The organism is Nitratireductor lacus, assembly GCF_056431025.1.
In genome coordinates, this window is the sequence record NZ_JBWKMB010000023.1 from 1 (window position 1) to 56,945 (window position 56,945).

Consider the following 56,945-nt stretch of genomic DNA (forward strand, 5'->3'; position numbering starts at 1 on the left):
TATCGTTCATGAAAGGCTCATCGGCACCTTCTGCCGCCTGAGCCCGACACCCCGGAAGTTCCGGTTCGGGGCGATCCAAAGAAGGGGTGCACGTCAGTTGAGCAACAGGCTAACCCAAAATCGGGAACATCTCAGGGGAGCAGGTCAACGAGGTTATTCCCATAGCCTGCCCAATTTGCAGAAACCGTTCAAGCTGAAGACGTCACATCCGCGCCACTGCCGGGAGCCTTCCTTGATCTGCTGGAGCGCCCGGAGGCAAAGAAGTTCATTGGCGGGTTTGGCGCAGGGTTCAAGCTGATCAAACATTATCGGCACTTGATGCGCGGCTTGCTCGATGCCGATTTCAGTTCCCAGCTCCAGTCACGATCTTTGTCAGATTTGTCACGCAACCCATGAGCAGTTTCGACACAGACTCTGAGTCCACTAGAGTGTCTCTTCCTGTTCAAACACTATCCTCATCACTCCAGCCCAAGGCCCGGGAAAGGCGAGCTGCAGATGATGTCGTCAGTCGAATAATGTGCTCCAGTTCGGACTCTTTAACCCTGAACGCAGGCGCCACGACATGCAACGTCGCTATGACGGAGTTGTCCAAGGCAAAGACGGGAGCAGCACACGAAACCTGATGGTCGCTCACCTCACCACGGCTGACACAGTAACCCTGGCGGCGAATCCGTGTGAGCTCGGCAAGAATGGCTTTGCGGGAGCGTGGCGTGTTTGCAGTAAGCGCGGCAGGTCTCAAGGGAACGCATTTATCGATGAACGCCTGTGGCTGGAAGGCCAACAGACATTTGGGCGAACCTGCATAGAGAGGACGACGGCGCCCCACATTCGCATGCACCCTCAGGTCCCGCGACGGCTCGGCCTTCGCAACGCATAAGGCTTCCATGCCATCGATCGTCCGCAACTGCACGGTCTCGTTCACCCGCTGGCACAGTTCTTCGAGAATGGGCGTTGCCAGGCGAATCATATCCGTTTGCGAACTGGCGGTGATTCCCAGAACCAGCATGGCATCGCCCAGGCCATAAGCGCCGTCTTTCGTCCGCTTTACGATCTGACGCTGTTCCATTGTATGCAACAATCTATAGGCGCGTGACTTATTAAGCCCTGTTTTTCGGGCGAGATCCGTCACACCGATGTTCGGCTTTCGGGCCACTTCCATAAGAAGGTCCAATGCCTTATCAACTGATTCTACTATATAATTTTTCATAGCGCTCTTAATCGAGGTCGACTTCTTTCAGGGTATTTTATGTGTTTTATCTGACGAAACAAGCGCAGAATAAGTTTGACAGCCTCGTTTGTGCACCTGTTTACTCAGGCCTGTTGAAGAGCACGAAGTTCAAAAAATCGCGGCCGGTCGAAGGCCACCGCGAACAACCAGGGGGAAGAGATTGACGAAATTCATGACCCGGCGGAGTTTTCATGCCTCGGTGATTGCGCTGATCGCTGCTGGCGCCATTCCCGCATCCGCTCAGGAGGCCACGCTTTCAATAGGCATGGCCGCGCCCATCACCTCGCTTGATCCGCATGAGGATTCCAATTCACCGAACAACGCCACCAGCCGCCACATATGGGACAGCCTGATCAATCGCGGCGGCTCGGCGGAAAACAAACCACAGCTCGCAACGGAGTGGGAGGTCGTCGACGACACGCACTGGCGTTTCAAGCTTCGTGAGGGTGTTACCTTTCACGACGGCTCATCCTTTGACGCTGAGGACGTTGTGGTTTCGCTCATCAGAGCTCGGGACAAGGAGAGCCAGGCCTTTGCCTCCTATACCCGCAACATCGCCAACGTGACTGCCGAAGACGATCACACCGTCGTGGTCGAAACGACGGTCCCGGATCCGATGATCCTGAATTCGCTCAGCCGCATTCGCATTATCAGTTCGGAATTTGCCGACGCACCGGTTTCCGATTTTGAGAACGGTCCCGCGGCAGTTGGTACGGGCCCCTTCAAACTGGTCTCCTACACACCGGGCGACCGGATCGAACTGGAGCGGAATGAGGATTACTTCGCCGGCCCGGCGGACTGGTCCCGTGTAACCCTGCGGCTTGTACCCGACGATGGTGGCCGTCTCGCGTCCCTTCTGGCCGGGGATCTGGATCTGATCGAGAACCTTCCTGCAGAGGGTGTGGCGCGGGTCGAGTCCAATGATGATCTGAAAATCATCCGCGGTCAGTCCACCCGCCTCGTTTATCTCGGTATGGATGTTTCGCGCGATCAAACACCCTTTGCCACCGCAAAGGATGGGTCGCCACTGGACAGCAACCCCTTCAAGGATGCTCGCGTACGCAAGGCGCTGCTGATGGCGATGAACCGCGAGGCCATCGTTGATCGTGTCATGCAGAAGAACGGCACGGTTGCCCATCAATTCGTTGCCGACGGCTTTTTCGGACATTCCGACGCGGTTGAGGAGGTCGGCTACGACCCGGAGGCTGCGAAGGCCTTGCTTGCCGAAGCCGGTTATCCAGACGGTTTTGCCCTTACCATTCACGGCCCGTCCGGCCGCTATGTGAATGACAGCGAAGTCTTGCAGGCCGCAGGCCAGATGTTCTCGCGCATCGGCATCGACACCAAGGTGGAAGTGATGCCTTGGTCGGTTTATTCAGGCAAATATTCCGATGGCGAGTATTCGCTCTTCCTCGGCTCCTGGGGCGTGAACACCGGAGAAGTCTCCAATCCGGCGCTGGCTCTTGTAGCAGCACGCAACGCTGACAAGGGCACCGGACGCTACAATGGCGGAGGCATCGATGTTCCCGCGATCAATGAGCTTCTGGATCAGGCGACGTCCACGCTTGATGAAGAGGCAAGAGAGCCTCTCCTTCAGAAAGTCTCGGCGGCGACGTTCAACGATGTCTGGCTGTTGCCGATGCACTACGAGAATGTGGTGATGGGCGCGAAGAACGGCATCGAGTTCAAGCCGCGCGGGGACAAATACACGCTCGCTTATGAAGTGCACAAAGCAGGCGAGTGACGCACACTTCGCGGGAGGCGCCTGGATCGCCTCCCGCATACCTCTCCCAATATAGGGCGTTCCTTCGGGCCCGCCTGCATTAAACATCTCAGGAGTACACATGCAGGAGCTTGCATCCAGCGGTGCGGCTTTGCGCGCGCGCGCCATCTATGACTATGGTGAGACCGCAATCATAGCGTCCAGCATCGATCCCCGGTTCCACATGATGCTCTACGTCCCCCCGGCAGCAGCCGAGGGGAAAAAGGTCGATCTGCTCGTTGCCGTCCACGGAACCGGCCGAACCTCGGCTTTCGAGTTTCGCGACGGGTTCGCGGAATTCGGTCTTTACAATGACTGCGCGATCCTGTGTCCGATCTTTCCGGTCAATGTGCGCGGTGATGGAGCGCGCTCGGGCTACAAGTACATGCAGGAAGGCGACATCCGTTACGACAAGGTCCTTTTGTCCATGGTCGAAGAGATGGCCGGGAAATATGGGCAGGACTGGTCGAAGTTTGCGATTTTCGGCTATTCGGGTGGCGGTCATTTCGCGCACCGCTTCGCCATCCTCCATCCGGAAAAACTATGGGCTGCAAGCATCGGTGCACCTGGATCAGTGACGCTCCTCGATCCGGACCGCGATTGGTGGGTTGGCGTGCGGGACGTGGCCGAACGCTTCGGCAAACCCTTTGACGCATCAGCCCTCGCACGCGTCGCGGTTCACATGGTTGTCGGTGATGCAGATCTCGAAACCTGGGAGATCGCCCATGCACCCGGCTCGGCCTATTTCATGGAAGGCGCCAATGACGCCGGCGCCACCCGACCCGAGCGGCTGCGCAGTCTCAAGGCTTCCTTCGAGGCGGACGGGGTAAATGTGACTTTCGACCAGCTTCCGGGCGTGGCGCATGATCGGATGAAATGCATCGGCCATACGAAAGCTTTCCTGACCCGCACTCTCAAGGAGATGCGCGCATGAACCGCAACGCTACGATTGTTGCTCCGCAACCAGAGGCAGTCGAGGCCGGCGCCGAAGTGCTGGAACGTGGCGGAAACGCCATTGATGCGGCACTAGCCTGTGCGTTCGTTCAGGGCGTTGTCGATCCGCAGATGTGCGGCATTGGCGGCTTCGGATCGATGCAGGTCTACATGCCGGATCGCGGCATCCACGAGATGCTGGAGTTTTATGCGCTCGCGCCCTCCGCGGCGACACCCGATATGTGGCTCGACAAGCTTCTGGGTCAAAGCCGGGACGGGTTTGGCTTCATCCTTGAAAACAACATCTCCGAGATCGGTTATCTGGCCTGTTGCACCCCTGCTTCGCTCAAAGGATATGAGCGCGCCCTGAAAGATTACGGCACCTGGGATTGGGGCGACCTCATTGCGCCAGCCATCAAATATACCGAAGAGGGCTTCAAGATTCGACCGCACATGCACTGGTACTGGACCAAGGACCAGACAGGTGACGGGCAGGTGAACACGCTGGACAAGCTGCGATACTCGCAAACCGGCCAGCGCGTCTATTTCCACAGCGACGGCAGACTTCGCGAGGTCGGCGAGATACTGACCAATCCTGATCTTGGGCGTACATTGCGACGGATCGCAGAAAGCGGCTCTTCAGACATATTCTATCACGGTGAGATCGCCGAGCAGATTGCTGCGGATTTCGCGGCCAATGGCGGATTGATCGCGATGGAAGATCTCGCACAGTACGAAATCACCAAAGCAGCACCGGTTTGGGGCAGCTACCGCGGGCGCCGGATTGCCTCCAGCCCTCCGCCGGGCTCCGGCTTTCCCATGATCGAATTGCTGCACATTTTGGAGAACTTTGATCTCGCCGCGATGAAGCACGGCTCCACAGACTATGTGCGCACGCTGTTCGAGGCGATGAAACGCATGACCATCGACAAGGACAAGCATATGGGCGACCCCGCCTATGTGGATGTTCCGGTGGAGGAACTGCTGTCCAAGGAGCACGCTGCGGAACTCGCCGCGCAGATCAAGCGGGGAGAGCGCGCCAGCGTTGAACGGCTTGATATGTCGCAGCGGGACACCACGCATATCTCGGTGGTGGACAAGCAGGGCAATGCCGTGGCTTTGACCCATTCGCTGGGCAGTCCCTCCGGCGCCATCACGGAGGGGTTGGGCTTCATGTACAACGGGTTGATGAGCCGCTTTGATCCGCGACCGGGCAAGGCAGCATCGATTGCGCCCCGCAAACGTCGGGCGAGTTCAGCTGCACCGACGATCGTGTTTGAAGGCGACAGTCCCTCGATCGTGATTGGCGCTCCGGGAGGCAGCTATATTGCGCCGACGGTCGCCCAGGGGATCATCAACATGATCGACTTCGACATGAACATCCATGCCGCGGTTTCCGCACCGCGTTTGGTCGGGGTGTCCAACAGCATAGACATCTGCAACCGCATCCGGCGTTCGGTGGCTGAAGAGCTGCGTGAGCAAGGCTATGAAGTGTTGCGCTCGCCACAAGCTTATGCGTTCGCCGCGCTGCATGGTATCCGGATAACCGACGGGGTCTCTTCCGGCGCTGCAGATCCGCAACGGGACGGTATGGCGATCAGCGTCGGCTGAGCCGGAAAGCGACAACAAACCATGGTAACCACCCTCATACGACGCATAATTCAGGCGGGGTTCGTCATTCTTGCGATGACGGTAATCGTTTTCCTTGGTGTGAACGTTATCGGCAACCCGGTCGACATTCTCATCAACCCCGACCTGAACCAGGCTGAGCGGCTGCGCGTAATCGAGAGCCTGGGGCTGGACCGGCCGTTGTGGCAGCAATATCTGAGCTTCCTGCACGGTCTCACGGAAGGGAATTTCGGCAACAGCTTTGTCTATTCCAAGCCGGCGCTCGATGTGATTCTTGAGCGCTTGCCCGCGACGCTGGAACTGGCGCTCTGTGCGATGGTGATCGCGATAGTCGTTGGCCTGCCTCTGGGGCTCTATGCCGGTCTTTATCCGAACCGGGTCTCCTCACGGGTTATCATGACCGGCTCCATTCTCGGCTTCTCGCTGCCCACCTTCTGGGTGGGGCTCATGCTGATCCTGCTGTTTGCCGTCCAGCTCGGCTGGTTGCCGTCCAACGGGCGCGGCGAGACCGCAATGTTGTTTGGGGTTCGCTGGTCTTTCCTCACGTGGGATGGGCTCTCGCACCTGTTGCTGCCTGCATTGAACCTCGCCCTGTTCAAGACGTCGCTCATTCTTCGGCTTACCCGGGCGGGCGCGCAAGAGGTGATCATGCAGGATTACGTCAAGTTCGCCCGCGCCAAGGGTTTGCGGGAAAACCGCATCATTCTGGTGCACATACTGAAGAACCTGATGATACCTGTCGTGACGATCATCGGACTGGAGTTTGGCTCTTTGATCGCTTTCTCCGTGGTGACCGAGAGCATATTTGGCTGGCCGGGCATGGGGAAGCTCATCATCGACAGCATCAACCTGCTCGATCGCCCGGTAATCGTCGCTTACCTGATGATGATGGTGGTGCTCTTTGTCTCGCTGAATTTCATCATTGATGTCTGTTATACACTGCTGGACCCGCGGGTTCGGCTGGATGGCAAAGGCTGACGCGCCATGGAGTCGAAAATCGCCACTGAAGCTGAAAGCCCCACTGCACAGACTGGCCAGATTCCGATCAGCAGGCGCATCTGGCCCGCACTGCGTCACTTCTTCTCGTCGCCGGCGGCAATTGTCGGATGCATCGGGTTGGTTGTTGTGCTGTTCACCGCCATCTTCGCGCCGTGGATCGCTCCCCAGAACCCCTATGATCTGCTGCAACTCGACATTATGGACAGTCGTCTGCCCCCCGGTTCGGAGAGTTTCTCAGGCGTGCCCTATTTTTTGGGAACCGACGGCCAGGGCCGCGATATCCTTTCCGGCATCATGTACGGGCTGCGCACCTCCCTGATCGTCGGCATTGCGTCGGCATTCGCGGCCGCACTTATCGGCACCACTTTGGGGCTCATGGCTGCTTATCTTGGGGGACGAACCGAGAATTTCATGATGCGCCTGGTGGACCTGCAATTATCCTTCCCCACCATTCTCATGGCGCTGATGGTGCTTGCGATCCTGGGCAATGGCGTGACGAATGTCGTATTGGCAATCATCGTCGCAGAATGGGCGACCTATGCCCGCACGGCGCGTGGGACGGCGCTGGTAGAACGGGAGAAGGAATACATCGATGCGGCGCGCTGCTTGCGTATTCCCGGTCGTCGCGTGCTCTTGCGCCACCTTTTGCCCAACTGTCTTGCCCCGATCATCGTGATCGCCACCATGCAGGTCGCCCGCGCCATCGGGCTTGAAGCGACCCTCTCCTTCCTGGGGCTGGGCGCGTCAGTCACCCAACCCTCTTTGGGAATGCTGATCTCCAACGGCTACCAGTATCTTCTCTCTGGTCTCTACTGGATCAGTTTTTACCCTGGCATCGCCCTGCTCATCACGATCGTATCCATCAATCTGGTGGGTGATCGGCTTCGCGATGTGCTTAATCCGAGGAATGCCCGATGACCGCGCTGCTTGAAGTTCGCAACCTCGTCACCGAATTTCCCGGTGAGGCGGGAAACGGCCTGCGCGCGGTGGATGACGTGTCGTTTCGTCTGGGGCGCGGTGAGGTGCTGGGGCTGGTGGGCGAGAGTGGTTCCGGCAAAAGCGTCACGGGGTTTTCCATCATGGGGCTGGTGGACTGGCCTGGGCGTGTGGCAGGCGGGCAGATCCTGTTTGATGGTGAGGATATCGCCCAGGCTGACGCGGAAACCCGCCGTTCCTTGCGGGGCCGACGTATCGCCATGGTGTTCCAGGATCCCATGATGACGCTCAATCCTGTTTTGCGGATCGGCACGCAGATGACCGAGGCATTGCATGCCCATGAACGCATGAGCAGCGCGGCTGCGCGTGAGCGGGCCCGTGATGCGCTGGGGCTTGTGGGTATACCCAGTCCGGAGGAACGCCTGGACGCCTATCCCCACCAGTTCTCGGGCGGTATGCGTCAGCGCGTGGCGATTGCGATTGCACTGCTGCATCGACCCGATCTCATCATCGCGGATGAGCCGACCACCGCGCTCGACGTTACCATCCAGGCACAGATCATTTCCGAGTTCCAGAAATTGACGGAAGATCAGGGGACGGCGGTCATCTGGATCACCCACGATCTCGCAATCGTTTCCGGTCTCGCCGATCGCATTGTGGTCATGTATGGCGGCCGCATCGTGGAGACGGGCAATATCGAAGATGTTCTGGTCGCGCCCAAACATCCTTACACGCACGGTTTGATCCGCTCTGTGCCTTCACAAAACAGTCGCGGCCACAGGTTGGCGCAAATTCCCGGGGTGACACCAAGCCTCGCGCGGATGCCTCAAGGATGCGCGTTCCGAACCCGCTGTGAGCGCGCCACAGACGCTTGCACCGCGCGGCCGGGACGCTTTGGGGATGTGCTGGCCTACCACCGCTGCTTTCATCCCCACGAGGAGGCTTTGGTATGACAATGGCAGAGACAGTCGCCGGCGCCTCCACGCCGCTGCTTGAACTTCGCCAGGTGTCCTGCCGTTTTGGCGCGCGTCCTGACCTTGCTGCCCGGATTGCAATCGCACTCGGTGCGGCCAAACCTTTCCCGATTATCCATGCGCTGGACAAAGTGGATTTGACGATCCGCAAGGGGGAAGTGCTGGGCCTTGTCGGAGAGTCCGGTTGCGGGAAGTCGACGCTCGGCAGAATTGCCGCAGGAATATTGCCGCCCTCTGCGGGACAGGTTTTCTGGAAGGGTGAGGACCGGGCCACGTTGCGTGGAAGCCGGCAGCGGGATGCCGATCTCGAAGCGCAGATGATCTTCCAGAATCCGATGGCAGCGCTCAATCCAAGGATGACGATCGAAAAACTGGTGGCCGAAGCTCCAAGCATCCATGGCTTCATCAAAGGCAGCACCAGCAGCTATGTGGATGACTACCTGACCAAGGCGGGGTTCGATCCGGCGATGAAGAAGCGCCTGCCGCACCAGTTTTCCGGGGGGCAGAGGGCGCGGGTCAACATCGCGCGCGCGCTCGCCGTGCAGCCGGATTTTCTTGTCTGCGATGAAAGCGTCGCAGCGCTCGATGTGTCCATTCAGGCGCAGATTCTCAATCTGTTTATGGATCTGCGAGAGCAGCTGGATCTGACATATCTGTTCGTCAGCCATGATCTGGGGGTCGTGGAACATATCTCCGACCGGGTTGCGATCATGTATCTTGGACGGGTCATTGAGGAAGCGCCTGTGGCCGAGATTTTCTCCCGGCCAAACCATCCCTATACCCAGCAATTGCTGGCTGAGGTGCCACGCATCAGACCGGGAAAACGACGCTTTGCTGCAATGAAGGGGGAACTGCCGAGCCCTCTCAATCCGCCGAAAGGGTGCCACTTTCATCCGCGCTGCCCGCACGCACATGAGCGATGCAGAATAGAAGTTCCCCAAAAGCGCGAGATTGCCCCGGGGCACGTTTCGGCATGCCATCTGAACGACAAGCAGGCGGTATGAGCGGAACAGGACGCATTCCCGGCTTCATCCTTGCCTTGCTGCTTGGCGCCACGGGCGGAGCGCTCTTCACCTGGATCGGGATGCCGCTTTCCTGGATGCTTGGCTCGATGACCGCCTGCGGCATTGCATCAATCATGAGTCTGCCGGTTCGCGGCTCCACTCTCGCCCGCCCGCCCATGTCGGCCGTGATCGGCACCATGCTGGGTTCCCAGTTCGGGCCGCACACTCTGGAGAGTGCAGCGATGTGGTGGCCGGCACTCCTCGCGTTGGCCGCTTATCTCGCGGTGGCGGCTGTTCTGTGCAATGTCTATCTGCGCCGCGTCATTCATCTCGATCGGCGCACGGCCTTCTTTTCGGCGATGCCGGGCGGGCTCGTTGATATGGTGTTGCTTGGCGCGGAAAAGGGTGGCGACGAGCGGACCATCGCATTGATGCACTCTTCACGCATCTTTCTGGTTGTGCTGAGCCTTCCACCACTGATGACGTTGATCACGGGAGCTGATCCGGGAGCACGTGTGGCGACTTGGCGACCACTCTCCGACATGGGATCGGCTGATGTGTTCTGGTTCATCGCAACACTTGGGGCCGGGATCGGGCTCGGCAAATTGCTGCGATTGCCGGCGCCATATCTGATAGGTCCAATGCTGGTGAGCGCGGGGCTGCATTGGACGGGTGCCTCTGGCTTCGTCGTGCCAAGCACGGTTATGGCCGTAGCGCAGGTGGTTCTTGGAACCGTCGTCGGTTGCCGCTTCGCTGGCACCGCGCCAAAGCGCATTCTGCACATTCTGATGACCTCTGCCGGCGCTACAGCAATCCTGCTTTCGGTGGCCGTCATCTTTGCTTTCGCTCTCCATCGGATCATTGAAGTGCCGGTCGAAGGAATCCTGCTGGCCTTTGCACCCGGTGGGCTTGCTGAGATGAGTCTGGTTGCGCTCGCGTTGAATCTCGAGGTGGCGTTTGTGGTGATCAGCCATATAAGCCGCATCGGTATGGTCATTCTTGCGGCAGGCCTGCTCGCATCCAGGGATTGAGCATGGCCTGGTTGATCCACTTCCGGCCATCATTATGGCCGGAAGGATTCTTCAGGCAGTCTAGCGGCAGAACACAATCAGCGTGCCGCTGAGACCACCACTTCGATCAAGGTGTCCTTGCCCAGCTCGGCCACCCCGATCGTCGCTCTCGTGGGCAGGTGTTCCGCCGGCATCCATTCGAGCCAGGCCTCGTTCATACCCTCTTTTTGCGAGAAGTCGGAGATGTAGATCATTGCGGTGAGAAGGTTCTCCTTCGAAGATCCCACCTGTGCCAGGAGAGCATCGATCTTGGCGCAGATCTGTTCTGTCTGCCCTTTCATATCCAGCGACTTGTCATCGGCGACAAGGCCTCCGAAATACAAGACGCCGTTGTGCTCGACGACCCGATGGTTGATGCGGGTCTGAATATGTCTCTTGATCATGAGAGTTCCTTCTGTGCTCTGGTTGGATCTTGCGGAAAGCGCTTGATTGAAAATGGCTTGATCGGAGCCTGGGTGCTGCCGGTCGCGATCAATTCCGCCATGATGTCGCCGACTCCGGGTCCGAGCTGAAATCCGTGAGCGGAGAAACCAAAGGCGTGGAAAGCACCCGGCGCATGTGCCGCGGGACCGATAACCGGTATGCCATCCGGCATCAGCCCTTCGATTCCCGCCCAGGAGCGAACGATCTGTGCGCCACGCATCACGGGGAAGATGTCCATTGCGGTCTGCGCGGAATGACGCAATTCGGACATCTGCATATGTGTTCGATTGTTTGCCGGCTCCGGCACTCCCGGTCGGCCACCGCCGATAACGACTGTGCCGTTTGGCATCTGTTTGAAGGAGAGCGGACGGCCCGCCGCTCCGACGACCGCGGTACAGAATGGGCGCAGTCGTTCCGTGACGATCATCATTGGAGCATAGGCTCTTACGGGGGCATGATCACCGATCCGCCGTGCGATCTCGCCTCCCCAGGCCCCGGCGCAATTCAGAACGAAACGCCCTGTAAACTCCTGCGCTCCAGAATGCACCTTCCACTCCTCTCCGGACCGGGAAACGCGCTCGACAGGTGTGTGCTCCAGAACACGCACCCCCATCTGTTGAGCCTTGCGCTGAAAGGCGAAGGTCGTTTGGTATGGCTGGGCAAATCCGTCATCGAGAGATGCGATGGCACCGACACAGTGTTCGGCGACTGCCGGCAGATACGTGCGCATTGTCTGCCGGTCCAGTATCTGCTCATGGGTGTAGCCCAGGCTGTTGAGTTCCGCGACGCGCCCACGCAAGGTTTCGAGCTCTTCCGCAGTTTCTGCGACCTTGATCTGCGGAGACGGTTGAAAACCACAATCGTCATCCAGCAGGTCCGCGATGCGGCGCCAGATGGACATGGAATGAAGCGAAAGCGGAATTTCCGCGACGTGCCTGCCGAGCTTTCGTACGCCCCCGGCGTTCACTCCCGAAGCGTGCCGGGCCACCGTGTCCTTCTCGAAAACGATGACCTGAAGACCGCGCATCGCTGCGTGCAGAGCTGCGGAGCAGCCATGAATACCGCCGCCGATCACAAGAAGGTCGGCGGTCCTATGCTGAAGTGATGCCATCGCCATGATATTGCCTCAGAGCGGTTCGTCACGCGTCGGTTCGCGTTCGAGCTGAGCCAGTTCGGAAAGGAGAAGTGGTTTCAGCGGTGGGCGCAGGCGATAATATCCGATGGACTGCGGGTTCTCCTTCCGCCGCTCCGCTATGATGGAGCTGACCGCGAGCCCGCACATACGACCCTGACAAGGTCCCATGCCGCTCCTCAGGAAGGATTTGATCTGGTTGGGGCCGGGCGCTCCGAGATCGACAGCTTCGCGGATGGCCCCGGCGGTCACTTCCTCGCAACGGCACACGAGAACGTCGTCGTGAGGCACCATGACTTCGTCAGACGGCGCATAGAGCGTCTCCAGAAACGGCCTAATGGCTTCGTCGCGGCTGAGCTTTTTCTGCAGCGCCCGGATTTGGGTGCCTTTGTCGCCCCCCAGCTTCTGCGCTACACGGAGGGCGACAATCCTGCCTCGGATTTCTGCGGAGTTCGCCCCGGCTATTCCGGCTCCGTCGCCTGCGACGAAGACGTTCTCCACGCTGCTTTCGAAAAACGCGTCCAGTTTTGGAATGAAACAGCGCTGGCTCTCACTCCATACATGGTCGCAGCCAAGCAGACGCGTTGCCTGCTGATTGGGGACGACACCCTGGTGCAGCGCGACACTGGTTGTCTCAATACGGTGTGCCCTGCCGTGAGCGGAAAAACACACAGCCTCGGCGCGTTGGGTGCCTTCTATCCGAATATCACGGGCGCCGGTGTAATGCGGAACGCCAGCGCGCCGGATTTGCCGCATCATCGCCATGCCCTTGCGCAAGTAAGAGAGCGCCGAGAGCGCACGCGGAAGATGCCGGGCAGCCTTGAGGTAGCGGCTTCTGTCGATGGTTTCGATAATGGCCTTCGGTGGCCCACCCGCCTCGATCATCTGTTGTGCAAGCAGGTAGAGCAACGGCCCGCTTCCGACGAGCACGACATCGTCGCCCACACCGCCATGGGCCTTGAGGAGGATCTGCAAGGCACCCGCTGTCGTAACGCCCGGGAGGGTCCACCCGGGCATTGGCGTGGGCCGTTCCACCGCGCCCGTTGCGATGAGGAGATGCCGCGTTGAAATCTGGGAAGAGCCGCCATTACGCGAATAATCGATGCTGAGATCGGGGTTTATGTTCCAGACAGTGGCTTCAGGAATGTAAGTGGCATTGGAGGCGCGAAACGCCTGAGCGATCGACAAGCCTTTCCCGTAATCCGGGCCCAGCAATTCTCGACGTTCCTCCGGCACGGTTTCAATCGCGCGGTAGATTTGGCCGCCGGGAGCGGGCTGTTCGTCAAGCAGGATGACGGAAAGGCCGGCATGTGCGGCTTCCGTCGCAGCCGCCATTCCCGCCGGGCCGGCACCGATAATGGCAAGGTCACACGCATTCATTCGATTTCAACTCCAATGGCACCTTTCTGGCGGCGCACTGACATGCCTTCGCGCACGGCCACCATGCAGGCCTGGCGGTTCGGAACCCCGTCAATCTCGACGAGGCATTCAAAGCACACGCCCATCAGACAGAAGGGGCCGCGCTGGCTTTGGGAAACCGGCGTGTCGCGGAAGTGGGTTTCACCTGCAAGCATCAGCGCGGAGGCGACGGTGTCCCCGGCAGCTGCATCGATGGAACGGCCTTCGAAGGTGAAGGAGACCTTTCCGTTTTTGGGGGCATTAATGCGCTTGAACATTCAGTCTCTCTGTAGAAAAGGCAGACATGGGTTCTTCCAGCCGGCCGCGAGCGATCATGGGGGCGAGCGTGCGTGCGTGCGCACCCGCCAGCGTGACGCCGGAGTGGCAATTCATCGAGAAAACGCCTGGATGGCTGTCGGATTGTTGGTAGATGGGAAAGCCATCCGGGCTCATGACGCGTAGCGCCGCCCACGAGCGCACAAGCCGCAAATCCTTCAGAAAGGGGAAGGAGCGGATCGCCCGGGTCGCGATATCCGCCATGATGCCGGTGCGCGAGGTCAGGTCAAAACCCGCATCCTCGTGGCTGTCGCCGAGAAGGAACGAGCCCTCGTCAGTCTGCCGGATGAACACAGTCGGCATGGAGAATTTCATCTCTGTGCGCTCGGTGACCAGGATCTGCCCTTTCTGAGGAAAAACCGGAACCTCCAGGCCGACGAGAGGGCCAAGTTCGCGGTTTCCAAGGCCTGCAGCCAAGACAACCTTGGCTCCTTTGAAGGAGCCCGCCGCGGTGGTTACGCGGTAACCGGCGCCATCTTTTTCAATGTTCTCAACGCGTGCCTCGTTTCGATAGGCTCCGCCGAAACGCGTGATGCTTTCGTGCAGTGCCCTCAAAAGGTAGAGCGGACTTGCATGTCCATCATGGGGTGACCAGCTTGCGCCCACGACCTCCGGGCCGATGCCGGGCAGCATCTTTATCAGCTCGTCGCGCTTGATCATCACGGCCCCGTAATCGGAGCCGTGAACATTGTGCATGCGCTTGATGAGAGCGGACTGCCGCTCCCAGGCTTCCTCTGAGAGGCAGAGATGGACACCACCGGCCTTGTGATAGGCGGTGTCTACGCCGGTCTGTTCCTGAAGCTCCTCGGAAAAATCAGGCCACACGTCCGCCGAATGCCGGCTCCACCGTGCGTATTCGGGCATGCCTTCGCCTTTGGACTGGACCCAGACAAGACCAAAATTCCCGCGCGAGGCCCGGAATGCCACATCGCCTTCGTCCAGAACCAGAACCTTTTCACCAAGCCTGCCAAGCCCGTGGGCCACGGCTGCGCCGACCAGGCCACCACCGACAACGATTGTGTCGTAGTTCATCGCGCTTCTCCTCCGATCAGCAGCCTGTCCAGTCCGTAGAGCTTGTTGACTGCGAGCATCAGCAACACCGTCAATAGGATCACCATCGTTGATATCGAGGCGATCAGAGGATCAGTTGTCTGGGTGATGTGCGAGAAGAGTCGCACTGGGAGTGTGGTGGTTGACGGGTTCACGATGAACACCGTCACGGTGAGTTCGTCAAAGCTGGTTATGAAAGCGAGCACCCAGCCTCCCACCACGCCGGGCAGGATGAGCGGCAGTGTCACACGGCGAAACACCGTCCAGTGCGATGCACCGAGCGAGGTTGCGGCCATTTCAATGGATCGATCGACCCCCGTGACGGAGGCTAGGACCAGTCGCAGCACGAAGGGTGTAACGATCACGGCATGGCACAGAACGAGCCCTAAAAAAGTGCCGTTGATATCGAACAGGCTCAGAAAGCGCAGGAACGCGACACCAAGAACCACGGTCGGCACCGTAAGCGGCGACAGGAAAAGCGCCTGCAATGCGTCGCGCCCGCGGAAGCGCTCCCGCCCGATGGCGAGTGACGCCGGCACGGCAAGAAGCGTCGACAGTGTGGCTGATGCCAGTCCAAGTTCCAGGCTGATCCAGGCCGCGTCGATGAAATCGGGATTTTCGAGGATCGCCTTGAACCAGCGAAGCGAAATTGCGCTCGGGGGGAACTCCAGATAGCCCGTGGGCGTGAAGGAGACCCCGATCACCACGAGGAGCGGGCCCATCATGAACAGTGCGAAGAGGGCATTGAAACAGAGGGCTAAAAAGCCATTGCGATTCATTCGAAGACCCCCGAATAGCGGTGTTCCACCAATTTGTTCCAGGCGATCATGATGGTCAGGACCGACACCAGAAGCAGGATCGCGATAGCGGCACCCAACGGCCAGTTGAGCGTGTTCAAAAACTCGTCATAAACGGTTGTTGAGACCACCTTCACGCGCCGTCCACCCAGCACTGCCGGGGTGGCGAAGGCGCTGGCCGAAAGCGAAAACACGATAAGCGAACCGGACAGAACGCCAGGCATGGCCTGCGGCAGAACGATGCGCATGAAAATCGTGAATGGCCCCGCGCCAAGCGATTCCGCCGCCCGCTCGGTGGCCGGATCCTGGCGCTGAAGCGCGGCCCATACTGCGAGGATCATGAACGGGATCATGACATGAACCAGGGCGACGACAATCCCGGTGGATGTGTACATCATGCGGATGGGTGAGGTGATAAGCCCGATGTCACGCAGGAATTCGTTGATAACCCCCTTGTTGCCCAGCAGGATCGCCCAGCCCAGCGTGCGCACCACAACAGATATGAGAAGAGGACCGAGCACGATGAGCAGCATGAATGAACGCCAGGCGGGTTTCATGCGGAAGAGAATGTATGCCTCCGGCAGCCCGAGCACGGCGCAGATGGCCGTGGTGATGAAGGCAATCAGAAAGGTGCGGCCGAAGATCTCGTAGAAATAGGTGTCGCTCAGCACCTCGGCGTAGTTCTCCAGCCCGAACGTGTTCTCGATGCCTCCGTAGAAAGAGAAGCTGTTGAAGCTGAGCAGGAAAGTCATCGCCAGTGGCGTAACGAGCAAGGCCGCGAAGAGCGTCAGTGCCGGAGCACTGAGAAACCAGGGTGTCGCTTTGCCGGAAACCGTCATGATGCCTCTCCGCGTGGTAGGAGCCGCATGGCTTCCGGCTTCCAGGAAAGGTGAAGGCGTTCGCCGATGCCGGCCTCGCGTCGACCCAGATTGCGCTGCATGACAAGCAGTTTTCCGATGGGCGTATCGACCCGGAAAAGCCAGTGATCCCCCAGGAACACCCGCTCGACCACGTCGCCGGAAAGGGTTGCCTGGACCTCATCGGTCAACTCGATACGTTCGGGGCGAAGCGAAAGCTCGATAGGCCCGTCTGGCAGATCAGTGTCGGGACCTGGAAGGCGTACATCGTCAATGATGATGTCTATCTTTTTGCCTTCTCTCCGCAGAACAGCCGGAAGGCTGTTTGTCTTGCCGAGAAATGTCGAGATGAAAGACGTTGCCGGCTTCTCATAGACGTCGAACGGACTGTCTTCCTGAATGAGGCGTCCGCTTTGCATGACCGCGACCCGGTCGCTCAATGCCATGGCTTCCGATTGGTCGTGCGTGACGAGGAGAGTGGTGACGCCGGCCTCCTGTTGAATTCGGCGGAGTTCAAGCTGCATTTCCTCGCGCAGCTTCGCATCGAGATTTGAGAGCGGCTCATCGAGCAGAAGGAGCTCCGGCTCGATCACAAGCGCGCGGGCGAGCGCCACACGTTGCCGTTGTCCACCACTCATATTACGCGGGAAGCGGTCTCCCAGGTGTGACAGGTGAACAAGGTCGAGCGCATCGGAAACGCGCCGCCGCCGCTCGTCGGCTGGCACATTGCGCATCTCCAGTCCGAAACCCACATTCTGTTCGACCGTCATGTGGGGGAAGAGCGCGTAGGTTTGAAACACGATACCAAGCCCACGTTTCCGCGCCGGAACGGCGCCGAGATTACGGCTGTTCAGCATGATCTTGCCGGAGGTGGGTTGGGTAAAGCCTGCGATCATCTGCAGCGTGGTCGTCTTGCCGCATCCCGAAGGCCCTAAAAGCGAGACGAACTCTCCGCGCTCGATGCTCAGATTGAAGTCCTCGACGGCGATCACCGCATTGTAGCGCTTGTTTAATGCTTGAAGCTCAAGAAAAGCCATTGTCAGCCCGTGATTGAAAGCTGGTTGATCCATCATCGCCGCGCCCGCAGGGCAACGTCAGCCCCGGGGGGCGAAGCCACCCGATCTCCGCCAGATGGCGGCACCGGTAGCTTCGCCCGGAACGGGGATGACGATTTCCAGGGTTGCGATCAGCGTTCGATTTCGCGTGCCCAACGCTTGGTCCACTCTTCGCGGGCCGGGTTGATCGTGTCCCAGTCGACGGCAATCAGCTTGCCGATCTGCTCAGGCCCGTAAGGAAGCGAGGCAGCCAACTCCTCCGGCAGCTCGGCATTCTTGTTGACCGGACCAGAGCCCATGGCATCGGCGAGGCGCACCTGGATTTCCGGTTCTAGCAGGAAGTCAACGAAGGCGTTGGCCAGATCGGACACATCGCTTTCGACCACTGGGCATGCAGCCAGCATAAGAGCGACAGCGCCCTCCTTGGGATAAGCGAACTTTGCCGGAAAGCCTGTGTCGGCAAGGGACTTTGTACGGCCCGAACCCCAGATCGACAGGGCGATTTCCTCCGATTGGAAGAGCTCGGACATCTTGCCGGATGAAGGCTCGAACACCAGGATGTTGGGCGCGACCTTTTCCGCCATGGTGCTGAAGCCAGGGTCGATGTTCTTTTCCCCGCCACCATTCAGGCGCGCCATCATGACAAGCGTGTGCAGGCCATATGTATTTGAGATCGGCGGGATAGACAGGATCTGGCTGTATTTTTCGTCCGCCAGGTCCATCCAGCTTGACGGCGGCTCCCAACCTTCGCGTTCAAACCACGCGGTGTTGTAGGTAAAGCCGGTGGCCACAAAGCCGATCCCGATCGAATTGGGCCCAAGCTTCGCGATGTCATAAATGTCATCGCCCGGTGTGGAAGATGTCATGGGCGCGCAGAAATCGAGAGCATCGGCCTGATACATCGGACCGTCGTCAAGAATGACAACATCCAGCTCCTGATTGCCCTTCTGCGCTTGGAGTCGTGCAAGATTCTCCGTGGAGTTTCCTGGCACGAACTGGATCTTGACCTCATGTCGGCTTTCGAATTCAGGGATGATGAGTTCCTTCATCAGTGTTTCGAAAGACCCTCCATACCCCCCGACGGTGAGCGTCTTCTCCTGCGCCAGTGCAGCCCCGGTGGCTAAGACCGAGCAACTCGCAGCCAGCATTCCATGCGCCAGCGATCGCCAAATCCTATTCATTGTCTTCCCCTTTGTTCTTGTGCGGTGGCGCGCCTATTCAAAGGAGACGGCATCTGAATTTCAAATCATATTATTTGCCCTTGGTATTCCGAAAGGTTATGTCTGTGCGATGCGCAAAACCAATGTCCGACAAATCGAAGCCTTCAATGCTTTCATGACGAGTGGCTCTGTGACCAAAGCCGCAGAGGCGTTGCATGTCAGCCAGCCGGCTGTGAGCAAGCTATTGAAACTTTTCGAGGATTCCTGCGAGATAAGGCTGTTCAATCGCGAGACGGGCCGTCTTGTTCCGACACCCGAGGCACGGGTGCTCTACACGGAAACGGCCAAGCTGGAGGCGGGTGTGCTCCGGGTACACAAGGCTGCGCGGGAGATTCGCGAGTTCGACCGGGGGCAGCTAACGATTGTCGGGTTCCCTGCCATCGGTCTTCAGCTCATACCGCGTGTTGTGGCCGACATGCTTGGTCGTGACACGGGCCTTAAAGTCACCCTCCTGACGCGCACTTCACCCAGCATTGCGGATGTGATGCTCACGCGATCAGCGGATTTCGGCCTTTCACTGGTGCCTGCCACCCACAGCATGCTTCACTGCGAACCCTTTGCGCAGTTGCCGATGATCTGTGCGCTTCCGGCAGACCATCACCTGGCCAGCAAGCAGGTGGTTTCACTGCGGGATCTTTGTGACGACCCGTTCATCGCGCTGGGGCGAAGCGACATGTCTTACCCGGCAATCTATGAAGCCTTCCACGCAATCGGGATCAGTCCACGTGAGGTTGCCGAGGTTCAAATGCTGGAAGCCGCCTGCGCCATGGTGAGTGCCGGTTTTGGTGTCTCGATCATCTCCAGTCTGGCCCTCGTTGCGCCCCAGGACCCCAGAGTCGTCTTCCGCCCGCTCGCCGAGCGCATTGAAACTTCCATCTGGCTGATCACGTCGCACGTGCATGAGTTGCCGCTCGTGGGACGCGAGGTGATCAACCGCATACGGGATGCGGTTTCCCGGATAGATATATCCCAAACGCTCATTCCAGCTTCCAGGAGCTGATTGATGAAAGAGGTGGCTTGCCGGAGCGGCGGCTTTGCGAGATAGAGGGCCCGGAGGGTCGCTGTGACACAGAATAAAAGCCGAAAGGTTACGATCGCGGAGGTTGCCAGACTGGCAGGGGTGGGCACGGCCACCGCCGGCCGGGTTCTGGGCGGCTATGGCTACAGCAGCGAGGATGTGCGCAATCGCGTTCAGGAAAGCGCGCGCAAGCTCGGCTATCAACCCAACCAGCTTGCGCGCAGCCTGATCACCGGCGTGACCAAGACGATCGGTGTCGTTGCCGGGGATATCCAAAGCCCGTTCTATTCCAGCGTTCTTCGTGGGATCTACGATGTTTCGCGTGCCGAGGGCTTCGGCATTCTGCTGACCGGCAGCGATGAAGACCCCCAGAAGGAGATTGAGGCCGTAGAGCTGCTTATCCAGAAACAGGTGGATGGTCTGATTGTTGCCCCGAGCCAGTTGTCAGGCGCGAAACACCTTCAGGCTTTTGTCGCCACAGGGAAGCCCTTGGTCCAGATCGACCGTATTGTCGAAGGATTGGACACCGATGCTGTGACTGTCGACAATGTGTCGGCGTCCAGACGCTGCACGGCTGAGCTTATTGCCGCCGGCCACCGGCGCATCGGTATCGTAGCCGAACTCGAATGGTGGCAGGGCGGGAATCTGGAGAATTTTATTGCCGGCGTTTTGGCGGGCACGGTCTCGTCGGATTATCTGTTTCCCAGTTGGCAACGCCTGCTCGGCTATCTGCAGGCGCATCTGGAGGCCGGAGTATCCGTCGATCCTGCACTTGTGGCACGTGTCGGCACCTATTCCGTCGAAGCTGCCACTGAAGCCATAGCATCCTGTTTCCGAAACACTGCCTGCCCCACCGCGTTCTTCTCCACCGATGGCCTGATGTCTGCTGCGCTGATGGGCGTATTGAAGGAAAAGCGGCTTTCGATTCCGGAAAACATCTCACTGGTGTGCTTCGACGACCTCGACTGGATGCAATTCCACGAGCCGACGATCAGCGCCGTTGTGCAGCCGACAAGAGAGGTTGGCGAAAGAGCCGCGCGGCTGGTGCTCGACCGTATCGTCGATGGCGCGCGATCGCCATCCCGTTCTGTGTTGAAGGCCGACCTGATTCGGAGAGAGTCTATTCAGCCGCCGGCGAGCTCTGGTTGAGCGTGGCTCGCGCCATCTCGAGCTGTACCGGAAGATCAATGGGCACCCCATAGCCGACGGCCCCATAGTAGGAGCAGGTTCTGGCAGCCGCCTCGGCAGCGGCCGACAGTGTGTCGCTTGGCTTTTCCTTCGTCATGAGACCGACCAGGGTTCGGGCGATGAAAGTGTCGCCGGCGCCAAGAGTGTCCACCGCTTCAACTGAAACAGCTTGCATGTCGTATTGCGTGTCGCCCTTAAGGAGAACGGCGCCATCGCGCCCTCGGGTCGCCAGCACCCATTGTGCACCTGCATTTCTTATGGTTCGGGCAAGCTCCACTGCATCCTTCTGTGAGAGATGACTGGTGGAAACGGAAGCCAACAGGCACAACGGAGCGACTTGAGCGATATGGTGCGCTTCGTGACGAACGGCAAAATCATAGGAAAGAGCTGTTCGCTGAGCGATCTCCGGAAGCCATTGGTCAAGCGCGCTGCTTTGGCCCACATGGGCAACGTCAAATCCTGACAGGAAATCGAAATCGTCCATATCGGGGATGAAGCGCGAGACGCCGAAATCATTGTTGAGGAACACCCTGTCCCCGTCCACATGGCCGATGACACAATAGGCCGTGATACCTTCGACAGTGCGCAGTCGTTCAATGTCAACGCCCTCCTGCAGCAGAACATTGCGCATATGCCTCCCCGCCGCGTCGTCGGCCATAGCGCCGACATAGGCGCTATCGGCGCCAAAACGGCGGGCAAAGACGGATACATTGTAGCAATTTCCTCCCGGATACATCAGCCCGTTGGAGAGGTAGCAGTCGACATCATTGTCTCCGATCGCCGCGATTCGAACCATTTTTCTCTATTCCGATTGACAAGGTGTGAGAACGTTCCCACAATGACTCCATGGTGTCAACAAGGTCTCCGGTAAGGGGAGGCTGTGCAGAGGAATTGGTATGAAGCGTGAATTGAGCCCGGATGTGCAGATGGCCCTGGAGGCGATCGGGCAACGCGAGATCACCCATGTGTTTCTGGTTGCTTGCGGTGGATCCCTGTCGATCATGCACCCGGGAAAATACTTTATCGATCGGCATTTCGAGACGATCACATCCGATCTCTACAATGCGGATGAATTCATTTGCCGCCATCCCCGTCATCTGGGCGAGAAGGCGCTGGTGATCCTTTGCTCGCAGACGGGCACCACGCGGGAGACCGCGAACGCTGCCAGGTTTGCGCGTGAGAACGGCGCTGTGACCGTGGCCATGACGCTCGATCTTCAATCCCCTTTGGCCGAGGCGGCAGACCATGTGGTGCGCTACGATGCGCCCTACACAACTGGTGTTCCGATCGACCCTGCAGACAGCAATTACGCTGTTCTCTACATGGTTTTGGCGGGCCTTTTGCGCCAGCGGGAAGGGCGCGATGTTGTCTCCTCGCTTTTGTCCAGTCTCGGCAATCTGCCGTCGGCCATCGATCAGGCAAAGAGCGTCTATGAAGATCGCTTCGAAACCTATGCGGACCGGTTCAAGGACAGTTCGGTCATCTACACTGCGGCCAGTGGCGCCGGTTATGGGGCTGCCTACTCCTTCGCCATCTGCGTGTTGATGGAAATGCAATGGATCAACTCGCAGGCCATTCACGCGAACGAGTTCTTTCACGGACCTTTCGAGGTCGTCGATGAAAACACCAATGCCATTCTCCTCATAGGGATGGATGAGACGCGGCGCATCGAAGAGCGCACGCGCGATTTTCTCTATCGGTTCGGTGATCGCGAAAGGATCATGGTTCTGGATGCAGCCGAGCTTGATCTGAGTGGGATCGACGCGGCGTTCCAGGGCTATCTCGTACCACTGGTCTTCTTCGATGCCCTTTGGGGGTTTGCCTACAAGCTCGCCCAGCGCCGCAATCACACCATGCTCGAAGCACGACGCTACATGAAGAAGATCCACGATTACTGAGGGGAAAATCTGAGCGCGGCGGTGGAAACATTGCCGCCGCGAACGCAGTGAGAAGGCGCTCATTGCATGAGACGGGCGCGCTAAAACGGAGGAGCATCATGGGGAACAGAAACATGAACTTGATCAAACGTCGAAGCATTCTGGGCAGCATTGCAGCTGGCGTGGTGATGGCGGTTTTACCTCCCGCTCATGCTGCGGAAGTCACCTTGCGCATTGCCTCGGTCAATCCGCCCACAGCGGATTCGGTTGTCATGGTGGAAAAGGTCGCCGAACGCATCACCGAGCGTACTGAAGGCCGCGTCGCCTTCCAGCTTTTTCCTTCAGGGCAGCTTGGCTCGACCAGTGATTCACTGGAGCAGGCAAGCCAGGGGCAACCCATCATTACCTTTACCTCGGCCTCCTTCATGGCCACTTTCGGCGTACCGGAACTGTCCGTCGTTGAAGGCCCGTTCATCATTGATGACGGTGAACAGGGGGAGCGCCTCGCCAATTCGGACCTGATGCAGGGCTACTATGACCAGTTGGCTGAAAAGGCGGCAATCCGGGTTCTTGCGATCAACTGGTTTGATGGGCCCCGTCACATGATCGGTGATGCACCCTATGTGGAGCCGGCCGATTTGAAAGGTGTGCGGATGCGGGTGCCACCGGTGGAAACATGGCTGAAGACGTTTGAACCCCTTGAGGTCATTGCGACGACGGTCGAGGCGGCGGAGGTCTACTCGGCTTTATCGCAGGGCGTTGTGACAGCTGCCGAGGCGCCATTGACCGGCCTTCGTGCGAGCCGCTGGTATGAACCGGCAAAACACCTCACCTTGACCGGGCATTTCAACCTCTTCACTGGATGGGTGATGAGTGAGGCTGCCTATCAGTCGATCAGCGATGAGGACCGCGCGATTCTTGTGGAAGAGTTCCGTCAGGGCGGGCGTGAGTTGACAACTCTGTCGGAAGAGAAGGCCGCAGAGATCCGCAAGGAGTTTGAAGCCGCTGGCGTCACGTTCCACGATGCCGACATCGATGCCTACCGCAAAGCGACGGCCGGCTTCTACAATAGCTTTCCGCAATGGCCTGAAGGGCTCTACGACAAGGTCCGTGCCGCCGCTACCGGAAATTGACTTGAGGGTCGCTTGAGGGTCGGTGGTGTGTTGGGGCAAGCCGTGATTGTCATCGACCCCAAGTGAACGGCGGCGGTGTTCTCAACAGCGGGACATCGTCGCCGATCACTTGACCTGACAACATAACAATGCGGGCGAGGGGATCCCGGGAGGAAAGGTGAGGGGAGTGCTGCACAGGTTCTTTTCCGTTGTTGGTTCGGTCATCCCGGCCATCCTGCTGGGCGTTGTTCTGCTGGTCGTAAGCGCCAATGTTCTCGCGCGCGGATTGTTTGGCCTCACCTTTCACGCAGCGCATGATCTCGCGCTGGTGGCCTTTGCCGGTGTCGTGTGGTTCGGCGTCGTCGGGGCGGCCCTCAATGGCCAGCTCTTTGGGGTGAGCTTTTTCTCCAACCGTTTGCCACCCCGTTGGCGCCTTGCTGTGCAGTTGCTGGTCCACGCCATTGTCACCGTCATTGCACTCGCGGTGATCGATGCCGCACAGGCACAGATCGCCACGGCGCGCTTCACACGCTTTCTCGCTCTGGGGTGGCCAAAATGGATCGTGTCTGCAGGACTCCTGGCAGCCATGGCCGTGCTGATCCTCGTTCAGATCACACAGGCGTGGGAGCGTTTGAAGGCGGGTCCGGAGGATCGGCCTTGACCCTCATTGCGATTGTCTTCCTGCTGCTTCTTGTTCTCGGAACACCGATCGCCTTCGTTCTGCTGGGAACATCGGTCGCCTATTTCGCCGTGAACCCGATGATGGCGAGCATTGTGGCTCAACGCATGTCCTCGGCACTGGAATCCTTTCCGCTTCTGGCCGTCCCCTTCTTCGTGGTCGCAGGCGCCGCCATGGCCCGTGGCGGCATTGCTGAGCGCCTCTATGGTTTTGCCAATGCGCTGGTCGGGCATTGGTGGGGTGGTCTGGCGCAGGTGGCCGTGATGAACTCCCTGTTTCTGGGTGCAATGTCGGGATCGTCCAATGCCGACGCAGCCATTGATGCGCGCACGATTGCCCCGATCATGCGCGACAAGGGGTATTCCAACGGTTTTGCCTCCGTCATCAGTGCGGCATCCGGTGCCATTGCGCCGATCATGCCGCCAAGCATTGGCCTCATCATCTACGGCTTGCTCACCAACACCTCGATCGGGCGGCTTTTTCTCGGTGGTGTCGTGCCGGCCTTCCTGATCACGGGAGCGCTTCTGGTGACGGTGCGGCTCATCGCCAAGCGGCGCGGATACCGGCCGGAGCGCGAGAAAAGAGCCCCCGCGACCGAGGTTCTTGGCCGCGGGCGCGCTGCCCTGTGGGCACTGGCCATGCCCGTCATGCTCATCTTCGGGCTGCGCACCGGCTGGTTCACCCCGACGGAACTGGGTGCTATCGCCGCAATCTATGCATTCGCGGTCGGCCTTGTCATCTACCGTGGGATCGGACTTGGCGACACATACGGTCTTCTGCGTGAATCCGCTCATACGACTGCGAGTGTTCTGTTCATCGTCGCCTCCGCCAGTGTCTTCTCGATGATCCTCGCACTGGAGCAGATTCCTCAGCAGATTGTCGGTGCACTGCTTGTCATCTCCGACAATCCGCATGTGGTTCTTCTGATCATCATGCTGGGGCTGCTTGCCCTTGGAACCGTTCTGGAAGGGCTGGCTCTGCTCGTCATCCTTGCGCCACTGCTTCTGGAGGTGACGAGCCTGCTCGGGATCGATCCCGTCCATTTCGGTGTTCTTCTGGTCTTGAACACCACCATCGGGTCACTGACACCGCCGGTCGGAACGGTGCTTTACACCGTCTGCGCCATCACGCGTTGTTCGGTGGAGGAATACACCCGCGAGGCATTGCCCTTCCTGGCGGCGTTGGTGGCGGTCCTTCTTCTGCTGGCCGTCTTCCCACCACTGGTCACCGCCTTGCCCAATCTTCTTTTCTGAGACCTTTCATGCAATACATCGATGCTCAAACCGTGCACGAAACTCTTGACTATGCCTCGCTGATCGACGCGCTCGAACAGGCGCATCACGGGGTTATGCCGGAGACGGCCAACCTGATTGCGGATGAGCCTGAGGGCGGGCCGAACAAGTTCGTGACGCTCGTTGGCTGGAATCAGCAGGACATCATCGTGGTCAAGATGGTCGGGGTATTCCCTCAAAACCTGACCCTCATGCCGCCGCAGGCCTCGGTGCAGGGCCTCGTGTGCGTTTTCGACGCTCGGACCGGCACCCCGCTTTTGGCTGTAGATGGCGAGGCCATGACCTTCCGCAAAACCGCAGCCGATTCAGCGCTGGGCGCACGACTTCTGGCAAGACGGGACGCAGAGACGCTGCTCATCGTCGGAGCGGGCGGTCTTGCGCCGCATATGGTCGCTGCCCACCGCGCTGCCCGGCCCGGCATACAGCGCGTCCTGATCTGGAACCGCACACATGATCGGGCGAAGGCGCTTGCTTCATCTATTGAAGGTCCAGTAACCGCGCAGGCTGTCGAAAACCTCGACGAGGCTGTCTGCCAGGCGGACATCATCTCCTGTGTAACCATGGCCGAGGAGCCGCTGGTGAAGGGGCGTTTGTTCAAACCAGGCGTCCATCTGGATCTCGTCGGTGCCTATTTGCCCCATATGCGCGAGACTGATGACGAGGCCATGAGACGCGGCACGATCTTCGTCGATACCCGTCAGGGCATGGAGGGTGCGGGCGACCTCGCCCGTCCGGTTCGTGACGGCGTCATCGATTGGGACGACGTGAAGGCCGATTTCTTCGAATTGTGCTCTGATGTGAAATCGGGGAGGCAATCTGAGGAAGAGATCACGGTGTGCAAGAATGTGGGCGGTGCCCATCTGGACCTGTTCACGGCTAGACTTCTTGCGGAAAGAGCGGGCCGAACTGCGGTAGTCTAGCTGGATGCGCCGCAAAAGCGACCGCACAATGTCACGGGCGGGAGGAAGTGTATGCCATCCATTTCGTGTAGTTTCGACGCGAGCCTCGGGCCGCGCAGTGCGTGGAACGGTTTGACCTAATGGGATGAACTGCCTTCCTACCCCGAACGCGGCTATCTTCGCGGGCAAATGGTGGAGCAGAAGGAGCATCCTGATGGTTATCGCGGTTCTTGGTATCGATCTTGGAAAGACGATCTGCAGTATTGCTGGCCCGGATGAGCGAGGCACCTTGGTTCTGAGCAGGCGCATTCAGCGCTTCCGACTGCTGGACCTTCTGTCTTCGTTACCGCCCTGCATTGTTGCCATGGAGGCCTGTGGTGGTGCCCATCATATCGGACGCTTCTGCGTCGAGCAGGGCCACGAGCCGCGACTGATGTCGCCGCTTTATGTGCGCCCCTATGTAAAGGTGCACAAGAACGACGACCGGGATGCTGAGGCAATCGCAGAAGCGGCCACACGTCCAACCATGTCATTTGTCGCGGTGAAGTCCGAAGAACAGCTCGATCTACAAGCTTTGCACCGCGCCAGAGAGCGTCTGGTGCACAACCGGACCCGTCTGATCAATCAGGCACGTGGATTCCTGATGGAGCGCGGAGTTCGCATCGGGACCGGTCGGCACGTGTTTCAGCGGGCTCTTGGCCAGTTGATCGCCGATCCCTCGAAACAGCTGTCACCGGCGATGATCGCGATCCTCTCGAACATGGCCGAGGAATTGACTGCGATCAATGATAGGGTCGCGGATTTCGATACGGAGATTGCAGCGCATGCACGCAGCAATGCGGACATGCGGCGCTTAATGGAGATACCGAGCATCGGTCCGACTATTGCAAGTGCACTTGTTGCCGCTGTTGGTGACGGTGGATGCTTCGCGAAAGCCAGGGATCTATCGGCCTGGCTCGGCCTCGTGCCGCGTCAGATCACGACTGGTGGCAAAGCCAGGCTGATTGGAATCTCGAAGCACGGCAACAGATACCTGCGAAAGCTGTTTATCCATGGTGCGCGAACAGTCCTCCATCTTGTGAAGGATAGAACGTCGCCCATTGCCCGATGGTCAGATGGCTTGAAGGAACGAGCACATGTGAACGTCGCGGCCGTCGCGATGGCAAACAAGCTCGCACGCATCGCATGGGCCGTACTGACAAAGGGGGAACGGTATCGGCACAGCGCGCTCGCTGGCGCATGATGGTGACGATGTGAACACGATCGACTGAGAAGGAATCTGCGAGCGGAGTGAAGATGGATCAACGGCCAATCGGCGTTTTGTGAGCCTGACGGGGAGCATGGCCTTCGAGTGCCGATGACCTAGCGAGACACAGCGCGCGCGACTTCTCATCTTGGTCAGGGGTAATCACGATCCCCGAACAAAGACCGAATACATAGAAGCAGGGTCAACGGAACATCGACAAATCGCTTGCACGGGAAGGCAGTTCATACATTGCGCCCCTGAGACCGTGCTTTAGAGCCACAGTGAGTTGTCGCGGAAGCGGACATACGTGCGCCCATACCACATGTCGAAAGGAGGCTTGAACACACGAGTCGGTGTGTCGGCTCAGTCGCTGAGTGTCAGGTGCTTGTCTGTCGCGCATCTGTAGCAACACAGCGGATATTGAAAACATGATGGAATCTCTCTTGTTTTTAACGCGATCCCCAAGTAATCGGTGCCTCGCGGTTTTAGTCGGAAACGGAGTCTACGGATGCGGAACAAGAGTCTGGTCGTTGCAGGGAGCGTCGCCGCGTCACTGGCTGCCACGGCAGTACAAGCGGAAACCACCTCCTATCCCCTTACAATCGAGAATTGCGGGCAGAGCGTCACGTTCGAACAGGCACCTCGGAACGCAGTGGCGCTGGGACAGAACAGCGCCGAGATCATGTTGCTGCTTGGCCTCGATGACCGGATGGCGGCGACAGCTTTCTGGCCGAATAAGGTTCTTCCCGAGCTCGAAGAGGCCAATGAGGAGGTCGAGGTGCTGACGGTCGAGTTCCCAACGCTCGAATCCGTCCTGTCGAAGCAACCCGATTTTGTGGCGGCGATGTTGACAACACTGCTGGGCCCGGACAGCAAGGTGGCCAAGCGCAGCGACTTCGAGGACCTTGGCATCCCGACCTATCTTTCGCCGAGCGCCTGCTCGGTGGTGGCCGACACGGAAAATTCCAGCAACAGTGCGTCGACCAGCGTCTACGGTCTGCGCGAAGACCTGTGGTCGATGGATCTGCTCTACAAGGAGATCAAGGATATATCGCATATCTTCGACGTCGCCGACCGTGGCGAGGCGCTGATCTCCGACTTGAAGGCGCGCGAGGCGGCACTGCGCGATGAATTTCCCGCGCGCGGCAACCTGACCTTCCTGTTCTGGTTCTCCAGCTCGTCGCCCTCCGACGACGCCTATCTGGCCGGCGGTAACGGGCCGTCCGGCTACATAGCCCATCTTCTCGGCGGCTCGAACGCCTTGAAAACCGAAGCGGAATGGCCCGCACTCGGCTGGGAGGGCATCATGGCTTCCGACCCGACTGTCATCGTAGCGGCGCAGGTCGACCGCGAGCGCTGGGGGCTTGACGAGGCTGACAACAAGATCGCGTTCCTGACCTCGGATCCATCCGTCAGCCAGATGGATGCCGTCAAGGATGGCCGCATCGCGGTCATGAGCGGCGCGGCCATGAATCCGAGCATCCGCACACTCTACGGCGCCGAGGAATTGGCTCGGCAGCTCAGGACGTTCGATCTGCCGCAATGACCGCCGACGCACGGGACGGGGGCGCGTTCAAAATCGCCCTGTCCCTCATTTTGTCCATGGCCGTTCTCGTCATCGCGATCGCATTCGCGACCGCGATCGGCGATTACAACATCGCTGTTCGCACCGTCTTCCTGGCGGTGACGAACGAACTCGGCCTCACGTCGGCCGAAGTTCCCCCGATCGAGCAAAGCGTGGTCTGGAACCTGAGGTTGAGCCGGGCACTGGTCGCGGCGCTGGCAGGCGCCGGTCTGTCGCTGTGCGGCGCCATCCTGCAGGCACTTCTGCGCAACGCGCTAGCCGAGCCGTTCGTGCTCGGCGTTTCCGCCGGGGCTTCCACGGGGGCGGTGTGCGTGATCGTGCTGGGTGTCGGCGCGGGAAGCCTGTCGCTATCCCTCGGCGCCTTTTCCGGCGCGTTCGCAGCCTTCGGGCTGGTAGCGATCCTATCGAACGGCGCCACCAGCGGGCCAAACCACACAATTCTCGCCGGTGTCGCCGCATCGCAGCTCTTCAACGCGCTGACCTCTTATATCGTCACCACATCGGGCAATGCCCAGCAGGCGCGCGACGTGATGTTCTGGCTGCTCGGCAGCTTCGGCGGCGTGCGCTGGCCCGACTTCCAGCTTCTCGTGGTCGTCGTCATCGTAAGCCTCGCCATCTGCATCTGGATGGCACGTGCACTCGATGCCTTCACCTTCGGAGACGAAGATGCGGCGGCGCTCGGGGTGCCGGTCGCGCGCATCCGCCTCGTCCTGTTTGCCGCAACTGCGATGGTGACGGCAACGATCGTCAGCATGGTGGGCGCGATCGGGTTCGTCGGCCTCGTCGTGCCTCATGCGGCTCGATGCGTCGTTGGACCGATGCATTTGCGGCTGCTTCCAGCGTGTGCCGTCGTCGGTTCGGTCTTCATGGTCGTCGCCGATATCGTCTCGCGGGTGATCGTCGCGCAGCAGACCATTCCGATCGGCGTTGTCACGGCTCTCGTCGGGGTACCGTTCTTCGCCATCATCCTCTACCGAGCGAGGCCGCAGACATGAGCGTTGTCGCGCAGAATCTCGTTTGGGGTGTCAGAGGCAAGACGATCATCGACGATGTGTCGCTAGCCATTGCGCGGGGCGAGACGCTGGGCTTGATCGGCCCCAACGGTTCCGGAAAGTCATCGCTGTTACGGCTCTTGGCGGGTTTGAAGCGGCCCCATGCGGGGCGAGTGGAAATCAACGCGGAGGACATCGCGCGAGTGCCCCGCCGCGCGTTGTCCAGGCAGGTCGCTTTCGTGCAGCAGAACGCGACGACAGACACCAATGTCACCGTCCGCGATGTCGTACGGCTGGGGAGAACGCCGCACCGATCCGCCTTGGCTGGCTGGGCGGCGGCCGATGAAGCCGCCGTCGCATCGGCACTCGACCGCGTTGAGATGGCCGCGCATCAAGCGCAGGCATGGCAAACATTGTCGGGCGGTGAACGCCAGCGTGTGCACATAGCGCGGGCCCTGGCTCAGACACCACAGATCATGTTCCTCGACGAACCCACCAATCACCTCGATATCCATCATCAGATCGAGATCATGCGCATGGTCCGCGATCTCCACCAGACAAGTGTCGTGGCCCTGCACGACCTCAACACCGCCGCCATGTTCTGCGACCGGATCGTGGTGCTGCGGTCAGGGTCCGTCGTTGCCTACGGATCGCCGGAAGCCGTGCTAACGGAAGACATTCTACGCGAAGTATTCCGGGTGAAGGCGCATGTCAGTCGGCTTTCACACCATAGCCGCCCGCATATCCGTTACCTAGCGGAGTGATCCCAGAGCCCGCCTCACAAGACGCACAATGTCTCGCCGAATTCGAACCACAAGCACCTGGCGAGTACACTTCGTGTCGGGATCCTCGTCTCCGTGGCCGCGTTCCAATTGCTATCCGATGGAAGAGGACGGTCCCCTCCCGACACAGCGACCGCCGATGACATCCGGCACTACCAGTTGCATCAGCATGAGACCGGCGTGTGCCCGCCGACGATTAACAGCACGGTTTCGGCGCTGCGCTTCTGCTTACGGTAACGCTGAACCGGCGGGATCTTGCGCGAACTCTGGTCATAACCCGCAGTCCGCGCAATCTGCTAGAGGTGCTGAGCGTGGAGGAAGTTGCACGCCTGCTCGAGGCAGCGCCAGGCATCAAACACAAGGCAGCGCTCGGTGTACCTATGGCGCGGGCTTGCGTGTCTCCAAGGGCGCTCATCTCAAGGTCGACGATATCGACTTGACCCGCATGCTGATCCGCGTCGAACAGGGCAAGGGACGCAAGGACCGTAACGCCATGCTCTCGCCGCAACTCCTGGAGCTTTGCGTCTGTGGTGGCGTGTGTCCGACGTCAGCACCAATGAGACAATTTGGGCTTAACGGAGAAGGGAGGATTTCTGGGTTGCCGAGATCGTCCAAATCCATCCTGGCCATAGGGCAGAGGTAGTGCAGATCGTTCCATCCGGAGCCTAAATCACCCGCAAGTCTCGGACGGATCCCGAAACCCAACAATCCTCATTGGGACTCTGCGAAAAAGGTCCGAAAATCGCAACTTTGTTGCGCCATTTCGGCAATGCGCTTCTTGAAACTCGAACTGCGGTCATGGCGATAGAGAACCGCATAGCGCACATGCGGCAACCTGATTTGTGTGGGGATGTGTTTCAGCCTGCCATCTTGCACGAGTTGCGAGACTGCCGGCACCGGGAGGTAACTCACGCCGAGGCCTGAAACCGTAAAGCCGATCTGCGCCAGCATGCTTTCGCAATGGATTGTCTTGGAGGGCGTGATGTTGTGCTCGGAGAGCCAGCGGCCATAGACAAGGCCGGTTCCGGATCGTGTGCCTTGAACTAGCATTGTAAAGTTCGAAAGCTCTTTTAGCGATAGAGGATCCTCACCCGTATGCGATTCCGGTACGCCCATCCAGGCATTTTCCACGGCCTTCAGCGGCACCGTAACGCAGCGTGAATCGTTGAACACATCTGGAATGACGATCAGGTCAATCGTGTCGTCCATAAGACGATCAAAGAGCGTTGCACTGAGCTCGACTTCCGGCTCGATGCTGACGCGGGGATACTCTGTCTTGATCTCCTTCACGAGCTGGGGAAGCCAGGTCATGGCGGTCAGCTCCGTGACCCCAAGCCGGAAATGCCGGATCAGGACTTGGCTTGAGCTGATACGCTCGATGAAATTGTCGCGCTCCTCAAGAAGGGACCTGGCGTAATGCAGGATTTCCTGCCCCTTCTCAGTCAGCCGCGCGGTGCGCTTGGAGCGGTCGAAAATCTCGACGCTGAACTGTTGCTCCAGCTCCTGCACCCGCTTTGAGATCGCCGACTGCGTCGTATTGAGGCGATCGGCAGCGGCTGCAAAGCTCCCGAGCTCGGTGATCCAGTAGATCGCTTCAAGCTGTTTGAAGGTAATCAAGCGGTCGCACTCCCTCTGCCGGCCTAACAGGTCCGGCATACACTCTGCGGATTATCCCGTCACGGGCAAGAGCCCGCCAAGGATGTGCTCGCAGAAGAAGGAGGTGCCCTGACATGCTGCGGTCAGGCAGCAGGACCAGAGGGTTTGCCATAAGCGCCCTTGTATGTGCCTTCGGCAATGCTCTTCATGATCTCGGCTTCCTTTGCCTCCTGCGCGCGCACGCAGCTCAGCAATTCTCCGGCAATCGATTGCGGAAAGGCTACGATCCCGTCCTCATCGCCGACCACGATGTCTCCCGGTTCGATCACGAAGCCTCCGATGGAAACGGGAACATTGATCTCACCTGGACCATTCTTGTAGGGGCCGCGGTGGATGGCCGAGCGGGCGAAGCAGGGAAACGAGCTTTGTGCGAGTGCGCCAGCGTCGCGGATCGATCCATTGATGACGAAGCCCACGGCTCCGCGTGATGCACCGATAGAGGTCATGATCTCGCCGACCAGTGCACGGTTTTCATGTCCTTCGCCATCGACTACAAGGACTTCTCCCGGACGTATCTGCTCCAGCGCCTTGTGAATGAATAAGTTGTCGCCTGCTGCCACGCGCACGGTCAGGGCCGTGCCTACCATCACTTCGCCTGTCTTGTGGAAGGGGCGCAGCCCGATGGCTCCGGGCACACGCTCGAGATTGTCGCTGATGATCGCCGTAGCGCTGGAACGAAAGGCTTCGATGATGGCGGGGTCCGCCTGAGCGGCATTCGGGAAAATGCGGTTTCCGATCATGATCCGGGCCTTTCACGCGGTGGCCGACTGGCGGGGTTCGTTGGCAAAAAGTGCTTCGCAGGCGGTGACGACATTGGCGCACCCCTGCTCAATGATTTCCATGCCGGTAGCGAAGGAAAAGCGAATATAGGGCGAGAGCCCGTAGGCGCTGCCATCCACCACTGCGACATTGGCGGCTTCCAGCAGATAGAGAGCCACGTCCGTGTCGGTTTTGAGAACCTTGCCGGCCGGTGTCGTTTTGCCAATAAGTCCGGCCACGCAAGGGTAGAGATAAAAAGCGCCGGAGGGTGCACGCACATCGAGGCCGGGCGCTTGCCTGAGAAGCTCGACCATCCTGTCGCGCCGCTTGCGATAAAGCGCGGTCGCCTCCTCGATGCAGCTCTGGTCGCCGTCGAGCGCCGCGACGGTCGCCGCCTGGCTGATGGAACTGGGACAGGTGGTGCTTTGGCTGAGCAGCTTGGTCATGGCATCGATCAGCGGCTTGGGGCCGACCGCATAGCCGACGCGCCAGCCTGTCATTGCATAGGCTTTGGAAACTCCACTGATGAGAAGCGAGCGCTCGGCGAGATCGGGCGCCACCTCGACGATGCTCGGTGAGCGCTCGCCTTCATAGAAGAGATTTTCGTAGATCTCGTCGGTCATGATCCACACATGCGGATAGCGGCGTAAGACGTCGGCCAACGCGGCGAGTTCCTCGCGGGAATAGAAAGCCCCGGTGGGGTTGTTGGGCGCGTTGAGCACCAGCCACCGCGTGGCCGGTGTGATGGCCGCTTCGAGCGCTACTGGAGTGAGCTTGAAGTCATCTTCGGCGTCTGCCGTGGCGATCACCGGGCGTCCGCCCTGCAACCCGACGATATCGGGATAGGAAACCCAATAGGGAGCCGGAACGATGACATCAACGCCGGCCTCGACGGTGGTTGCGAACGCTTCGTAGATAAGCTGTTTTGCGCCGCAGCCGACGACCACGTTTTCGGCCTTGCAGGCAAGCCCCTTCTCGCGGGCGACTTTGCGGGCCACCGCTTCGCGCAGGGCCGGCGTGCCGGCGGATGCGGTGTAATGCGTGTCGCCGTTCCTCATGGCTGAAATCGCCGCTTCGACGATGTGCGGCGGCGTTGGAAGGTCCGGCTCGCCGATGGTGAAATCCAGGATCTTGCGGCCCGCCGCCTCCAGCTCCGTCACCATCTTCTTTGCGGCGATACTCGCCGACGGCTTCAGCATGATGACTCTCTCAGCCAGTTTCAGCATCATTTCCCATACCTCATCGTATGCGCCATGCGGCGCTTTAAGGACCATAATCAAGCTAACGCATGAGTAATAGCGATAATTATTGATGTTTTATTATGAAAATTGCGACTTTATTGGAGGGTGTGCTTCCACCGTCTTTCGGCATTGGGAACCCGGGTTTCCTAGGCTCGCGGGGCCTTGTCATGCGCGCGCCTTGAGAACGATCAGAGTTTGCCGGGCAGGAAGGTCGCGATCTCAGGAAATGCGGCCAGCAGGAACACAAAGGCGATCATGATGAGAAAGAAGGGAAAGACCGCCTTGGCGATCCGTCCGAGCTTCTCGCCCGTAAGACCCTGGATGACGAAGAGATTGAGACCGACCGGCGGTGTGATCTGCGCCATTTCCACGACGATTACGAGGAAGACACCGAACCAAATCTTGTCGTATCCCACATTGGTGACCAGCGGCAGCACGATGGGCAGCGTCATGACGATGAGCGACATGCCTTCGAGGAAACAACCGAGCACGATGTAGATCACGACCAGAAGCGCGATGAGCATCATGGGGCTGAGATCGAGCGCGTTGATTTGTGCGGAAATCGCCTGCGGCAGGCCGAGATAGACCACCGCGGTCGAGAGGAACGAGGCTGCCGCAATGATAAGCCCCAGCATGCTTGCCGTGCGCGCCGTGCCGAGGCAGGCGTCCGTCATGGCCTTGACGCTGAGCGTGCCTTCCACCGCCATGATGACGAGCGTCATGAAAACGGCGACGGCGGCCGCCTCCGACGGGCTTGCGAAGCCGCCATACATGGAGCCGAGCAGCACGCCCATCAGGATGAAGAAGGGCAGGAGCGTGGGAAAGGCGCGCAGGCGTTCCTTCCAGATGTTTTTGGAAGAACTCTGCTCGGGTTCATATTGCCGCTTCAGGACGATAGCGCGGATGCCGAGATAGAGCACGAACATGCCCGCCAGGAGGAGGCCCGGCAGAATGCCGGCGGCAAAGAGCTTGAGAACCGAGGTCTGCGCGAGAACGCCGTAGATGATCAGGATCACGCTTGGCGGGATGAGGAAACCCAGCGTGCCGGCTCCGGCCAGCGAGCCCATGACGACCGAGCGTTCATAGCCTCGCTTTTCCAGTTCGCGCACCGTGATGCGGCCGACGGCGCTGGTCGTGGCCGCCGAGGAGCCCGAGATGAGGGCGAAGAAGGTGCAGCCGAGCACGTTCGTATGCAGGAGCCCGCCGGGCAGGCGGCGCACCCACGGTTCGAGCGCGCTGAAAAGCCCGTCAATGAAGCGCGAGCGGAACAGGAGCTCCGCCATGAGGATGAACAGCGGAAGGGCCACCAGCTCCGGCGAGGTGAGCCCGTTCCAGACGGTCTGCGCAAGGACTTTGTCCACCGGCAAGGAGCGAAACAGGCTGAGCCCGCCAATGCCCACGCCCATCAGGGCGAGGCCGACCCAGGCGCCACTGGTCAGGAGCAGGAGGAACAGGGCAATCGTCGTGAGAATTGGCATCGTTTGGGTTTCCTTCCGCTCAATCGGCCCGCGAAGTCTCGTTCCACGGCACCACGAGCGGGCTGCCGACGATCGTCTGGACGAGACGAAGCGCAAGTTGCAGCGTCAGCATCGCGGCACCCGCCGAGACGAAGATGGCCGGAATGACAAGCGGGACATTATTGATTGTGCCGGAAGTGCGCCCGGTAGCGCCATATCCCCAGGCCAATCCGAAAAGAGCCTTGGTCAGATAGGCGGAGATCGCCAGTCCAACCACAGTTGCCACGATTTCGAAGAGGCGTGGGTTGAGACCGCGGATCAGCGTGACGCGGATATGGCCGTCGGTCCGAAGCGTGAAGGCCGCGCCCAGAAAAATGGCGCTGACATGGAGATAGGAGGCGTATTCCCACACGAAGGGCAGGCTTATGCCTGCTCCGTTGCGCAGGACGATCTCGGCCATCTGCATAATGGCGATAAGCAGAATCGCGCCGCCGGAAAGATAGGCGAGCATGCGGGAAAAGCGATCGACCAGCGAATTGACGGCCTGCCACATCGGTTTCTCTCCTGGAAAGAAGGATGCGAGCGCGAGCTGCCGCAGTCTCGCATGCGGGTGCCCGCCCAGCGGGCAAGAGAGCAGCGCCGGCTTTGTTAGCCGGCGCGCTTATTGATTACTGCTTCTGGAAAGCTTCGACAACGGCCTTGGCCTTGTCGCCCATCTCGTTAAGGGCGGCCTTGCGCAGTGGCGCGGCGCGCTCGCGCAGTTCGGTGCGGGTCCCCTCGGAGAGATCGCCGACCACCATGCCATTGTCGGCGAGCGTCTTCATCGCATTGGTGTCGACCTCCTGAGCGGCGGCCCAGAATTCCGGTTCCAGCTTCTCGGCGATGGCCGAAATCTGGCCCTGCTGCTCTTCGCTCAGGGCGTTCCAGGCGTCCAGATTGACGCTCACCACATTGGTGTTCCACGTCTGACGGGTCGGATAGGCGTATTTCAGGAACTCCCAAAATGCACCGTCGATGGCCGAGGGAGACGAGGTGGCGACGGCGTCGATGGCGCCGGCGGCGAGCGACGGTATGACCTCGCCCCAGGGAAGCTGCACCGCCGTCATGCCGGCGGCCTGAAAGATCTCCGTCGAGGATTTGTCGTAGGAACGAATCTTGATACCGCTCATGTCGCCAATAGCGCTGATCTCGGTCTTGGTGAAGATCTGCTGCTGCGGCCAGGGAATGGTGAAGAGCACCTTCTGGTTCGCGGCGCCGAACACCTCGTCCAAAAGCGGACGATAGTGCTTCTGGAACGCACGTAGTTCGTCGAAGCTGCCGATCAGATAGGGCAGGGATTCAAGACCCATCAACTTGTTCTCGCCCACCTGCTGGTTGAGCAGCATGTCGCCGATTGGCACCAGGCCATCGCGAACGGCGGAGAACATCTCGGGGCCCTTGAAGCCCAGCGAGCCGCCGGGATGCAGCGTGATTGCCACTTCACCATTGGTCGCAGCCTTTACCTCGTCGGCGAAGCGCTGTTCGTTCTTGGTGATGTAGTTGTCAGCAGGCCAGGCAAGCGGCAGGTCCCAATTGGTCTGCGCCACGGCCGATGTCGCGCCGAGTGCCATCGACGCTGTGAATGCGAGAGAGAGAAGTGATTTGAACATGGATTTCCCCTTTTCTGTGAGAGCCCGTGCAGACGGCAAGGTTTCGCGGAAAGGCCCTTTGTTATCAGCTATTTACAGTTTCATAATTATTCCATACTGAATAGCGATAATAATAGATCGTATTTGATCGCTTTATTTTATGAGTTTGGTAGAGTTCTCGGTGCTCCGGCCGCTACGCGCGCGGCATGGAGCGGGTATGTTGCAAGGGATGGGCATTCTTCTTGCGTCCGAGTTTCCGGGATGTCTTGGGCCGGCAGAGCCGTCGCCGAACCCCGCATTGTCCGTTTATCTTTTTTATGAATGATTCAAAATGCGAATTTATCGCTTTTTTGCGCGTCGTCTTTTCGTCATGACTTCCCTTAAAGAACGGGGAGCCGGAAGACCGTGGAACTCGACAGGATCAAGGCTTATGTCGACCTCGTGAGAGGTGGCGGAATAGCGGAACTGGAAATCACCGAAGGCGATACGAAAATTCGCGTTCTGGCGGAAGCCGGGATGGCCGTATGCGCTCCGGAGTCGAGCGAACCGCCCCTGATCGCATCCCCGCAGATCGCGACGAACGAGGTCGAGGGGGAAACCATGCCTGCTCCCATGCTCGGCACCTTTTTCCGCAGGCCCGGTCCCGAGGAAGCGCCCTTCGTCGAACCTGGCGCATCCGTGGTGAGCGGCCAGGTGCTCGGCATTATCGAGGCGATGAAGACGCTCAATCACGTGACCGCGCCCCGCGATGGGGTTGTCGTGGCGATACTGGCCGAGGATGGCGAGAGCGTCGAATATGGATCGCCGCTGTTCCGGTTGTCCTGAAATGAGACCAAAGCAGAAAACCATGAGCGCTTCCAGAACCCTGCGCAGCGTGTTGATCGCCAACCGGGGCGAGATCGCATTGCGCATCCAGCGCGCCTGTCGCCTGCTGGGCATCGAGGTCATACAGGTCTATTCCGAAGCCGACCGCGAAGCGCCCTATGTAGAGTTGGCCGATCGGGCCGTCTGCATCGGTCCCGCCGCCCCGGCGAAAAGCTATCTCGATATGTCCGCCATCCTGTTCGCGGCCGAAATGACAGACGCCGATGCCATTCATCCAGGCTATGGCTTTCTGTCCGAGAATGCGCTGTTCGCCCATAAGATCGAGGAGGTGGGGCGCATATTCATCGGCCCTCCGTCATCGGCGATCCGCCGCATGGGCGACAAGATATCGGCCAAGCAGGCCATGATCGAAGCTGCGGTTCCCTGCGTGCCCGGCTCCGAGGGCGCCTTGCCCGAGGACGGTGCGGCCTGCCTCGAGATGGCACGGGGGATCGGTTTTCCCGTTATTGTCAAGGCGACGGGCGGGGGCGGCGGCCGGGGCATGCGCATCGTGCATCAGGCGGAGGAACTGCTGGAGGCCATCGCGATTACCCGCGAGGAGGCGCAGCGTGCCTTCGGCAATCCCTCGCTTTACATGGAAAAATTCCTCGAGCGCCCGCGCCACATCGAAATCCAGGTCCTCGCAGATGGGCACGGCAATGCCGTGTGGCTCGGCGAGCGCGATTGTTCCATGCAGCGCCGCCACCAGAAGGTAATCGAGGAAGCGCCCGCGCCGGCCGTTCCGCGCGCGCTGCTGGAGCGGGTGGGTGCCCGCTGCGCGGAAGCCTGCCGGCGAATTGGCTATCGCGGCGCGGGCACGTTTGAGTTTCTCTACGAGGATGGTGAACTCTATTTCATCGAGATGAACACCCGGCTCCAGGTCGAGCACACGGTGACCGAAATGGTGACGGGCATCGATCTGGTGGAACAGCAGATCCGCATTGCGCGGGGCGAGTCCCTTTCGTTCGGCCAGGAGGATATCGTCCTTTCCGGTCACGCCATCGAGTGCCGCATCAACGCAGAGAACCCGCGCAGCTTTACGCCCTCGCCGGGAGAGGTGTGGCGCTGGCATGCGCCTGGTGGCGTGGGCGTTCGTGTCGATTCCCATGTCGTTGCGGGCTACCGTGTTCCACCCAACTACGATTCTATGATTGGCAAGGTGATCGCCCACGGTCGCACGCGCGATGAAGCTCTGGCACGTTTGCGTGGAGCGTTGCGTGAAATGGTCATGCAGGGCATAGAAACCAATGTTCCGCTGCACTGCCGCCTCCTCGACGATGAAGGTTTCATGGCCGGAGGATGCAGCATCCACCATTTGGAGTGCCTTTTGAAAGAGCCGCAGGATGCCTGAAATCTTACCCATGCGGTTCAGCCCCTTCGGCGAGGCGGGTCTCCACTGCGACGCAACCGGCGCAAGGCTCGATCATGCGGTCCAGGAGCGCATCTGGGGACTTGCCGAGCTCGCTTCCAGCTGGCCACATGTGCGCGAGGCGGTTCCTGGCATGAACAATCTCCTTCTGGTCTACGATCCCGCCGCCGCCGATTTCAAAACCATCTGCGCTACCGTGGAGCAGGCTTGGTTGACGTTGGATATGGAGCGACGCAAGGGCCGTATCGTGGAAATTCCGGTCCGCTATGGCGGGGAGGCCGGGGTGGACCTCGAGGAGGTTGCGCACTACGCTGGCCTGTCGGTCGGCGCGGTGGCCGAACTCCACGCCGCAAGCGAATGCACGGTCTATTGCCTGGGTTCGCAGCCGGGTTTCGCCTATCTCGCCGGCATGGACGAGCGCCTTGCCACGCCGCGCCGCAAGGTGCCGCGCAAGCGCGTGGAGGCGGGCAGCGTGGTGATCGGCGGCGCACAGACCGGCGTCATCTCCTGCGATTCCCCATCCGGTTGGCACATTATCGGACACACCGAAATGAAGCTCTTCGACCCGGATCGCGAAACACCGATCCTGCTTGCTCCTGGCGACCGTATCCGTTTCCGTGTCGATGAGGTGCGCGCATGATAACGGTGCTCGCCTCCGGCCCGATGATCACCATGCAAGATCTCGGACGCCCCGGATACCGCGCTTCCGGCGTCGGCCTTGCCGGAGCCATGGATCCGCTTGCCCTGAAGTTGGGGAATCTCCTTCTTGGGAACGAGCAGGGGGCTGCGGGTATCGAGATCGCCGCCTCCGGCCTGTCCATCCGCTTCGAGCGGAATATGGCCTTTGCCATTACCGGCGGCGATTGCGCCGCGCGCCTCGGCGGCCGTCCCCTCCCGCCCTGGTGGACGATGCGCGGGCGGAAAGGGGACGTGCTTACCTTGCATCCACCGCGCGATGCCTCTTTTGCTTACCTTGCTATTGCCGGTGGTTTCTCCGTTGAGCCTGTCTTTGGTTCCGCAAGCACTGATCTGAAAGGTCGTTTCGGCGGGGTGGAAGGGCGTGCGCTCAAGCCGGATGATCTTTTGAGGGTGAACACCACTGCCAATCCAGCGCCTGCGATGGCCGGTCCCGAGGCCGGTTTCGGTCTTTCGCCGAGGCTTTTGGAAAAGACACCGCACGAGCCGGCAAGCCTGCGCATCGTCACCGCTGCCGAATACGGCGCATTGACGACTGCAAGCCGGGATGCCTTCTGGGAGAGCGCGTGGCGGCTGGATCGCGACAGTAGCCGCGTCGGCTATCGTCTCGGCGGGCCGGAGCTGCAACTCGACACGCCGATGGAGCTTTTCTCCCACGGCATTCTGCCGGGCGTGGTGCAGCTTCCTCCTTCCGGGCAGCCGGTTGTGCAGATGGTCGACGGAAATACCTGTGGAGGCTACCCTCGACTTGGTGTGATTATAGCAGCAGATTTGAGGCGTCTTGCCCAGTTGAAGCCGGGCGGAATGGTCCGTTTCGTGGAGATCTCGCAGCGCGAGGCGCTGGCCATCGCGCATGAGGAAGAAGCCTTTCTGCGTAAGGTCGCTCATTTCGTATCGCTTGCCGCCATGAGACCGAAACCATGAAGCCGTCCGAAATCGCCGAACTAGCGGGGCGCATGCGCGCTGCGGGCGCATATGGGCTTGAGGTGGAGCAGGGCGAATTCTCGCTCTGCCTGCGGCTGGACAGGGCCATCCTCGAAAAGGCGATCCCGGCATCCGCCGGAAAGACGCCTGCCGATACCGTTCGGGCTGCGGCCCCTGGCCTGTTCCGCGCCGGCGGAGGAGCTTGCGATGGGATGGTTTCGAGCGGAGATATCGTCGCCTTCATCGATGCTGGCCCACTGGCGCTTCCGGTCGTGGCGAGCCGGGTGGGGCGCCTCGGCTCGCCGCTTGTCCATGAGGGCGAAGCGGTGGAGTTTGGACAGGCTCTTTTCGAATATGAGGAGATCTAGAATGCAGAAGGTGATCGACATCAATTCGGATCTGGGGGAGGGATTTGGCCCCTACCGCATCGCCGATGACGAAACGCTTCTGTCTATCGTCTCGTCGGCGAACATCGCCTGTGGTTTTCACGCCGGCGATCCGGTCATCATGGACGAGACCGTGCGGATTGCCGTGCGCAACGGCGTGGATATCGGGGCCCATGTGGGCTTTGCTGACCGCATGGGGTTCGGTCGCCGTGCGATCCCTATGGGAAGCCGCGAACTGGAGACCTCGGTTCTTTACCAACTCGGCGCCCTGGAGGCGATTGCGGCGGCCCACGGAGGCAAGGTCGGCCATGTGAGCGCTCATGGCGCGCTCGGAAACATGTCCCTTGTCGATCCCGATCTGGCCGCTTCGTTGATCCGCGCCTACAAAGTATTCGATCCCGAGATGGTTGTGGTGACCTTGCCCAATACGGAGGCTGAGCGTGCTGCGCGCGTGGAAGGAATGCGCGTTGCCTGCCTGTTCCTCGCCGACCGCGCCTATGACGATACGGGAAGACTCGTAGCCCGCAGTGTGGATAGATCCGTCATCGCAGACCCTGAGGAAATCACGCAGCGCGTGACCCAAGCAATCGTTGAAGGCACGATCGATACGATTAGTGGTAAAACCATTCGAACACAGGCGCATTCAATCCTCGTTCATAGCGACACGCCCAGGGCTGTGGATATTGGCCGCTCGATCCGCAATGCTGTCGAGGCAGCTGGTTTCGCAGTGGCTGGCTTATCGCAACGCTCAGGGTGTTGAACGAACCGACGATCATGATTGGTTGATAACGGCGGTGGGAAAATAGACCACGGTAGTAGCGGCGGGTTTGGGTTCTGATGCAAACTACTCGACCGCACAGCAGGTCGCACATCACGCTCTTTGCGGGTGCGCCGGACACGCCTCGAACCTGTGGCCTTCCCCTTCGGAGGGCGACGCTCGATCTACGCTGGCAAAGTGCCGAACGGTTCCCTCGACCAATCGGAAGAATCGGGTGTAGCGAGCCCTCGATTTGATCCCGCATCTCGATTAGTGTTACAGAACGTAATAGAGATTTGAAGAATCCAAAACAGCAAGTAATTTCAAAAGCTTAACTTTGTGACGGTATGTGGGCCTCGAGTATCCTTAAACATTTGTGAAATCAGCAAGTTATGTCCACCGGATATGATCGAGTGGGAATAGCCATTTTCCATGAATAGCTGGCGTGAAGAAATTTCCGCCAGCCCTTTTTTTGAATAATTGGCTTTCCAGCTCGGTCCCGTTTTGACCAGCGCACACCAAATTGGCATGAGAATCACCCCGACGCTATGTCAGGCGATGTGCCGAAGGCCTGAACGCCGGCGCTCCAGCGAATGCCGTCAAGCCGTTCGGTTCTGCTGAAGGTATTTTCGGGGCCAGCCGATGCGCTTAGCTCGCAACTCACGATGCGGTGGCTCCGCCGAAACGCTGACTATATGACATTGTGGAAGAGCAACGCCTGATCATTGAGGAGCCTGCGGCAGTGCCAGACGGCACCAGCCGCCGTCTGGCGCGACCTTCCCGCTGCGAAGCGAAATGCAATACCGGGGAAGCACTGGAAGACGTGGACCTCAATCGGGGCGTGGACTTTTTTCCTGCCGTACCAGCCATTGCTGGTCGCCGGTCAACCGACCTCTGCGCTGGGTTTCCGTCGCGCAGCGGAGCGCGGGAAGTCATTGTCAGGTCAATGTCGGAACGGGGTATGTGCGCCGCTCTGTTTTCCATGATGAGGATCTGATCGAGCGCACGACCACTCCTTCATGTTTCTCGAAGACCGCGGACTGAGGCGGGAAGACCCGCGCCGGTGCTGCGGGCCGACAGCTCGTCGTTGCCTTTACAGAACCCGGACATAACGAGCGCTTTGCAAAAAGCTGTATTGACGGCCCCAGACAAATGCCGCATTAATTGCGCATAAAGTTGCGCAAATTTATGAGCATATAATGCCAGCCTTATTGAACGCAGTATTTTTCGACCCAACCCCACGGGGACGTGATTTTCCTGTCGCGCCGGTGGTTCTGCGATCAGCAGAGGCATCGAGTTGCAGGCGTTCCGATGCTGCTTTTCTTGCAAGCCGCTCGGAGGAGCGCGCATGAGACTGGGGGGAGATGCGATTGCGCTTGAAAAAGGGGCAGCCGACCATGAGCCGGATCCGCGTTTTGCTTCTGCGTGGACACTGGCTCCTTCGCGCAGGCCTGATCGACCCCTGCTGATCGCCGTTCACGGCAGTGCGCGAGACCATCTGCAAACGCGCGACGCTTTTGACAACCTGGCCACGCGCAGGGATATCCATGTGCTTGCGCCACTCTTTCCTTCAGACGTGACGCGCCCTGGCTATTCCGACGGTTACAAGTTTCTTCGCGAGCCGGGTGTTGATTATGCGATGCTGCTGGAAAGCATGGTTGCAGCTTTCAGGGCGCGCTTCGCTCTCGGGTCTCAGCCGGCTTATCTGTTCGGTTTCTCCGGCGGGGCGCAGTTTGCCCTGCGCTATGCGCTGGTGGCGGCGGGCAAATTGTCCGGCGCGGTGATCGCAGCGCCCGGTGCGGTGACGCTGCTGGATGCGGAACTGCCCTGGTGGCCGGGCGTGGCCGGCATCGAGCAGGCCCTCGGTAGACCGGTCGATGCGCAAGGGCTGAAACAACTACCGGTGCATCTGATCATTGGTGCGAATGACAGCAATCAGGGGCTCGTGGCCCGGGGGCCGGATCATCCCGATTACTCGCCTTTCGCCGATGTCGCCGGTGCGGACCGTCATCAGCGTCTCGCGGCCCTGAAAGAAAGTCTTGATAAATCGGGGCTGAAGCCGGGGTTCGAATGTCTGGATGGCGTTGGACACGAACTTGGCCCGCTGGCCGAGGCCGCATCCAATGCCATCGAAAATTGGCTTTAACGACATACACAAAAGGGGAAAATCCATGTTGCGTACATTGCTTCTAACCGCTGCGTTCTTCACGCTTCCCGCAGGCGTATCGTCTGCGCAGGAGCTGCCCGATCACTATCCGGCGGACTATGCCGACCTTGTCGCGCAGGCGAATGCGGAAGGCTCGCTGCTGATCTATTCCAACATGGGGCCGGAGAACTGGGAGCCGCTGATCGAGGCGTTCAACCAGCACTATCCGGACATCAAGGTGGAAACGCTCGACCTCGGGCCGGGTGAGGTGTTCACACGCTACCGCGCCGAGACGGGCACGGGTGTGGCGACAGCCGACATCCTCGCCGCCGGCACGATTGGCGACTGGATTCAGGCAGCCAATGACGGTCTTGTCGTTGATTACAAATCTCCCGAAGCTCAGTTCCTGCCGGAGTGGAGCCTGCCGATGCCGGGCGTCTATACCTTCTCCGCCGACCCGATGATCCTGATGTACAATAAGGTTCTGGTTCCGGAGGAGCTGCGCACGGCCTCGATGGAAGAGTTCTTCGCCAACATCACCGCGCATCCGGACGTCTTCAAGGGCAAGATCGGCACCTATGACGGCCAGTTCGCGTTTGGCGAATCCATCAATTTTGCGTTCGTGCGGCACCATGGCGACAAGGCATGGAAATGGTTTGACGCCATCGGTCCCTCGACGCGACCCGGTGGCGGCACTGGCGGCATGATCGAGAAGACCGTGAGCGGTGAAAACACGGCGTCCTACTTCGCCTCCGGCCCGGTTCTCTTCCCGCGGCTGAAACAGGGCGTCGGACAGATCATCGACTGGAAATTTCCTTCCGACGGAACGCCCGTCTTCCTGCGTGGGGTTGGCGTGACGGAAAAGGCCCCGCACCCGGCGGCAGCGCGGCTGATGCTGGACTTCATTCTCTCCGAAGAGGGGCAGTATGCGGTGGCGGAAGGCAAGCTGACGGCCTATCGCCCCGGTGTTAAGCCGGAGGGCGAAACGTCCTATTCTCTTGACGAGGTGATCGCGGAGATTGGCGGCGAGGACAAGATGATCCTTATCGACTACGACCCGGATATGCTGACAGAGCATGATGCTTTCATCGCGCGCTGGGCCAAGGCCTTCGGCATGTAAACGGTCAATGCGGCGGCCGGTCCTGTAGTAGCTGGCCGCCGCATGGTGAAAAAGAAAGCCAGCCCATGAATACGCAATCCGCCGAGACCACGCTCACGCCTCCCCGCGTTGGCCCGGCAATCGTGCCTCTCAGCCGTTCGCGCATGGCGCAGTGGCTGATCTTCATCATCACGGCGGTGCTTGTGCTCGCGCCGGCGCTGCCAATCCTGCTTCAGGTGTTTGTCGCCGGCCCTCTCTATGAGCGGGACTGGCACTTCACATTGGCTAATATCGGCCGGCTTCTCGGCAATGAGGCCATTGGCGAGATTGCGCTGACTACGTTGGCCTTTGCGGGCCTGACGACCGTCATCGCGCAGGTGCTTGGCGTGGTGGCGGCGCTTCTTTTCGGACGCACGGACATGCCCGGTCGCCGGGTGATGGGCGACATGATGATGTGGCCGCTCTATCTCTCGCATCTGATCATGGTGGTGGGCTGGCTCATCGTCTACGGCCCCTCCGGCTTTCTGACCCAGGCTTTCGCGCGGATGTTCGGTGACGCCCCGTGGAACCTCTATTCCATTCCGGGCATGGCCATCGTTGCCGGTGTCTCGCAGGCTCCGCTGGCTTATCTTTATTGCCTTTACGGCGTGGCGCGCTCCATTGACCCGACGCTGGAGAGTGCTGCCCGGACCTGTGGTGCAGGACCGCTGACCGTGATGCGGCGTGTGACGCTGCCGCTGATGTTGCCGGCCATCGTTACCTCCAGCGCGCTCAACATCGTGATCGCCGTGGAGATGCTCTCGATCCCCCTGTTTCTCGGCAGGCCGGCGCGGATCGACACGCTGTCATCCTATCTCTATCTGGAGGGGATCGGCGCTTCCAATCCGCAGCATGGCATGGTGGCCGCCTCCGCTCTGGTGCTGGTGGTTCTGGTCGGCGCCACGCTGATGCTACAGCGGCTGCTTCTGTCCAACGGGCATCGTTATGAGACGGTGAAGGGGAAGGGCACACGGCCCGCGCCGCTGCAGCTTGGCGCGCTCAAATGGCCGCTTTTCACGCTCGCCGCTCTTTATATAGTGTTCGTTGTTCTCGTGCCGATCCTGGGGCTGGTCCTGCGCGCCTTCACCAGCTACCTGACGCCGCTCATTCCGGTCTGGCAGGTGCTGACGCTGCAGAACTTCAAGGACGTCTTCCAGACAGACGCCTACATGCGCGCACTCTGGAACACGCTGATCATCTCGGTGGCAGCGGCGGGTCTCGGCACGCTTCTGACCGCGCTGATTGCCCTTGTCATCCAGCGGTCGAGCTTTCCGTTCCGCCGCACGCTGGAAGCACTGGCCTATTCGCCGCGCATGGTGCCGGGCCTGATCACGGGTCTGGGCGTCTTCTATGCCGCGATCGTCTTTGCACCTTTCGGTTGGCTGCGTGACAGCATCTGGATCCTCGTTGTTGCCTATGTGATGGCGACCATTCCGCTGGGTCTCGGCGCGGTGCAGCCTTCCGTGGTGCAGATCGGCGCAGATCTCGACAAGGCGGCGCGCACCGTGGGCGCGGACTGGATAACCAGCATGCGGCGCATTCTGCTTCCGCTGATGAAACCGGCGCTGCTTGGCTGTTTCATTCTGCTCTTCGTCGTGCACCTGAAATCTTACGTCGTCGCCATCTTCCTCATGGCGCCGGGACTGGAAATCATGGGTGTGACCATGCTCGGCCTCTGGGAGAACGGAGCAGCCGGCGTGACCGCCGCCTTCGCAACCCTGCAGATCGCCATGATCGCGATCCTTCTGATCGCTGCCCGTCTCGTGTTTGGAGTTAAGCTCTATGAATAAGATCGTTCTGGAAAATCTCACAAAGAGCTATGGCGACGTTCACGCCGTCAACGATATTTCACTGACGGTGGAACAGGGTGAGTTCCTCACGCTCCTGGGGCCGAGCGGCTGCGGAAAATCGACCACGCTTGCAGCGATCGCCGGTCTCGACCGGCCGACATCCGGTGTCATCCGCTTTGGCGACCATGTGCTTTTCGATGAAGCCACCGGCCAGTTTGCGCCGCCTGAGAAGCGCGGCTTCGGGGTGGTGTTCCAGTCCTATGCGCTGTGGCCGCACCTGACGGTGGAGCGCAATGTCTCCATGCCTCTGGAGTTGCGCAAGGTGAGCCGCGCGGAGCGTGCGCGACGCGTCGACGAAGCGCTGGAACTGGTCGGGCTTTCGGGCTTCGGAAAGCGCTATCCGGGTGAGTTGTCGGGGGGGCAGCAGCAGCGTGTTGCGCTGGCGCGGGCAGTGGTGTTTCGGCCGCCCCTCTTGCTGCTCGACGAACCGCTCTCCAACCTCGATGCGCAGCTGCGCCAGAGTGCGCGGGTATGGCTCAAGGAAATTCAGCGCGAGCTCGGTCTGACCGCGATCTATGTCACCCATGATCAGGAAGAAGCGCTGGCAATGAGTGACCGCATCGCCGTCATGCGAGCGGGCGAGATCGTTCAGCTAGGAACGCCGCAGGAAATCTATGAGCGTCCGCAACATCCCTTTGCAGCAACCTTTATCGGCAGCGCCAACCTTATCGAAGGTGTTGTCGAGCAAAGCGCCCACAGGGGCGACGCGGTCGTCACGCGCCTGCGTCTGGCGGATGGCCAGCAGATCGACGGGCACAGCGCGGTGCCGATGGCTGCCGGAGCCAAAGCCAGACTGGCGGTACGTGGCGAGCGCATGCGGGTTGCAAATGGAAGCGGTGCGAACACACTGAATGCCAACTTCACCACCGCCAGCTATCTGGGCAATCACTATGAGCAGAAGCTGACCCTGGCGGGGCAGGAAATTCGCATGCTTGTGGATGTTCCGGAGCCTGAAAGGGCGGGGAAAATACACATTGCCGAGGGCGATGCCCTTGTCTTTGCGGCAGAGTAGTGGGAACCCTCGAAAGGTTTGGGGAAAGCAGCGATGAGCAAAAGGGAGATTAGAAACGGGCTGAGCGAGCGCCTGCGCGCCGATATTGCGGCTGGTTTCTATCGGCCGGGCGAATGGCTGCGGCTCGTCGATCTTGAAGAACGCTATGGGGTAGGGCGGTTTGATGTGCGTCAGGCGCTCGCCCGGCTTGCGTCCGGGCATATGGTTAGCCATGTGCCCAATCGCGGCTATCGTGTGGCCGAAACCGATCGTAGGCAGCGCGATGAACTCACAGATACGCGCCTGATGCTGGAGGTGCCGGCAGCGCTGCTGGTGATCGAGCAGGCGAGCGAAGAGGATGTGGCGAAGATAGAAGCTGCGGCGCTCGCCTTCGATGACGCGCTCGAGGCTGTTCCCTATCCCGAAGCACAGAAGCTGAACCATGCTTTTCACCACGCCTTCTACGATTGTTGTGGCAATCGCACGCTGATCGATCTCATCCATGAATTGCGCGAGCGTAACCTGCCCGGTGAGTGGAACCAGTGGGCAATGCCCACAAAAGCGAGGTCCAGCAGTCTCGACCATCTGGAGATGGTTGAGGCGCTGAAGACACATGACCGCGAGCGCATGGCAGAGATTATCACCCGTCATCTGACGCGCTGGCGCGAGACGCCTTCAGACCAGCGCTGACGGGGCGGCTCCGCGCCCGTTATCCTCCCCTCCTGCTATTTATTACAGATTGCGCCGCTGCGGATCGCGGTGAAGGCTTTGCTAAAATCCCAAAGGAGTTTTCACATGCCTGCAGCTGATGTGGTTGAAGATTTTGCGTCCTTCCGAGAGTACAATACCTGGTATCGGGTCATCGGTGACCTGAAATCCGAAAAGGTGCCGCTCGTGGTTGTTCACGGCGGACCGGGGTGCACGCATGATTATCTAGAGAGCATCTCAGATATCGCAGCCACAGGCCGCGCCGTCGTTTTTTACGATCAGATCGGAAACGGGCGTTCAACGCATCTCCCGGAGGCCGGTTCCGATTTCTGGACCGTCGATCTGTTTCTTGAAGAGCTCGACAATCTTCTCGACCATCTGGGCATTCGTGAGCGCTACAATCTTCTGGGCCAGTCCTGGGGAGGAATGCTTGGGTCCGAGCACGCCGTGCGCCAGCCTGAGGGGTTGAACGGCATCGTCATCGCCAATTCCCCCAGCTCCATGAAAGCATGGGTGGAGGGCTGTCTGGAACTGCGCACGAAACTGCCGCAGGAAACGCAGGATGCGCTGGCCCGTCACGAGACGGACGGCACCTATGATCATCCCGATTATCAAGCGGCGTCGCGGGTTTTCTACGAGCGCCATGTCTGCCGCCTTCAACCCATGCCGGATTTCGTAAAACGTACCTTCGACTGGATCGATCGTGACCCGACCGTCTACCACACGATGAACGGTCCGACGGAGTTTCATGTGGTCGGCACGCTGAAGGACTGGACGGTGGTGGAACGCCTGCATCGGGTGCAGGCGCCGACGCTCGTTATCTCGGGAGCTCATGACGAGGCGTCGCCGCGAACGGTGTGTGAGTTCGCCGACCGTATTCCGGGAGCTGTCTGGGAGGTGTTCGAGGAGTCGAGCCACATGCCGCATGTGGAAGAGCAAGGCGCTTACATGGCGGTGGTCGCTGACTTCCTGGCGCGGCTGGATTGAAAGGGAGAGTTCCGATGACCAAGCTTCGCGTTGCCGCGATCCAGTTGAACACGACTGGTGATGTGAAGGCCAACAATGCGCAGATTGAAAAGATGGTTCGTCGGGCGGCCGGCGAGGGCGCAGCCTTCGTCAGCCTGCCGGAGGCGGCCAACATTCTTCTGCGCGACAATCTGCGTTATCCGACGGTCTGCCTGCCGGAGAATGAGGACACGACGCTGGCGCTCTGCCGCAGTCTTGCTGCCGAGCTCGAACTATGGGTCCACGCCGGTTCGCTGCTGGTACGCCATGAGAGCGGGCAACGCGTCTGGAACCGCACCTATCTCATCGCTCCATCGGGCGATGTTGCGGCGACCTATGACAAGCTGCACACATTCGACGTGAAGCTTGGAGGCGCGGCCGACTTTCAGGAATCCGCAGCGGTTGCTCCGGGGCAGGAGGGAGCCGTGGTTGTGGACATCGGCGATCTTCGGCTCGGCCTGTCGATTTGCTACGACATTCGCTTTTCCTACCTTTTCGATGCGCTGGCTGCCGCTGGCGCGAATGTGATGATGATCCCGGCTTCATTCTCCACGGCAACGGGGCCGCTGCACTGGGAGCCACTCCTGAAAGCTCGTGCGATCGAAACCGGCTCCTATGTGATTGCTGCAGCGCAATGTGGTGAACGGGAAGGTGTGCGGGTTTACGGGCAATCCCGCATCATCTCGCCGTTCGGGGAGGTGATTGCTGCGGCGGGTGATGATCCATGCGTGATCACGGCCGAAGTCGACAGTGCGGTTGTTGCAACGACCCGTCACCGCTTGCCAACGCTGTTGCAGCGCCGCGAGATCGGGCCACCCCGGGTCGTCATGGCTCGGCCGTAGTGGTGCGCCGCATTCGGGATAATCGGGCTTGCCTCTACAAAAATCAGCGCTTAGCCTTTACGAGTGCTGGCCTGGGATGCCCGACAGATCCGATTAGATGAAGGTGATGAACACAAAGCCGAAAACGCCATCGAACGCTGAACTGGATCGAAAGCTCGATCGGGCTGCCCGCTCGGTGGCGAAGTTCGGAATGCAGGCATTGATTTATGACTTTTCTCCCGTGCCCTTCACACCAGAGGGGGAGTTGATCACACCTACTGTCCTTGCCTCCCGGAACATTCCTGGAGAAATGGAGAGACTCTGGTGTAGCGGCGGCTTTTACCAGCTTGATCCGGTACAGAAGATAGCGTTGGGTCGCGCACGCCCGGTCTACTGGTCCTATCATGCCGATGAGTCTTCAGAGTTGAGCGACCGCAGGAATATTCCTGCGGAAGTGGCGAATTTTCTGCGTGAACGAAAACTGGCGCGCGGGATCACCGTGGCTGTCCGCGGCGGCACGCGCGGCCTCGCAACGGTAACCGGCATCTGGAATGAACGGCCGCCGGAGCGGCGGCTCGACAATGAACTGGCTGCCGCGTTTACGCTTATGGCGCATGAATTGCAGGACGAGATCATGGCTTCGATCAGTGATGAAGCGATGATGACGACCGCTGTGCGCCTGACACCGCGCGAGATGGAATGCCTGCGCCTTTGCGCGGAAGGCAGACCCGACAAGCAGGTCGCCCATGCGCTGGACCGTTCGCTCTCGACCGTCATCATGCACATGCAGTCGGTAATGAAGAAGCTGGGTGCCCGCAATCGCGCCCAGACACTGGCGCGCGCGGCCCATTACGGCCTGCTCGACCCTGCGCCCTCCTACCGGCCCAACCTGTAAGTTCTTCCAGCTAGGCTGTCTCGCCAAGCCTTCCTAGGCTCTCCCTGAGAAGGATGAGGAGGGAGAGTTGGGACGACGCTTTTGGCTAAAGCGGCTTTTGCGGACGCTGATCACGCTGTGGGCGGTGGTCACGTTCACATTTGTCGTTCTGCGCACTTCCGGTGATCCGGTTGTCGCCCTGCTCAGCCCTGACGCCCTGCCGGCCGAGATCGAGCAATTTCGTCAGAAATGGAATCTCGACCGTTCGCTCTTCGAACAGTACCTGGCTTATATGGTCAATCTCTTCTCTGGAGATTTCGGGCATTCCTATCAGGATGGGCGAGCCGTTACGGCGATCATCGCAGAGCGGCTGCCGAACACGCTGCAACTGGGCGCAGTGGCCTATCTCTGGGCGCTTGCAATCGGCATTCCCGCAGGTATTCTCGCCGCGCTGAAGCGCGACAGCCTGCTCGACCGGGGTGTCATGACCTTTGCCGTCGTAGGTTTCGCGCTGCCGAACTATTTCCTCGGCATTCTGATGATCCTGCTTTTCTCGTTCCATCTGCGCTGGCTGCCCAGCGCGGGGGCAGGCAGCGCACTTCATCTCATCATGCCTGGTCTGACGCTCGGATTCTACGTCGCCGGAACGCTCGCGCGGTTCACCCGCTCGGCCATGCTGGAGGTGCTGGAGCGTCCGTATATGCGCACGATCCGGGCAAAAGGAGCGCCCTTTCTCTATGGCGTGCTGCGGCATGCATTGCCCAATGCCGCGATCCCGATCGTCACCATCCTTGGCCTCAATCTGGGAGCCCTGGTGGGCGGGACCGTGGTGGTCGAGGCGGTGTTCGGCTGGCCCGGCATCGGGCGCCTTCTGGTGCAGACGGTCGCTTCGCGCGATCTGGCGGTGGTGCAGGGGCTGGTTCTCATGATGGCGACGTTCATGGTTCTCGCAAACCTGCTCGCCGATCTCACCTACTCATTGATCGATCCGCGAATTCGGGTGAGCAAATGATGCGCCATATCCCCACGATTGTCTGGCTTTCCATTGCGGCACTGGTCTGCGCGCTCCTCTTCGCGCTGTTTGGCGGCTGGCTGTCGGATCATACGGCAAGCCACCAGAACCTGCTCGCTCGAATGCGCCCACCGCTGCTCTTCGGAGGTGGCTTCGAGTTTCCGCTGGGCACGGACAGGCTGGGTCGGGACCTACTTGCGCGCATGGCCGAAGGGTTGCGCATCTCTCTCCTGATCGCGCTTTTGGGGTCGGTTCTGGGGGCGCTCTTCGGCTGCACGCTCGGCTTTGTCGCCGCGCATTTCAGAGGCTGGGTCGAGGAGACGATCATGATGGTCGTGGACATTCAGGCGTCCCTGCCGTTCATCCTGATCGCCCTGACGCTGCTCGCCTTCTTCGGCAATTCGTTCGGGCTTTTGATCTTTCTCATGGCGATGTTCGGCTGGGATTCTTACGCCCGCCTTTCGCGCGGCGTGGTCCTGTCTGCGAAGAGCCAGCCCTGGGCGGAAGCCGTCCGCACACTCGGCGTTCCGCCACTCGCCCTTTACCTGCGGCATGTGCTGCCCAATGTGGCGGGCATCCTCATTGTCCAGCTCACGTTGAACTTTCCGCAGATCATTCTGCTCGAGAGCGCGCTCAGCTTTCTCGGTCTCGGCATTCAGCCGCCCATGACCAGCCTTGGCCAGATCATGGGGGACGGGCGGGACTACCTGTCCACGTCCTGGTGGATATCGGTGCTGCCGGGCCTGACGATTTTCCTCGTTTCTCTGGCGATGTGCGTGCTTGGGGACTGGCTGCGCGATCGTCTCGATCCGGCACTGCAACGCGTGCGGCAATAACATAAAACCAATGGGAGAACCGACATGAACAGACGTGAATTCGGAAAACTGATCGCCGGCACCAGCCTTATGGCGGGCATGATGCCGGGCTTTGCCCTGGCATCGGACACCACCGAGCTGAACGTTGCCGTCGAAGCGCTCTGGCACAACATCGCACCGATCAACGGAATATCGAACGCTTCGATCCGCATCTTTCCCAACATCTATGACCGGCTTGTCGAGATCGACTATCTCAACGACCCGTCGGGCCAGACGCTGATACCGCGCCTTGCAACCGGCTGGGAGCGTGACGGGAAGGTTTGGACGATCACGCTGCGCGAGGGGGTGAAATTCCACAACGGCGAGACGATGACTGCCGAAGACGTTGCCTTCACCCTTTCTGCCGAGCGCCTTTGGGGCAACGAGCCCTACGAGCCGCGTGGCCGCACCTATACCGCGGGCTTCGTGCGGGTGGAGGCGACGGAACCGCTCACCGTCGAGATCGAAACGGCAGACGAGGACATCAACATTCCCGGAAAGCTCTCGGGTTTCATCGGCTATGTGGTTCCCAAAGCCTATTACCTCGAAAAGGGCGTGGATGGTTTCGGTCAGGCGCCGGTCGGGACCGGTCCATACAGGGTAGTGAGCTATCGCGGCAATGAGGCGGCCAGACTGGAAGCGTTTGCCGATCACTGGGATGGCGCGCCGCCGGTTGAGCGGCTGAACTTCCTGCTCGTTCCTGAATATGCGGGGCGTCTGGCGGGGCTTGCGACCGGCGAATTCGACATTATTGCCTCCATCCCGATCGATCAGGAAAGCCAGATCGAGACGATGGAAGGCGCGACGCTGATCCGCAAACAAGTGAACAACTACACCGCCGTGCTCTTCAACACGCGCAACGATCCTGAAGGCAATCCGCTGCAGAACCAGGATCTGCGCTACGCGATGATCCAGGCAATCGACATGGACGCCATTGTTCAGGCCCTGTTCGGTGGCAACACCTTTTTCCCGGCGGTGCCGTTCAACTTTCCCGAATACGGCAATTTCTACGATGCGGCGGCAAAGCCCCGCCTGCCATACCATCTGGAGGCCGCACGCGCGTTGGTCGCAAAGTCGGGATACAAGGGCGAAACGCTTATCTGGCACATTACGCGCGGTTTCTGGACGAATTACGATGCCGCAGCCGAGATCATGGTGGAGATGTGGCGAGAAGTCGGGATCAATGTCGAGGCGCAGTTTCTCGACAATTTCCAGCTTGCCTATGAGCGGCCGTTTCACATGCTCGCCGTTTCCGGCGGAACCAGCTTCATTCCCGGCGACCCCTATCAGCCACTCTGGCTCGACTGGAGCCCGACCGGCGTTATCTCGTCGGCTTCATGGAAGACGTGGGATCCAACGGAAAGGTTCGTCGAGATCGGTACTGCCTATGCGAAGTCCACCGATCCGGAAGAGCGAAAGGCGTTGTTCCTCGAACTTTCCGAAGAGTGGCAGCGCGTGACGCCGGGGCAGTATATGTGGAAGTCGCTTGCCAACTGGGCCGTTCGTGACGGCATTTCCTTCGTGCCGGTCCCGGAGTTCGAAATGCGGCTGCACGCCGGCTATCTTAAGCTCTGACGCTTCACCTCGCCCGGGCTCTTCCCATGAACGGAGAGTCCGGGGCCCGCGCGCCCATGCATTCGACAGGCATTTGAGAAGACATCATGGCCCGATCCACCAAACTGCTTTCCGTCGAGAACCTATCGATTGAGCTGCCAGGCGTCGCCGACCGCACGCATGCCGTCGCCGATGTTTCGTTCTCCGTCTCCGAAGGCGAAATCCTGTGTATCGTCGGCGAATCCGGCTCCGGCAAGTCGGTCATGTCTCTGGCCATCATGGGGCTTCTTTCGCGCGGCCTTTCGGTGGAAGGCGGAAGGATTCTTTTTGAAGGGCAGGACCTGCTGACCATGTCGCCAAAGGCCCGCCGCGACCTGGCCGGACGACGTATCGCCATGGTGTTTCAGGAGCCGACGGCCTCGCTAAACCCGTTCTACCGCGTCGGCGAGCAGGTGGCCGAGGTGTTTCGGCTGCACACGGCCATGCCGAGGGCGGACGTCCGCGAACATGTGCTGGACCTGTTCTCCGAAGTTCTGCTCCCGGAACCGGAGGTGATCTATCATCGCTATCCGCATCAGCTTTCCGGCGGCCAGTGCCAGCGTGTAATGATCGCGATGGCACTGGCGCTGGAACCGGCGGTTTTGATTGCCGACGAACCCACGACGGCATTGGACGTGACGACGCAGGCGCAGATACTGGATCTGATCAGGGGGCTGCGTGCCCGTCACGGTACAGCGGTCGTGTTCATCACCCACGATTTCGGCGTCGTCGAGGAAATCGCC

The 56,945-nt window shown here is 59.9% G+C and carries 55 protein-coding genes (1 of these 55 running past the window's edge); 38 read left to right on the top strand and 17 right to left on the bottom strand.

The genetic code is table 11. The features are described 5' to 3' along the window. Positions 1 to 442: 442 nt before the first annotated feature. Positions 443 to 1,207, bottom strand: coding sequence for an IclR family transcriptional regulator (locus AC07E3_RS17560; protein ID WP_478363672.1), 765 nt, complete (start codon positions 1,205 to 1,207; stop codon positions 443 to 445). Between the two features lie 193 nt (positions 1,208 to 1,400). Between AC07E3_RS17560 and AC07E3_RS17565 the strand changes: the two genes are divergently transcribed. From AC07E3_RS17565 to AC07E3_RS17600, 8 genes are all read left to right on the top strand, one after another. Continuing rightward, positions 1,401 to 2,972, top strand: a complete 1,572-nt coding sequence (locus tag AC07E3_RS17565; RefSeq protein ID WP_478363765.1) for an ABC transporter substrate-binding protein — start codon at positions 1,401 to 1,403, stop codon at positions 2,970 to 2,972. Positions 2,973 to 3,072: 100 nt separating this feature from the next. Continuing rightward, positions 3,073 to 3,924 carry an alpha/beta hydrolase gene (locus tag AC07E3_RS17570; RefSeq protein ID WP_478363674.1) on the top strand — a complete coding sequence of 284 codons (852 nt, stop codon included), beginning with the start codon at positions 3,073 to 3,075 and terminating at the stop codon, positions 3,922 to 3,924. Beyond that, positions 3,921 to 5,534 carry a gamma-glutamyltransferase gene (gene ggt, locus AC07E3_RS17575; RefSeq protein WP_478363676.1) on the top strand — a complete coding sequence of 538 codons (1,614 nt, stop codon included), beginning with the start codon at positions 3,921 to 3,923 and terminating at the stop codon, positions 5,532 to 5,534. Before AC07E3_RS17570 ends, ggt begins: the two co-directional genes overlap by 4 nt. A gap of 21 nt (positions 5,535 to 5,555) precedes the next feature. Then, positions 5,556 to 6,530, top strand: a complete 975-nt coding sequence (locus tag AC07E3_RS17580; protein ID WP_478363678.1) for an ABC transporter permease — start codon at positions 5,556 to 5,558, stop codon at positions 6,528 to 6,530. A 6-nt stretch (positions 6,531 to 6,536) separates the two neighbouring features. Then, the gene (locus tag AC07E3_RS17585; protein ID WP_478363680.1) at positions 6,537 to 7,469 is read left to right on the top strand and encodes an ABC transporter permease; all 933 of its coding nucleotides are present in this window, start codon (positions 6,537 to 6,539) and stop codon (positions 7,467 to 7,469) included. Continuing rightward, on the top strand, positions 7,466 to 8,440 hold the full coding sequence (locus tag AC07E3_RS17590) for an ABC transporter ATP-binding protein (protein ID WP_478363682.1): 975 nt from the start codon (positions 7,466 to 7,468) through the stop codon (positions 8,438 to 8,440). The genes AC07E3_RS17585 and AC07E3_RS17590 overlap by 4 nt, the downstream gene beginning before the upstream one ends. A 2-nt stretch (positions 8,441 to 8,442) precedes the next feature. Next, positions 8,443 to 9,465, top strand: coding sequence for an ABC transporter ATP-binding protein (locus tag AC07E3_RS17595; RefSeq protein ID WP_478363684.1), 1,023 nt, complete (start codon positions 8,443 to 8,445; stop codon positions 9,463 to 9,465). Then, positions 9,462 to 10,496: an AbrB family transcriptional regulator gene (locus tag AC07E3_RS17600; protein WP_478363686.1), complete on the top strand. Its 1,035-nt coding sequence runs from the start codon at positions 9,462 to 9,464 to the stop codon at positions 10,494 to 10,496. Before AC07E3_RS17595 ends, AC07E3_RS17600 begins: the two co-directional genes overlap by 4 nt. 77 nt (positions 10,497 to 10,573) lie before the next feature. On the opposite strand, the gene AC07E3_RS17605 is transcribed toward AC07E3_RS17600, so the two are convergent. The 9 genes from AC07E3_RS17605 to AC07E3_RS17645 all read right to left on the bottom strand — a co-directional run bounded on the left by AC07E3_RS17605 (position 10,574) and on the right by AC07E3_RS17645 (position 18,731). Next, entirely contained in the window at positions 10,574 to 10,918 is a 345-nt protein-coding gene (locus AC07E3_RS17605; RefSeq protein ID WP_229450116.1) for a RidA family protein, read from the bottom strand. Continuing rightward, positions 10,915 to 12,075 carry an NAD(P)/FAD-dependent oxidoreductase gene (locus AC07E3_RS17610; protein WP_478363688.1) on the bottom strand — a complete coding sequence of 387 codons (1,161 nt, stop codon included), beginning with the start codon at positions 12,073 to 12,075 and terminating at the stop codon, positions 10,915 to 10,917. The genes AC07E3_RS17605 and AC07E3_RS17610 overlap by 4 nt, the downstream gene beginning before the upstream one ends. A gap of 9 nt (positions 12,076 to 12,084) precedes the next feature. Continuing rightward, positions 12,085 to 13,470, bottom strand: coding sequence for an FAD/NAD(P)-dependent oxidoreductase (locus AC07E3_RS17615; RefSeq protein WP_478363690.1), 1,386 nt, complete (start codon positions 13,468 to 13,470; stop codon positions 12,085 to 12,087). Beyond that, on the bottom strand, positions 13,467 to 13,766 hold the full coding sequence (locus tag AC07E3_RS17620) for a (2Fe-2S)-binding protein (protein ID WP_478363692.1): 300 nt from the start codon (positions 13,764 to 13,766) through the stop codon (positions 13,467 to 13,469). Before AC07E3_RS17620 ends, AC07E3_RS17615 begins: the two co-directional genes overlap by 4 nt. Beyond that, positions 13,750 to 14,856, bottom strand: a complete 1,107-nt coding sequence (locus AC07E3_RS17625; protein ID WP_478363694.1) for an NAD(P)/FAD-dependent oxidoreductase — start codon at positions 14,854 to 14,856, stop codon at positions 13,750 to 13,752. Before AC07E3_RS17625 ends, AC07E3_RS17620 begins: the two co-directional genes overlap by 17 nt. Next, on the bottom strand, positions 14,853 to 15,653 hold the full coding sequence (locus AC07E3_RS17630) for an ABC transporter permease (RefSeq protein ID WP_478363696.1): 801 nt from the start codon (positions 15,651 to 15,653) through the stop codon (positions 14,853 to 14,855). Before AC07E3_RS17630 ends, AC07E3_RS17625 begins: the two co-directional genes overlap by 4 nt. Further along, entirely contained in the window at positions 15,650 to 16,510 is an 861-nt protein-coding gene (locus tag AC07E3_RS17635; RefSeq protein ID WP_478363698.1) for an ABC transporter permease, read from the bottom strand. Before AC07E3_RS17635 ends, AC07E3_RS17630 begins: the two co-directional genes overlap by 4 nt. Then, positions 16,507 to 17,598 (bottom strand): ABC transporter ATP-binding protein, encoded by a 1,092-nt coding sequence (locus AC07E3_RS17640; RefSeq protein ID WP_478363767.1) that lies wholly within the window; start codon positions 17,596 to 17,598, stop codon positions 16,507 to 16,509. The genes AC07E3_RS17635 and AC07E3_RS17640 overlap by 4 nt, the downstream gene beginning before the upstream one ends. A 116-nt stretch (positions 17,599 to 17,714) precedes the next feature. Next, positions 17,715 to 18,731 (bottom strand): ABC transporter substrate-binding protein, encoded by a 1,017-nt coding sequence (locus tag AC07E3_RS17645; RefSeq protein WP_478363700.1) that lies wholly within the window; start codon positions 18,729 to 18,731, stop codon positions 17,715 to 17,717. Between AC07E3_RS17645 and AC07E3_RS17650 the strand changes: the two genes are divergently transcribed. Both AC07E3_RS17650 and AC07E3_RS17655 read left to right on the top strand, forming a co-directional pair. After that, positions 18,700 to 19,803 carry a LysR substrate-binding domain-containing protein gene (locus tag AC07E3_RS17650; RefSeq protein WP_478363702.1) on the top strand — a complete coding sequence of 368 codons (1,104 nt, stop codon included), beginning with the start codon at positions 18,700 to 18,702 and terminating at the stop codon, positions 19,801 to 19,803. The two genes, AC07E3_RS17645 and AC07E3_RS17650, sit on opposite strands and share 32 nt — an antisense overlap. A 63-nt stretch (positions 19,804 to 19,866) precedes the next feature. Beyond that, positions 19,867 to 20,970: a LacI family DNA-binding transcriptional regulator gene (locus AC07E3_RS17655; protein WP_478363704.1), complete on the top strand. Its 1,104-nt coding sequence runs from the start codon at positions 19,867 to 19,869 to the stop codon at positions 20,968 to 20,970. On the opposite strand, the gene AC07E3_RS17660 is transcribed toward AC07E3_RS17655, so the two are convergent. Then, positions 20,942 to 21,805, bottom strand: a complete 864-nt coding sequence (locus tag AC07E3_RS17660; protein WP_478363706.1) for a PfkB family carbohydrate kinase — start codon at positions 21,803 to 21,805, stop codon at positions 20,942 to 20,944. The genes AC07E3_RS17655 and AC07E3_RS17660 overlap by 29 nt on opposite strands. A gap of 100 nt (positions 21,806 to 21,905) precedes the next feature. On the opposite strand from AC07E3_RS17660, the gene AC07E3_RS17665 reads away from it, so the two are divergent. The 10 genes from AC07E3_RS17665 to AC07E3_RS17710 all read left to right on the top strand — a co-directional run bounded on the left by AC07E3_RS17665 (position 21,906) and on the right by AC07E3_RS17710 (position 32,116). Then, complete coding sequence (locus tag AC07E3_RS17665; protein WP_478363708.1) at positions 21,906 to 22,907, top strand: SIS domain-containing protein; 1,002 nt, start codon at positions 21,906 to 21,908, stop codon at positions 22,905 to 22,907. Positions 22,908 to 22,969: 62 nt separating this feature from the next. Then, complete coding sequence (gene dctP, locus AC07E3_RS17670) at positions 22,970 to 24,019, top strand: TRAP transporter substrate-binding protein DctP (RefSeq protein WP_478363710.1); 1,050 nt, start codon at positions 22,970 to 22,972, stop codon at positions 24,017 to 24,019. Between the two features lie 166 nt (positions 24,020 to 24,185). Next, positions 24,186 to 24,659 carry a TRAP transporter small permease gene (locus AC07E3_RS17675; RefSeq protein WP_478363712.1) on the top strand — a complete coding sequence of 158 codons (474 nt, stop codon included), beginning with the start codon at positions 24,186 to 24,188 and terminating at the stop codon, positions 24,657 to 24,659. Then, positions 24,656 to 25,930, top strand: coding sequence for a TRAP transporter large permease (locus tag AC07E3_RS17680; RefSeq protein ID WP_478363714.1), 1,275 nt, complete (start codon positions 24,656 to 24,658; stop codon positions 25,928 to 25,930). Before AC07E3_RS17675 ends, AC07E3_RS17680 begins: the two co-directional genes overlap by 4 nt. A gap of 8 nt (positions 25,931 to 25,938) precedes the next feature. After that, entirely contained in the window at positions 25,939 to 26,889 is a 951-nt protein-coding gene (locus AC07E3_RS17685; RefSeq protein ID WP_478363716.1) for an ornithine cyclodeaminase family protein, read from the top strand. Positions 26,890 to 27,082: 193 nt separating this feature from the next. Then, positions 27,083 to 28,111 (top strand): IS110 family RNA-guided transposase, encoded by a 1,029-nt coding sequence (locus tag AC07E3_RS17690; protein WP_478363718.1) that lies wholly within the window; start codon positions 27,083 to 27,085, stop codon positions 28,109 to 28,111. Positions 28,112 to 28,622: 511 nt separating this feature from the next. After that, positions 28,623 to 29,660, top strand: coding sequence for an ABC transporter substrate-binding protein (locus AC07E3_RS17695; RefSeq protein ID WP_478363720.1), 1,038 nt, complete (start codon positions 28,623 to 28,625; stop codon positions 29,658 to 29,660). After that, positions 29,657 to 30,694 (top strand): FecCD family ABC transporter permease, encoded by a 1,038-nt coding sequence (locus AC07E3_RS17700; RefSeq protein WP_478363722.1) that lies wholly within the window; start codon positions 29,657 to 29,659, stop codon positions 30,692 to 30,694. Before AC07E3_RS17695 ends, AC07E3_RS17700 begins: the two co-directional genes overlap by 4 nt. After that, complete coding sequence (locus AC07E3_RS17705; RefSeq protein ID WP_478363724.1) at positions 30,691 to 31,455, top strand: ABC transporter ATP-binding protein; 765 nt, start codon at positions 30,691 to 30,693, stop codon at positions 31,453 to 31,455. Before AC07E3_RS17700 ends, AC07E3_RS17705 begins: the two co-directional genes overlap by 4 nt. A 187-nt stretch (positions 31,456 to 31,642) precedes the next feature. Beyond that, the gene (locus AC07E3_RS17710; RefSeq protein WP_478363769.1) at positions 31,643 to 32,116 is read left to right on the top strand and encodes a tyrosine-type recombinase/integrase; all 474 of its coding nucleotides are present in this window, start codon (positions 31,643 to 31,645) and stop codon (positions 32,114 to 32,116) included. A gap of 68 nt (positions 32,117 to 32,184) precedes the next feature. Here AC07E3_RS17710 and AC07E3_RS17715 read toward each other — a convergent pair whose 3' ends face one another. The 6 genes from AC07E3_RS17715 to AC07E3_RS17740 all read right to left on the bottom strand — a co-directional run bounded on the left by AC07E3_RS17715 (position 32,185) and on the right by AC07E3_RS17740 (position 38,235). Beyond that, a complete protein-coding gene (locus AC07E3_RS17715) occupies positions 32,185 to 33,090 on the bottom strand; it encodes a LysR family transcriptional regulator (RefSeq protein ID WP_478363726.1) in 906 nt (301 codons plus the stop codon). 122 nt (positions 33,091 to 33,212) lie between these two features. Continuing rightward, positions 33,213 to 33,869 (bottom strand): RraA family protein, encoded by a 657-nt coding sequence (locus AC07E3_RS17720; RefSeq protein ID WP_478363728.1) that lies wholly within the window; start codon positions 33,867 to 33,869, stop codon positions 33,213 to 33,215. 12 nt (positions 33,870 to 33,881) lie between these two features. Continuing rightward, on the bottom strand, positions 33,882 to 35,114 hold the full coding sequence (locus tag AC07E3_RS17725) for an aminotransferase class I/II-fold pyridoxal phosphate-dependent enzyme (RefSeq protein ID WP_478363771.1): 1,233 nt from the start codon (positions 35,112 to 35,114) through the stop codon (positions 33,882 to 33,884). 203 nt (positions 35,115 to 35,317) lie between these two features. Further along, a complete protein-coding gene (locus tag AC07E3_RS17730) occupies positions 35,318 to 36,607 on the bottom strand; it encodes a TRAP transporter large permease (RefSeq protein WP_478363730.1) in 1,290 nt (429 codons plus the stop codon). Between the two features lie 19 nt (positions 36,608 to 36,626). Further along, complete coding sequence (locus AC07E3_RS17735) at positions 36,627 to 37,139, bottom strand: TRAP transporter small permease (protein ID WP_478363732.1); 513 nt, start codon at positions 37,137 to 37,139, stop codon at positions 36,627 to 36,629. Between the two features lie 115 nt (positions 37,140 to 37,254). Next, on the bottom strand, positions 37,255 to 38,235 hold the full coding sequence (locus AC07E3_RS17740; RefSeq protein ID WP_478363734.1) for a TRAP transporter substrate-binding protein: 981 nt from the start codon (positions 38,233 to 38,235) through the stop codon (positions 37,255 to 37,257). Positions 38,236 to 38,619: 384 nt separating this feature from the next. Between AC07E3_RS17740 and AC07E3_RS17745 the strand changes: the two genes are divergently transcribed. The 18 genes from AC07E3_RS17745 to AC07E3_RS17830 all read left to right on the top strand — a co-directional run. Next, positions 38,620 to 39,039, top strand: coding sequence for an acetyl-CoA carboxylase biotin carboxyl carrier protein (locus AC07E3_RS17745; protein ID WP_478363736.1), 420 nt, complete (start codon positions 38,620 to 38,622; stop codon positions 39,037 to 39,039). Between the two features lie 22 nt (positions 39,040 to 39,061). Then, positions 39,062 to 40,429 (top strand): acetyl-CoA carboxylase biotin carboxylase subunit, encoded by a 1,368-nt coding sequence (gene accC / locus AC07E3_RS17750; protein WP_478363738.1) that lies wholly within the window; start codon positions 39,062 to 39,064, stop codon positions 40,427 to 40,429. After that, positions 40,422 to 41,087: a 5-oxoprolinase subunit PxpB gene (pxpB, locus tag AC07E3_RS17755; protein ID WP_478363740.1), complete on the top strand. Its 666-nt coding sequence runs from the start codon at positions 40,422 to 40,424 to the stop codon at positions 41,085 to 41,087. The genes accC and pxpB overlap by 8 nt, the downstream gene beginning before the upstream one ends. Further along, on the top strand, positions 41,084 to 42,067 hold the full coding sequence (locus tag AC07E3_RS17760) for a 5-oxoprolinase subunit C family protein (protein WP_478363742.1): 984 nt from the start codon (positions 41,084 to 41,086) through the stop codon (positions 42,065 to 42,067). The genes pxpB and AC07E3_RS17760 overlap by 4 nt, the downstream gene beginning before the upstream one ends. Continuing rightward, positions 42,064 to 42,435, top strand: coding sequence for a biotin attachment protein (locus tag AC07E3_RS17765; protein ID WP_478363744.1), 372 nt, complete (start codon positions 42,064 to 42,066; stop codon positions 42,433 to 42,435). Before AC07E3_RS17760 ends, AC07E3_RS17765 begins: the two co-directional genes overlap by 4 nt. Before the next feature lies 1 nt (position 42,436). Next, a complete protein-coding gene (locus AC07E3_RS17770; protein ID WP_478363746.1) occupies positions 42,437 to 43,213 on the top strand; it encodes a LamB/YcsF family protein in 777 nt (258 codons plus the stop codon). 1,345 nt (positions 43,214 to 44,558) lie between these two features. After that, positions 44,559 to 45,356: an alpha/beta hydrolase gene (locus AC07E3_RS17775; protein ID WP_478363748.1), complete on the top strand. Its 798-nt coding sequence runs from the start codon at positions 44,559 to 44,561 to the stop codon at positions 45,354 to 45,356. A 25-nt stretch (positions 45,357 to 45,381) separates the two neighbouring features. Next, positions 45,382 to 46,476 carry an ABC transporter substrate-binding protein gene (locus AC07E3_RS17780; protein WP_336066386.1) on the top strand — a complete coding sequence of 365 codons (1,095 nt, stop codon included), beginning with the start codon at positions 45,382 to 45,384 and terminating at the stop codon, positions 46,474 to 46,476. A gap of 65 nt (positions 46,477 to 46,541) precedes the next feature. Next, positions 46,542 to 48,284 carry an ABC transporter permease gene (locus AC07E3_RS17785; RefSeq protein ID WP_336066383.1) on the top strand — a complete coding sequence of 581 codons (1,743 nt, stop codon included), beginning with the start codon at positions 46,542 to 46,544 and terminating at the stop codon, positions 48,282 to 48,284. Then, positions 48,277 to 49,356, top strand: a complete 1,080-nt coding sequence (locus tag AC07E3_RS17790; RefSeq protein ID WP_336066380.1) for an ABC transporter ATP-binding protein — start codon at positions 48,277 to 48,279, stop codon at positions 49,354 to 49,356. The genes AC07E3_RS17785 and AC07E3_RS17790 overlap by 8 nt, the downstream gene beginning before the upstream one ends. 33 nt (positions 49,357 to 49,389) lie before the next feature. Beyond that, positions 49,390 to 50,025 (top strand): GntR family transcriptional regulator, encoded by a 636-nt coding sequence (locus tag AC07E3_RS17795; RefSeq protein ID WP_336066378.1) that lies wholly within the window; start codon positions 49,390 to 49,392, stop codon positions 50,023 to 50,025. Between the two features lie 105 nt (positions 50,026 to 50,130). Beyond that, a complete protein-coding gene (locus tag AC07E3_RS17800) occupies positions 50,131 to 51,030 on the top strand; it encodes a proline iminopeptidase-family hydrolase (protein WP_478363751.1) in 900 nt (299 codons plus the stop codon). Positions 51,031 to 51,044: 14 nt separating this feature from the next. Further along, a complete protein-coding gene (locus tag AC07E3_RS17805) occupies positions 51,045 to 51,890 on the top strand; it encodes a carbon-nitrogen hydrolase family protein (RefSeq protein ID WP_336066372.1) in 846 nt (281 codons plus the stop codon). Positions 51,891 to 51,996: 106 nt separating this feature from the next. Continuing rightward, positions 51,997 to 52,764, top strand: a complete 768-nt coding sequence (locus AC07E3_RS17810; protein WP_478363753.1) for a helix-turn-helix transcriptional regulator — start codon at positions 51,997 to 51,999, stop codon at positions 52,762 to 52,764. Positions 52,765 to 52,831: 67 nt separating this feature from the next. Further along, positions 52,832 to 53,755, top strand: a complete 924-nt coding sequence (locus AC07E3_RS17815) for an ABC transporter permease (protein ID WP_336066368.1) — start codon at positions 52,832 to 52,834, stop codon at positions 53,753 to 53,755. Then, positions 53,755 to 54,591 (top strand): ABC transporter permease, encoded by an 837-nt coding sequence (locus AC07E3_RS17820; protein WP_418792892.1) that lies wholly within the window; start codon positions 53,755 to 53,757, stop codon positions 54,589 to 54,591. Before AC07E3_RS17815 ends, AC07E3_RS17820 begins: the two co-directional genes overlap by 1 nt. 24 nt (positions 54,592 to 54,615) lie before the next feature. Continuing rightward, a complete protein-coding gene (locus AC07E3_RS17825) occupies positions 54,616 to 56,184 on the top strand; it encodes an ABC transporter substrate-binding protein (protein ID WP_478363755.1) in 1,569 nt (522 codons plus the stop codon). Positions 56,185 to 56,270: 86 nt separating this feature from the next. Continuing rightward, on the top strand, positions 56,271 to 56,945 hold the 5' end (the start) of the coding sequence (locus AC07E3_RS17830; RefSeq protein WP_478363757.1) for an ABC transporter ATP-binding protein. Its footprint extends 906 nt past the window's final position; only the first 675 of its 1,581 coding nucleotides appear in the window; it begins with the start codon at positions 56,271 to 56,273; its stop codon lies off the right edge, out of view.

Coding starts and splice junctions, on each gene's coding strand:
- AC07E3_RS17560 (WP_478363672.1), bottom strand. CDS start 1,207: ATGAAAAATTATATAGTAGAATCAGTTGATAAGGCATTGGACCTTCTT.
- AC07E3_RS17565 (WP_478363765.1), top strand. CDS start 1,401: ATGACCCGGCGGAGTTTTCATGCCTCGGTGATTGCGCTGATCGCTGCT.
- AC07E3_RS17570 (WP_478363674.1), top strand. CDS start 3,073: ATGCAGGAGCTTGCATCCAGCGGTGCGGCTTTGCGCGCGCGCGCCATC.
- ggt (WP_478363676.1), top strand. CDS start 3,921: ATGAACCGCAACGCTACGATTGTTGCTCCGCAACCAGAGGCAGTCGAG.
- AC07E3_RS17580 (WP_478363678.1), top strand. CDS start 5,556: ATGGTAACCACCCTCATACGACGCATAATTCAGGCGGGGTTCGTCATT.
- AC07E3_RS17585 (WP_478363680.1), top strand. CDS start 6,537: ATGGAGTCGAAAATCGCCACTGAAGCTGAAAGCCCCACTGCACAGACT.
- AC07E3_RS17590 (WP_478363682.1), top strand. CDS start 7,466: ATGACCGCGCTGCTTGAAGTTCGCAACCTCGTCACCGAATTTCCCGGT.
- AC07E3_RS17595 (WP_478363684.1), top strand. CDS start 8,443: ATGGCAGAGACAGTCGCCGGCGCCTCCACGCCGCTGCTTGAACTTCGC.
- AC07E3_RS17600 (WP_478363686.1), top strand. CDS start 9,462: ATGAGCGGAACAGGACGCATTCCCGGCTTCATCCTTGCCTTGCTGCTT.
- AC07E3_RS17605 (WP_229450116.1), bottom strand. CDS start 10,918: ATGATCAAGAGACATATTCAGACCCGCATCAACCATCGGGTCGTCGAG.
- AC07E3_RS17610 (WP_478363688.1), bottom strand. CDS start 12,075: ATGGCGATGGCATCACTTCAGCATAGGACCGCCGACCTTCTTGTGATC.
- AC07E3_RS17615 (WP_478363690.1), bottom strand. CDS start 13,470: ATGAATGCGTGTGACCTTGCCATTATCGGTGCCGGCCCGGCGGGAATG.
- AC07E3_RS17620 (WP_478363692.1), bottom strand. CDS start 13,766: ATGTTCAAGCGCATTAATGCCCCCAAAAACGGAAAGGTCTCCTTCACC.
- AC07E3_RS17625 (WP_478363694.1), bottom strand. CDS start 14,856: ATGAACTACGACACAATCGTTGTCGGTGGTGGCCTGGTCGGCGCAGCC.
- AC07E3_RS17630 (WP_478363696.1), bottom strand. CDS start 15,653: ATGAATCGCAATGGCTTTTTAGCCCTCTGTTTCAATGCCCTCTTCGCA.
- AC07E3_RS17635 (WP_478363698.1), bottom strand. CDS start 16,510: ATGACGGTTTCCGGCAAAGCGACACCCTGGTTTCTCAGTGCTCCGGCA.
- AC07E3_RS17640 (WP_478363767.1), bottom strand. CDS start 17,598: ATGGATCAACCAGCTTTCAATCACGGGCTGACAATGGCTTTTCTTGAG.
- AC07E3_RS17645 (WP_478363700.1), bottom strand. CDS start 18,731: ATGCTGGCTGCGAGTTGCTCGGTCTTAGCCACCGGGGCTGCACTGGCG.
- AC07E3_RS17660 (WP_478363706.1), bottom strand. CDS start 21,805: ATGGTTCGAATCGCGGCGATCGGAGACAATGATGTCGACTGCTACCTC.
- AC07E3_RS17665 (WP_478363708.1), top strand. CDS start 21,906: ATGAAGCGTGAATTGAGCCCGGATGTGCAGATGGCCCTGGAGGCGATC.
- AC07E3_RS17685 (WP_478363716.1), top strand. CDS start 25,939: ATGCAATACATCGATGCTCAAACCGTGCACGAAACTCTTGACTATGCC.
- AC07E3_RS17690 (WP_478363718.1), top strand. CDS start 27,083: ATGGTTATCGCGGTTCTTGGTATCGATCTTGGAAAGACGATCTGCAGT.
- AC07E3_RS17695 (WP_478363720.1), top strand. CDS start 28,623: ATGCGGAACAAGAGTCTGGTCGTTGCAGGGAGCGTCGCCGCGTCACTG.
- AC07E3_RS17700 (WP_478363722.1), top strand. CDS start 29,657: ATGACCGCCGACGCACGGGACGGGGGCGCGTTCAAAATCGCCCTGTCC.
- AC07E3_RS17705 (WP_478363724.1), top strand. CDS start 30,691: ATGAGCGTTGTCGCGCAGAATCTCGTTTGGGGTGTCAGAGGCAAGACG.
- AC07E3_RS17710 (WP_478363769.1), top strand. CDS start 31,643: ATGAGACCGGCGTGTGCCCGCCGACGATTAACAGCACGGTTTCGGCGC.
- AC07E3_RS17720 (WP_478363728.1), bottom strand. CDS start 33,869: ATGATCGGAAACCGCATTTTCCCGAATGCCGCTCAGGCGGACCCCGCC.
- AC07E3_RS17725 (WP_478363771.1), bottom strand. CDS start 35,114: ATGCTGAAACTGGCTGAGAGAGTCATCATGCTGAAGCCGTCGGCGAGT.
- AC07E3_RS17730 (WP_478363730.1), bottom strand. CDS start 36,607: ATGCCAATTCTCACGACGATTGCCCTGTTCCTCCTGCTCCTGACCAGT.
- AC07E3_RS17735 (WP_478363732.1), bottom strand. CDS start 37,139: ATGTGGCAGGCCGTCAATTCGCTGGTCGATCGCTTTTCCCGCATGCTC.
- AC07E3_RS17740 (WP_478363734.1), bottom strand. CDS start 38,235: ATGTTCAAATCACTTCTCTCTCTCGCATTCACAGCGTCGATGGCACTC.
- accC (WP_478363738.1), top strand. CDS start 39,062: ATGAGCGCTTCCAGAACCCTGCGCAGCGTGTTGATCGCCAACCGGGGC.
- pxpB (WP_478363740.1), top strand. CDS start 40,422: ATGCCTGAAATCTTACCCATGCGGTTCAGCCCCTTCGGCGAGGCGGGT.
- AC07E3_RS17760 (WP_478363742.1), top strand. CDS start 41,084: ATGATAACGGTGCTCGCCTCCGGCCCGATGATCACCATGCAAGATCTC.
- AC07E3_RS17765 (WP_478363744.1), top strand. CDS start 42,064: ATGAAGCCGTCCGAAATCGCCGAACTAGCGGGGCGCATGCGCGCTGCG.
- AC07E3_RS17770 (WP_478363746.1), top strand. CDS start 42,437: ATGCAGAAGGTGATCGACATCAATTCGGATCTGGGGGAGGGATTTGGC.
- AC07E3_RS17775 (WP_478363748.1), top strand. CDS start 44,559: ATGAGACTGGGGGGAGATGCGATTGCGCTTGAAAAAGGGGCAGCCGAC.
- AC07E3_RS17780 (WP_336066386.1), top strand. CDS start 45,382: ATGTTGCGTACATTGCTTCTAACCGCTGCGTTCTTCACGCTTCCCGCA.
- AC07E3_RS17785 (WP_336066383.1), top strand. CDS start 46,542: ATGAATACGCAATCCGCCGAGACCACGCTCACGCCTCCCCGCGTTGGC.
- AC07E3_RS17790 (WP_336066380.1), top strand. CDS start 48,277: ATGAATAAGATCGTTCTGGAAAATCTCACAAAGAGCTATGGCGACGTT.
- AC07E3_RS17795 (WP_336066378.1), top strand. CDS start 49,390: ATGAGCAAAAGGGAGATTAGAAACGGGCTGAGCGAGCGCCTGCGCGCC.
- AC07E3_RS17800 (WP_478363751.1), top strand. CDS start 50,131: ATGCCTGCAGCTGATGTGGTTGAAGATTTTGCGTCCTTCCGAGAGTAC.
- AC07E3_RS17805 (WP_336066372.1), top strand. CDS start 51,045: ATGACCAAGCTTCGCGTTGCCGCGATCCAGTTGAACACGACTGGTGAT.
- AC07E3_RS17810 (WP_478363753.1), top strand. CDS start 51,997: ATGAACACAAAGCCGAAAACGCCATCGAACGCTGAACTGGATCGAAAG.
- AC07E3_RS17820 (WP_418792892.1), top strand. CDS start 53,755: ATGCGCCATATCCCCACGATTGTCTGGCTTTCCATTGCGGCACTGGTC.
- AC07E3_RS17825 (WP_478363755.1), top strand. CDS start 54,616: ATGAACAGACGTGAATTCGGAAAACTGATCGCCGGCACCAGCCTTATG.